Origin of the sequence: Roseateles sp. 22389, from assembly GCF_052044995.1 — a bacterium.
Lineage (GTDB): Bacteria > Pseudomonadota > Gammaproteobacteria > Burkholderiales > Burkholderiaceae_C > Roseateles.
The window spans coordinates 115,121-171,211 of sequence record NZ_JBQEOF010000012.1 but is presented as its reverse complement, the minus strand read 5'-3'; the positions used below and the strand labels follow the sequence as shown (position 1 = coordinate 171,211).

Sequence of the window (56,091 nt, the reverse complement as noted above, 5' to 3'; positions counted from 1 at the left end):
ACATGCTCAAGCGCGGTCCCGGCTTCGTGATGTACGCGATCATGGACGCGGTGGTGGACCGCTACTTCCCCGTCATCGAGGCGCTGGAGGCGGAGCTCGACGCGATCGAGGCGCAGATCTTCGAGCCCGGCGTCACCCGCGAGAACATCCGCCGCGTGTATGAGCTCAAGCAGCGCATCACCACCGTCAAGCATGCGGTGTCGCCGCTGCTGGACGCGGTGGGCAAGCTGGTGCGCGGCCGGGTGCCGCCGATCTGCGAGGACACGCGCGAGTACTTCCGCGATGTCTACGACCACCTCGAGCGCATGCAGTCCGCGCTGGACTCCCTGCGCGATACCGCGACGACGGCGATCCAGGTCCATCTGTCGATGGCCACGATCGAGGAGTCCGAGGTCACCAAGCGCCTCGCGGCCTGGGCCGGCATCTTCGCCGCGGCGACCGCCTTCGCCGGCATCTGGGGCATGAACTTCGAGGTCATGCCGGAGCTCAAGTGGCGCTGGGGTTATCCGGCGGCGCTCGGCGTCATCGCCGCGACCTGTGGCGTGCTCTTCTGGCGATTCCGCAAGGCGGGGTGGCTGTAAGAGGGAGCCCGCTCACCCTCACCCCTGACCCTCTCCCGCAAGCGGGAGAGGGAGTTCATGCCAAGCGCGGTTCGGATGCTCTCTCTCTCGCTCGCTCGCTGGAGAGGAGTTCATGCCAAGCGCGGTTCGGATGCCCTCTCTCTCGCTCGCTGGAGAGGGAAGGGCTGAAGGCCGGCACCCGACGAAGTGCGGCCACTTGCTTGACTCCCTCTCCCGCTTGCGGGAGAGGGCAGGGGTGAGGGCCAGCGGTCAGACGAGCGCCGCGATCGCTTGTCCCATCTCGGTCGTGCTGGCCTCGCCGCCGAGATCGCGCGTACGCGGCCCCGACGCCAGCGTCTGCTCGATCGACGCGAGGATCGCGTCATGCGCCTGCTGCTCGCCGAGGAACTGCAGCATCAGCGCCCCCGACCAGATCATCGCCACCGGATTGGCGATGTTCCTGCCGTAGATGTCCGGCGCCGAGCCATGCACCGGCTCGAACAGCGAGGGGAAGTTCCGCTCCGGATTCAGGTTGGCCGACGGCGCCAGGCCGATCGTGCCGGTGGTCGCGGGCCCGAGGTCCGACAGGATGTCGCCGAACAGGTTGGACGCCACCACCACGTCGAAGCGCCCCGGCTGCAGCACGAAACGGGCCGACAGGATGTCGATGTGCTGCTTGTCCACCGTCACCGACGGATAACCCGCGCCGACCGCGTCCGCGCGCCCATCCCACCACGGCATCGAGATCGCGATCCCATTGCTCTTGGTCGCCACCGTCAGGTGCTTGCGCGCACGCGCCTGCGCCAGCTCGAACGCGTACTTCAGCACCCGGTCCGCGCCGAAGCGCGAATAGACCGACTCCTGGATCACGATCTCGCGGTCGGTGCCGGCGTACATCACGCCGCCGAGGTTGGTGTACTCGCCCTCCGTGTTCTCGCGCACGACCAGGTAATCGATCTCGCCCGGCTTGCGGTTGGCCAGCGGGCAGGGCACGCCCTCGAAGAGCCGCACCGGCCGCAGGTTGATGTACTGGTCGAACTCGCGGCGGAACTTCAGCAGCGAGCCCCACAGCGACACATGGTCCGGCACGGTCGCCGGCCAGCCCACCGCGCCGAAGAAGATCGCATCCTGGCCTTGCAGCTGCGCCTTCCAGTCGTCCGGCATCATCTGCCCGGTCTGCTGGTAGTAGTCGCAGCTGGCCCACTCGATGGGGGTGAACTCGAAGCGGATGCCGAAGCGCCGGGCGGCCGCTTCCAGCACGCGCAGGCCCTCGGGCATCACTTCCTTGCCGATGCCGTCGCCGGGAATGACGGCGATCCTGTACGTCTTGCTCATGGTCGTGCTTTCGGTCTTGAAATCAACGGAGGTCGGAAGAGCGGACCGGGTGCGCCGGGCCGCCGCGAGGGGCGACCGATCAGCGCGGGCGATCCGCCGTCGTGATCAGTACGGCGAGCCGGTCGGCGCCGGTTGCGGCGGCGAGAGCTCGAAGTCTGCCGCAAGGCGCCGCGTGGCCTGTGCGAGCAGCGTGACGTCGATGCCCACCGCGACGAAGCTCGCGCCCAGCGACAGGTAGTGCCGCGCGAGCGCCGCGTCAGCGGTCAGCGTGCCGGCCGCCTTGCCGCTGGCGACGATGGTGCGCACCGCCGCGTCGATGGCCGCCTGCACCTCCGGATGCGTCGGGTTGCCGCGATGACCCATGGACGCCGCCAGGTCCGCCGGCCCGATGAACACGCCGTCGACGCCGTCCACCGCACAGATCGACGCGAGGTGGCGCAGCGCGGTGACCGTCTCGGCCTGCACCAGCACGCAGGTCTCGCCGTCGGCCTCGTCGAGGTAGTGCCGACGCAGGCCCCAGCGCGACGCGCGCGCCACCGCCGCGCCGACGCCGCGCACGCCGTGCGGCGGATAACGCGTCGCGGCCACCACCGCGGCCGCCTGCTCGGCGGTGTCGATCATCGGCACCAGCAGCGTCTGCACGCCGATGTCCAGCAGCTTCTTGATGCCGTCCTTGTCCGCATTGACCGCGCGCACCACCGGATGCGACGGATACGGCGCCACCGCCTGCAGCTGCTGCAGCGTGCTGGTCAGCTCATTGGGCGCGTGCTCGCCGTCGATCAGCAGCCACTGGAAGCCGGCCGTCGCGCAGACCTCGGCGCTGTAGGCCTGCGCCATCGACAGCCACAGGCCGATCTGCGGCCGGCGCGCGGCCAGGGCCTGCTTGAAGGTATTGGCGAAATGCATGGCGCTCATGACAGGCCTCCCTGGCAAACGTACTTGATGTGCAGGTAGTCGTCGAGCCCGTGCGTGGAGCCCTCGCGCCCATAGCCGGATTCCTTGACGCCACCGAAGGGCGCCGCCTCGGCGGCGATCGCGCCTTCGTTCAGACCGACGATGCCGCTCTCCAGCGCGTCGGCGACGCGCCAGGCGCGCGCGATGTCGCGCGTGTAGAAGTAGGCGGCCAGGCCGAAGGGCGTGTCGTTGGCGGCGGCGATGACCTCGTCCTCGCGCTCGAATCGGAACACCGGCACCACCGGCCCGAAGGTCTCCTCCTGCCACAGCAGCATGTCGGTCGTCGCGCCGGTGAGCACGGTGGGCGCGAAGTAGTTCGGGCCGGCGGCGACCTCATCGCGCAGGCGGCGGCCGCCGGCGACCGCGGTCGCGCCGCGCGCCAGCGCGTCCCGCACGTGGCGCTCGATCTTCTCGACCGCGCGGGCGTTGATCATCGGACCGATCTGCGAGTCGGCGCGGCTGGCCGGGCCCACGCGGAGCGCGCTCACCCGCGCCGCGAGCCGCTCGACGAATCGATCATGAATGCCCGTCTGCGCGAACACGCGGTTGGGGCACACGCAGGTCTGGCCGCCATTGCGGAACTTGGCCGCCATCAGGCCCTCGACGGCCGCGTCGACATCGGCATCGTCGAACACGATGAAGGGCGCATTGCCGCCGAGTTCCAGCGAGAGCTTCTTCAGCGTGGCGGCCGATTCGCGCGCCAGGTGCTTGCCCACCGGCGTCGAGCCGGTGAAGGTGATCTTGCGCACGCGATCGTCGGCGAGCCAGACGTCCACGACCTCCGGCGTGCGCTCGCGCGACGCGCAGACGATGTTGAGCACGCCCGGCGGCAGGCCGGCCTCGACGGCCAGCTCGACCAGCGCCAGCGAGGTCAGCGGCGTGTCCTCGGCCGGCTTGGCCACGACGGTGCAGCCGGCGGCCAGCGCCGGCGCGATCTTGCGGGCGATCATCGCGGCCGGGAAATTCCACGGCGTGATCGCGGCGACGACGCCGACCGGCTCGCGCAGCGCCAGCATCCGGCGGCCCGCCACCGGCGCGGGAATGACCTCGCCGTTGGCGCGCGTGGCCTCCTCGGCGAACCACTCGACGTAGCTCGCCGCGTAGGCGATCTCGGCGCGACCTTCGGCCAGCGGCTTGCCTTGCTCCTGCGAGATCAGCGCGCCCAGGCGCTCCTGGTCGCGCAGGAGGAGGTCGTTCCAGCGCTTGAGCAAGGCGGCGCGCTGCTTGGCCGGCATCGCGCGCCAGCCGGCGAAGGCCGCGTGCGCGGCATCGACCGCGGCGCGCGCGTCCTCGGCGCGGCTGTCGGGCACCTCGGCGATGCGGCCGTCGTCGGCGGGATCGACGACCGGGAAACGGTCGCCGGCGGCCGCGTCGCACCAGCGACCGGCAATGTGGTTCTGCGTCTGCATGAAGGGACCTGGAGGGGGAGCGAAGTCAGGACGCGGCCGGCGCCGCGGGGTGGGCGGCGGTCGCGATGGCGCGTGAAGCGGGCGGGCCGGCCATCAACTGACGATGCCCAGGTGCCAGGGCACGAACTCGTGGTCGCCCAGGCCCAGCAGCTCGCTCTTGGTCGGCTCGCCGGACGCGGCGCGCAGGATGTGCTCGAAGATCTGCCGGCCCATCTCCTCGATGCTCAGCGTGCCGTCGATGACCTGGCCGCAGTTGATGTCCATGTCCTCCTCGAGGCGCGTGAACATCGGGGTGTTGCTGGCCAGCTTGATCGTCGGCGCCGGCTTGGAGCCGAACATCGAGCCGCGGCCGGTGGTGAAGCAGATCAGGTTGGCGCCGCTGGCGATCTGGCCGGTGACCGCGACGGGGTCATAGCCCGGCGAGTCCATGAACACGAAGCCGTGCTCGTCGATCGGCTCCGCGTATTCGTAGACCTGCCGCAGCGGCGTGGTGCCGCCCTTCATCGCGGAGCCCAGCGACTTCTCGAAGATGTTGGCCAGCCCGCCGGCCTGGTTGCCGGGGCCGACGACGCCGTTGAACTGCCCGTTGTGGCCGCGGGTGTAGTCCTCCCACCAGGCCAGCCGGTCCAGCAGCTTCTGGCCGACCTCGGGGCTGACCGCGCGGCGGGTGAGCATGTATTCGACGCCGTGGATCTCCGGTGTCTCCGACAGGATCGCGGTGCCGCCGTGGCGCACCAGCAGGTCCATGGCCGCGCCCAGCGCCGGATTCGCGCCGATGCCGGAGAAGCCGTCCGAGCCGCCGCATTCCAGCCCGATCTTCAGATGCGCGGCGCTGACCGGCTGGCGCTCAACACTATTGGCGATCGGCAGCATCGCCTCGACGGCGCGGATGCCGGCCTCGATCGTGGCGCGCGTGCCGCCGGTCTCCTGCATCACCAGCGTGCGCAGCGTCTCGCCGGCCACCAGGTGCTGCGACTCCATCAGGCCGGCGACCTGGTTGCGCTCGCAGCCCAGGCCGACGATCAGCGCGCCGCCGAGGTTGGGGTGGCGCACGTAGCCGGCGATCGTGCGACGCAGCAGGTCGAAGTGGGGGCTGGGCGAGGACATGCCGCAGCCGGTGGTCTGCGCGAAGGCGACGACGCCGTCGACGTTGGGATAGTCCTTCAGCCGCTCGGGCGTGAAGTGCTCGGCGATGCGGTTGATCGCCGTTGACGAGCAGTTGACCGACGCGAGGATCCCAATGAAGTTGCGCGTCGCGACGCGGCCGTCGGCCCGCACGATGCCCAGGAAGGTCGCGCGTTCCGCCTCGGGCAGGTAGTCGACCGGTTTCACGTCCGCGCCGAAGGCGGGATCGCGGTGGAACTCGACCAGCGCGATGTTGTGGGCGTGGACGTAGTCGCCGGCCTCGATGTCGCGCGCGGCCACGCCGATCACCGCGTTGTACTTGCGGATCGGCTCGCCCGCGGCGATGCGGCGCGCGGCGATCTTGTGGCCGGCCGGCACCTGCGCTTTCAGGCGCAGGCCGAATTCCGGCAGCACCTGGCCCAGCGCCAGCGCCTGGCGGGCGATCAGCACGTTGTCGTCGGCATGCAGGCGCAGCAGCGGCGAGGCCATCGCGAGCGCGGCCGCACCGGAGGCGGGGGCGATAAAGGCGTCGCTCACGCTCAGCCCTTGGCCAGCAGCTCGCGCAGCTTCAGCCGCTCGATCAACTGCGTGTCCTTGCGGTAGGTGGCCTGGATGTACTTCTCGTAGTCGGGTTGGTCCAGGTACATCACCGGCGCATCGATGCGATCGCAGACGGCGATGAACTCGGGGTCCGCGGTCGCCTTGCGGAAGGCGTCGCGCAGCCGGGCGACGATCGCCGGGTCCATGCCCTTGGGCGCGCCGATGCCGTTGGGCGCGTCGACCACCAGGTCGTAGCCGGATTCCTTCAGCGTCGGCACGGCCGGGAAGTCCCTGGTGCGGGTCTCGCCCCAGGTGACGAGCAGGCGCAGCTTGCCGGACTTGACGTGCGGCGCCCACGAGCTGGAGTCCGCCACCGCGTCCACCTGGCCGCCGAGCAGGTCCTGCAGCGCCGGCGCGCCGCCCTTGTAGGGGATGTGGTTGAGCTGGATGCCGGCGAGCAGGTTGAACTCCTCCATGCCGACATGGGTGGCGCCGCCGATGCCGGCGCTGCCGTAGCTGATCAGGCCGGGCTTGGCCTTCGCGGCGGCGACGAACTCGGCCAGCGTCTTCCACGGCGAGTCGGCCCGCACCGCCAGGCCGAAGGTCTGGCCGTTGACGCGGGCGAGGTAGGTCAGGTCCTTGAGCGGATCCAGCTGCACCGTGCGCAGCTGCGCGAAGCGGGTCACCGAGATCGGCACCTGGCCGATCGTGTAGCCATCGGGCTTGGCCGTCGACAGCACCTTGGTGCCGAGCATGCCGGACGCGCCGGCGCGGTTCTCGATGATGACGGTCTGTCCCAGCACCTTGGCCGCGGCCTGGCACAGCGCGCGCATCGTCACGTCGGCGGTGCCGCCCGCAGGCCAGGGGCAGATGAAGGTGATGGCGCGTTCGGAGGGATAGGCGGCGGCGCGCGCGACGCGCGGCAGCGACAGGGCGCTGGCGCCCAGGCCGGCGGCGCCGGCGAGCAGGACGCGGCGGCGGTCCATGCGGAAGGTCATCGTTGTCTCCTGGCTCGGGATCGAGGTCTGGCTCGGGATCGAAGGCGGGCCTGTCGCGTCGTGTCGCGTGGGCTCTTTGCGTTGCATTGTGGGCATCCGGTCCATGCGGCTCAATTGAAGAACTGGACAGGCTTCATGCCGGAAACGGCATGAAGCCTAAGATGCACGCCCATGAGCCAGATCGACCGCGTCCTGCGTTCCAACCTGAAGCTGCGCCACCTGCAGATGCTGGTCGCGCTCGACCAGTTCCGTCACCTGGGCCGCGCGGCGGAGTTCCTGTCGCAGACGCAGCCGGCGGTGTCGAAGTCGCTGGCGGAGGTCGAGCGCATGTTCGGCCTGGCGCTGTTCACCCGCTCCACGCGCGGCACCGAGCCGACGCCGTTCGGCGAAGCGGTGGTGCGCTTCGCGCGTTCGGTGCTGTCGGACTACGCCCGCACCCGCGACGAGATCGCCGCCGTGGCCAGCGGCGCGGCGGGACGCGTCAGCGTCGGCGCGATGGTGGTGGCGATGCCGGGCCTGGTGGCCGGCGCGGTGGAGCGGCTCAAGCGCCACTCGTCGTTGACGACGGTGCACCTGGAGGAGGGCGACCTGACGCGGCTGCTGCCGCGCCTGCGGGTGGGCGAGCTGGATGTGATCGTCGCGCGGCTGGAGCCCGGCTACGCGGCGCCGGACCTGGCGACCGAGCCGCTGATGGAGGAGGCGATGCGCATCGTCGTGCGGCCCGACCACCCGCTGGTCGGCGGCCGCAAGCGGCGCGAGCCGCCCTGGGCCGAGCTCGCGCGGATGCCGTGGGTGATGCCGCCGCCGTGGGCCTCGTCGCGGATCAAGCTGAACCAGCTGTTCTACGCGCAGCGGCTGGATCCGCCGAGCGACATCATCGAGAGCGCGTCCTTCCTGGTGACGCTGACCTTCCTGCGCCAGCGCGGCGCGGCCGCCTTCGTCGCCGACAACGTGGCGCGTTACCTGGCGCGCGAGGGCTTGGCGAAGGCGCTGCCCATCGACGTGCCGATCGAGCTGCCGCCGGTGGGCCTGCTGACGCTGCGCAACCGGCGCGCGACGCCGGCGGCCGAGCAGTTCATGGCCTGCTGCCGGGAGGTCGCGGCGGCTCAGCCGCCCAGGGCGGCGTCGCGGAAGCTGTCCAGGGCCAGCTCGTAGTTCATCTCGCCGAGCAGCGCGACCAGCCGGTCGCGGTCCGCGTTCCAGCTGTCGACGACATGGCGCCAGGCCGGCGCGAGCGAGCGCGGCTCGGCCTCGTCGTCCGGGATCTCCGCCTCGATCGAGGCCGGCGGCAGGTCCGAGGGCAGCATCAGCCGGGAGGCGACGATGGGCCGGTCGGCATCCTCGTCATAACGTGGGTCGCCGGCGTCGGCATCGATGCCGGGGTCGATGCGCCAGCGGCCGTCGGCTTGCGCGGCGATGCGCGGGCGCAGCCAGGGCTCGTGGGCACGCGGGTTCAGCAGGTGGCAGCTGCGATGGCGGGCGTCCACCACCAGCAGGCTCAGCACCGACCCGCGGCCGTTGGCCAGTTCCTCGACATAGTCCGGATGCTCCGGCGGGCCGTCGACGTCCAGCACGAAGTAGCGGTCGTCCAGCCATTCCCCGGAGCCCGCGATCGAGCAGCCGAAGGTCAGCTCCTGCGGGTAGGGCAGCAGGCGGCCGTCCAGCCACAGCGCGGCGCCGTAGGGCGCTTCGAAGACGGCGCCGTCCTGCGGGAACTCGGGCAGGCGACCGTCCTCCCACCAGACGACGGCGCGGTGCAATCGCCCCGGCGCGTCGGCGATGCGGAAGCCGGCGGTGCGCCATTCGGGCCAGGAGGTCCAGACGCGCGACGCGACGCGCTCGTCCAGACCCATCGCGCGCAGGTCGCGGCTGCTGGCGTGCTGCAACAGATGCTGTGCGAAGTGCCGCCACATCGCCGGACCGAGCGCGCGCGCGATGGGCTCGGCGTCGCGCAGCCAGTCCAGCAGCAGCGGCACGATCGGCGCCTGGCGCGACCAGAGCGCGTGCGCCGCCACCGACTGCGCCCAGCGTCGCTCCAGGGCCCGCAGGCCGCGGGTATCGGGGGCTGCGGCCGGCGGCGGCGCGGGGGGGGAGGGGGAATCGGCGGGCTCCCTGGAGCCGGCCGGAAGATCGGGGAGCCCCACCAGCGAGGGTGGGACGGGGGAGGGCGGCAGGTGGTACAGCGGCATCAGGTCAGGCGCACCGGGGTGGAGAAGCGGTGTCGCGAGCGCTGGTGGGCAGGTGGGATTCCTGGGGCAGGGCGCGCCCGTCGCCGTCGTGGGGGACGCCTGTCGGGCGACGCGGGGGCGGGTCTTGCCCAGGCGCCGCACCATCGGAAAAAGCTGCCGTCGGGGCGTCGGCCGTCCCGTTCAGTCGGAAGCGCTCAGCGCCGCCGACGCCACCACAGCCAGGTCCCGGTGACCCCCATGCCGAAAAGCACGAGCCCGAGCACGCCGGTGATCGCCCGGTGGGCCACGCCGAACAACTCGCCCGCGTGCAGCGGATAGATCCACGCGGTGGAGCGGCCCGCGAGATCGAGCTCATCCCAGCGCTGGCGCGCCAGCACATGGCCGTCGACCGGATGGGCCCAGGCCGAGGACAGCCCGTTGGGATGCGGGTCGCCGGGCAGCTTGAAGCGGATGCGCACCGGGCGCGTGTCCGTGCTGCCGAGCTGCACGAAGCCGACCCGGCCGTCCGGCCAGGCCGCCTGCGCCTCGGCCACGATGGCGTCGAGCGGGCGGCGCTCGCCGTGGTCCTTGCCGACCTGGGGCGGCTTGGGCGCCGCCTCGCCGACCAGCGCATTGAGCCAGCCGCCGATCGGCCGCCAGGCCATCCACGCGCCGCTGGCCACGGTCACCGCGAGCAGCAGGCCCAGCGCCGCGCCGCCGAAGCGGTGCAGGTCGAAGAGGCCGCGGGTGGTGCCCTTGTCGAGCTTGAGCCCGAAGGCGTGGCGCCACTGCGCCGCCGTCGTCGGCCACCACAGGACCAGCCCGGTGACCAGCAGCGCGAGGTAGGCCAGCGCGGTGAACGCGAGCACCGCCTTGCCGGTGTCCCCCAGCAGCAGCGCGCTGTGCAGCTCGAACACCAGGTTCGCGAGCCCCTCGGCCTCGCCGCGACGGCCGAGTTCGGCCACGGTGACCGGGTCCAGGTAGAGCGAGCCTTCCCAGGCCGGGCCGCGCACCATCACGCGCAGCGATTCGCCGGGCTCGCGCGGCGGCCGGATCGTCATCGTCGACTTCGGGCCGAATTCATCGGCAACGCGACGGCGCAGCGTTTCCAGCGGCGTGGTCGACGCCTGAGCGACGGGCCCGACGGGCGAGGCGCCGGACGCTGTCGCGGCGGCCACCGGCGCGCGGAAGAGCTCGGGATGCATCGCCTCGTCCAGCGGGCGCAGCACCGTCATCAGCGCGCCCAGCAGCGCCGCCGCGGTGAGCAGCAGGCCGAGCGTCAGCCCGGTCCAGCGGTGCAGCCAGATCCAGACGCGGCGGGCGGTCATCAGCGCCATGGCGTGCTCGCTCCCGGGCCGGCGGTCAGAAATCGACCTTGGCGGTGAGGCGCAGCGTGCGCGGCGCGCCGACGCCCAGCAGGCCGTTGCCGGCGGTGCTCCAGTAATTCCTGTTGGACGCGTTGTCGAGGTTGGCCTGCAGGTTGACCGCCTTGTCGAAGATCCGCGTCTGGTAGCGAGCGCCCAGCGACAGCGTCTGGTAACCGTCGACCCAGGCCTGGTTGCTGTTGTTCACCGCACGCTTGCCGACGTGATAGACCCCGGCGTTCAGCGCCAGGCCCGGCACCATCGGCAGCCGGTACTCGCCGAACACGCCCAGCGTGTTCTTCGGCGTGTTCTCCGGCGTCTTGCCCAGCTCCAGCGGGTTGCCAGTGCCGACCTTGGTGATCTCCGCGTCCAGCACCACGCCGGAGACCACCAGCGCGAAGTCGCGGCCGATCTCGCCGCTGGCGGAGAACTCCAGGCCGCGGTAGCGGGTCTCGCCGCCGACCTGGTAGACGCGGTTGATCGTCGTGGCCAGCGGGCGGTCCGTCTGGAACAGCGCCGTCTGCAGCAGCACCGCGCCCAGGCGGGCCTTCACGCCGAGTTCGTGCTGGCGGCTCACCGCCGGCGGCAGCACCTGGCCGAAGTTGTCGGTGTTCAGCGGCGCGGTACCGGTCTCCTCCAGGCCGCGCAGCGCGCTGGCGTAGACGCTCAGGTCCTTCAGCGGCTTCCACATCACCGAGACGTTGGGCGTCACCTTGTCGGCGCGGTAGGTCGGCACCGGCGACGAGGGACTGCTCGCCTCGCTGCGGTACACCGTCTTGCGCAGGCCGGCCAGCAGCTGCCACTGCTCGCCGAAGCTGATCCGGTCGAAGACGTAGAGGCCGCGGTCGTTGACCTCGGACGGGAAGCCAGTCTGCGTCAGCGTCGGGCTGACCGGCGCGATGTCGACCGGGTCGTACAGGTTCTGCGCCGCGCGCGCCGTGCCGTTGAACCAGCCGGCCGAGGCGCGCCGGTTGTGGGTGGCGCCGATCGTCAGTTCGTGGCCGATGCCGGCCGTGTCGAAGCGGCCGATCGCCTCGACGCGGTGGTTGGTGTTGGTGTACTCCTGGCCCTTGAGCACCGAGATGTTGGCGGTGCCGGCGCCGGTCTGCGTGTTGTAGTTGGTCAGCGTCGTGTAGTTGCGGTCGCGCTGGGTGTTGGCGCGGCCGGACTCGACGCTCAGCACCCAGTCGTCGCTGAGCGCGAAGTCGCCGCGCACCAGGACGTTGGTGGCCTCGGCGTCGTAGCGGGCCCATTCGGGCGCGATGTTGGTGGTGTTGTCCGGCACGCGCGGCAGCGTGATCACGCCGTTGACCGCGGCCGGCAGCGTGATCGCGCCCTGCTCGCTGACGTTCTTGCGGTAATGCTCGACGTCCACCTTCAGGTTGGCCCACGAGGTCGCACGCCAGTCGTAGGCGACGGACACCAGGTCGCGGTGGCCCTCGTAGCGGTCGATGCCGGTGGCTTCCTTGCTGGTGACGGCGTTCAGGCGCAGGCCCATGCTGTCGTCGGCGCCGAAGCGGCGGCCGATGTCGACGTGGGCCTTCATGCCGCCGTGGTCGTTGAAGGTGGTCGTCAGCGAGGTGACCGGCGTCGGGCCGGCCCGCTTGGTCACGAAGTTGACGATGCCCGAGGGCGGCACCATGCCGTAGTACATCGACGACGCGCCCTTCAGCACCTCCACCTGCTCCTTGTTCTCGAGCGGGATGTCGATCAGGTTGACGATGGGCAGGTTGCCGTTGAGGCGGTAGTTGCCGCGGTTCTCGACGACGATGCCGCGGATCGACAGGTTGTCGTAGGTCGAGCCGCTGACCTGCGAGCGGGTCACGCCGGCGGTGTTCTTCAGCGCGTCGTACAGGCCCTGCGCGGCTTGCGCGTCGAGCAGGTCGCGCGACATCACGCTGTTGGTCAGCGGCACGTCCAGCGGGTCCTGGTCGCGGAAGGCGCCGACCCGCACCGTCGTCGGCGCGAAGGTCTTCTTGCGCACGCCGTTGACGGTGACTTCGTCCAGCAGCTTGGCCGGCGCCGGGGCGGACGCTGTCGCGTCTGTCGCCGTGGATGGCGCGTCGGATGGCGCTGCGGATTGCGCGGCAGCCGCCAGCGGGGCCAGCAGCGCGAGGACGGAGAGGGAAATCAGGGACCGGCGCGGCGAGGCGCCGCGGGACGCGGTGGACGACATGGACGTGGACCGGGGGACCGGAGATCAGGGATTCGGGGGAGGTGGGCCGGGGAGGCCCGCGGCGCGGCGATGGGCCGTGCGTGCTCAGCTAACGCGATACGTTATCAAATGCGAATAGTTCGCAACATTCGGGTCCCCGGATTTCGTGCGCAGGACGCGCGCGGGCACCCCGATCGGGTGGAATCGCAACGAAACCGTGGCGGGAGCGCCACCGTTTGGAGGGTCTCCGGGCCGGTCGTCGCGCGTGGAGCGGGGAGCGAGGGGGTCGGGAAGACGTCCGAATCCTGCCAGACGGCGGCAGGGGTCCGGGCCTAGGATGCGCCGTTCTTCTTACCGAAGACCGCCCCATACACCCTTCACGAGGCCCTCAAGATGACCACCGCATCCCCCACCGCCGCCGACAAGTCCGCCGCCCTGTTCGCGTTGCATCAGCGCCCGGGTCCCTTCGTCATCGCCAACGCCTGGGACATCGCGTCGGCGCGGATGCTGGAGGCGGCGGGCTTTCCCGCGCTGGCGACCTCGAGTGCCGCGGCCGCCGAGGCCATCGGCCGGCGCGACGGCCAACTGACCCGCGACGAGACCCTGGCCCACATCCGCCAGCTGGCCGGCGCGACGCCGCTGCCGCTGAGCGCCGACCTGGGCAACGGCTTCGGCCACCGGCCCGAGGACTGCGCGCTGACGATCCGCCTGGCGGCGGAAGCGGGCGCGGTCGGCGGATCGATCGAGGATGCGTCGAGCGAGGGCGGCGCGCCCATCCTCGACTTCGACCTGGCCGTCGAGCGCGTCGCCGCCGCGGTCGAGGCCGCGCGGGCGTTGCCGGTCCCCTTCCTGGTCACGGCGCGCTCGGAGAATTTCCTGCACGGCGTGAACGACCTCGAGGACACGATCCGCCGCCTGCAGGCCTTCGAGCGCGCCGGCGCCGACGTGCTGTTCGCGCCGCTGCTGCCCGACCTGGACGCGGTGCGCCAGGTCTGCGCGTCGGTGTCCAGGCCGGTGAACTTCATGGCCGGCATCCCGGGACGCTCGTTCAGCGTGCGCGAACTGGGCGAGGCGGGCGTCAAGCGCGTGAGCCTGGCGATGTCGCTGTTCCGGCATGCGATGAAGGCGGCCCGCCTGGCCGCCGAGGAGATCCGCGACCGCGGCACCTTCGGATATCTCGATCCGCGCTGAAGGCGGCGCGCGGGGTGGAGGGAACGACACTTGCTCGCTTCGGCGCGCCCGTTCCCCCGTCACTGGAGTCCCCGATGAAGATGCTTCTCGCCGCCGCGCTCGCGGCGCTCTCCCTCGCCACGTCGGCGCAGGCCGCTCCCGCTTACGGCGCCAGGCTCGAGGGTTTCGAGTACCCGTACCCGCAGCAGCGCTTCAAGCTGAATTCGCAGCGCCAGGCGCTGGAGATGGTCTACATGGACGTCGCGCCGACGGCGCCGCCCAACGGCCGCACCGCGGTGCTGCTGCACGGCAAGAACTTCTGCGGCGCGACCTGGGCGGAGACGATCGCGGCGCTCGCCGGTGCGGGCTACCGCGTCGTGGTGCCGGACCAGGTCGGCTTCTGCGCCTCGACCAAGCCGGTCGGTTACCAGTTCAGCTTCAATCAGCTCGCCGCCAACACGCAGGCGCTGCTGCAGTCACTGGGCATCGCCAAGGCGACGGTGATCGGCCACTCGATGGGCGGCATGCTGGCGATGCGCTACGCGTTGCAGTACCCGGCGCAGGTCGAGCAGCTCGTCGCCGTCAACCCGCTGGGGCTGGAGGACTGGCAGGCGGCGGGCGTGCCGTACGCGACCATCGACCAGTTGAACGCGCAGGAACTGAAGACGACGGCCGAGAGCATCAAGGCCTATCAGCTGCGTTTCTATTACAACGGCCAATGGAAGCCGGCCTACGACCGCTGGGTCGAGATGGCCGCCGGCCTGTATGCCGGTCCGGGACGTGAGCTCGTCGCCTGGAACCAGGCCCAGACCTCCGAGATGATCTTCACCCAGCCAGTGGTGCATGAGTTGCCCCATCTGCAGGTGCGGACGCTGCTGATGATCGGCGGCAAGGACCGCACCGCGCCTGGCGCCAACCGCGCGCCCAAGGCGATCGCCGAGCAGCTGGGCGACTACGCGACGCTCGGCCGCACGACCGCGAAGATGATCCCCGGCGCCGCGCTGGTCGAGTTCCCGGCGCTGGGCCACTCGCCGCAGGTCGAGTCGCCGAAGGAATTCCACGAGGCCCTGCTGAAGGGACTCGCGGCCCGATGACGACCCGGAAGTGGATCGAGGCCACGCCGACATCCCGGCGCCCGCGCCTGCTCAGCTGACCGGCAGGTTGCTGGGCGCCGTCTTCAGCGCCGGGGCGTGGGCCTTCTTGCGGTAGAGCTGCGCCGGCCGGTGGCTGCCGCCGCTGGTGAAGGCGCCGGGGATTTCCTCGATGACATCGAGTTCCTCGATGCGGCGGCGGAATCCGCGCTTGTCGAGCACCGCGCCGAGCACCTGCTCGTAGGTGCGCTGCAATTCGCCGAGCGTGAACTGCGCCGGCATCAGGTGCACCGGCAGCGAGGAGTACAGCGTCTTCGACCGCAAGCGATCGACGGCGGTGCGCAGGATCTGCGCATGGTCGAAGGGCAGCGAGCGCAGGCCGTCGACCGGCGCCCAGCGGAAGCGCCCGCCCGACGGCTCGCCCACCGGCGCCGGCACGACCGCGTAGTAGCTCACCGACAGCGACCACCCGCGCGCATCGCGATGCATGCCGGAGAAGGTCCTGAGCTGCTCCAGGTAGGGCGACACCACCCCCGCCTTGTCCCGCAGGATGCGCGCCGCGGCCTCGTCGGCGTCCTGGTCCTGGTCGGTGTGCACCCAGCCGCCGGGCAGCGTCCAGGCGCCGAGCGCCGGCGTCTTGTCGCGTCGTGCCAGGCCGGCATGCAGCGCGCCGTCGAGCAGGGTCAGCAGCACGATGTCGACGGTGACGATGGGGCGTTCGAAGTCCACGGCGCCAAGCTTAGTGCGAAAGGGCACGAATTATGGGCGGTCACATCCTCAGACGTCAAACCGTTTCCTGGAACACAGGAAATATGCGGATACAAATCGTGGCTTCTGATCCGGGTGTTGCGATGTTGACTTAGTGCAAACAAGCACGAAGAGGGGTATGCTGTCGCCACGACATCACGAAGACCGAAACGGAGTGCCCATGGACCGCCAAGCCCAACTGCTCATCGTCGATCCGCAGAACGACTTCTGCGACATCCCCGGCGCCGCGCTGCCGGTGACTGGCGCGGACGCGGACATGAAGCGCCTGGCCGCGCTGGTGGACCAGGCCGGCGATGCGATCGGCGACGTCGTCGTGACGCTGGACTCGCACCCGGTCTACGCGATCGAGCGCCCGGCCTTCTGGCAACAGCCGGGCGCGGAGGGCGTGCCGCAGCCGGTCGCGCCATTCACGCAGATCCGCGCGGCCGACGTGCGCGAGGGCCGTCACGCCCCACGTGACCCGGCGCTGCGGGACGCGGTGCTGCGCTACCTCGACGCGCTCGAAGCCAGCCCGAGGAAGTACGTGCTGATGGTGTGGCCGACCCACTGCGTCGTCGGCACCTGGGGCCACAACCTGCATGGCGCGCTGGCCGACGCCCTGGGCCGCTGGGAATCGGCGCGCCTGCGCACGGTGGAGAAGGTGCTGAAGGGCCTGAATCCGATGACCGAGCAATACAGCGCCGTGCGCGCCGAGGTGCCGGTCGACGACGACCCGCGCACGCAGACGAATCAGGCGCTGGTCGACCGCATCGTCGACTTCCCCGGCCTGAGCTTCATCGCCGGCGAGGCCAGCAGCCATTGCGTCGCTGCGACGGCGGAAGACCTCTTCGCGGCGATGACGCCCGAGCGGCTCGCGCGGGTCGTGCTGATCGAGGATGCGATGAGCGCGGTGGGCGGCTTCGAGGCCGGCGCCTCGGCCTTCGTCGAGCGCGCCCGCGCGCTGGGCGTGCGGACGATGACGGCGGCGCAGGCGCTCGGCCTGCTGTCGGCCTGAGCGGGGTGGCTTCATGAACGACACGCCTGTCATCCGCTCCCTGCTGGAGACCGACCTCTACAAGTTCACGATGTGGCAGACGCTGCTGCATGCCTTCCCGGCCAACGATGCCGAGTACCGCTTCGTCTGCCGCAACACGCCCGCCTTCCCGCTGAGCGAGCTCTGCGAGGCGGTCAACCGCGAACTCGACCACCTCTGCACGCTCGGCTTCAGTGACGAGGAACTCGCCTACCTGGGCGGGCTGCGCTTCATGAAGGCCGACTTCATCGACTTCCTGCGCATCTTCCGTTTCCAGCGGCGCTTCATCGAGGCGCGGCCGGGCGAGGGCGCCGAGGCCGGGCAGCTGGTCATCGTCGCCAAGGGGCCGCAGGTCCACGTGATGGGCTTCGAGATCTTCGTGCTGGCGATCGTCAACGAGCTCTACTTCCGCCGCCTGTGCGCGGGCCGCGAGCGCGAGGTGCTGGCCGAGGGCCGCGCGCGGCTCGCGACGAAGGCGGCCCGCCTGCGCGACTACGCTGCGGCCGTGCCCGCGACGCTGGGCGCCGAAGCCCATCCCTTCGAGTGCTTCGACTTCGGCTTGCGCCGCCGCTTCTCCGGCGCCTGGCACGACGAGGTCGTCGCCACGCTCAAGCGCGAGGCCCCGCAGGTCTTCAAGGGCTGCTCCAACGTGGCGCTGGCGCGGCGTCACGGGCTGGTGCCGATCGGCACGATGGCCCACGAGTACCTGCAGACCTGGCAGGCGGTGGGCGTGCAGCTGCGGCTGTCGCAGCGGGCGGCGCTGGAGGGATGGGTGCAGGAGTTCCGCGGCGACCTCGGCATCGCGCTGACCGACGTGATCGGCATGGACGCCTTCCTGGCCGACTTCGACCTCTACTTCGCCAAGCTCTTCGATGGCCTGCGGCATGACTCGGGCGATCCGGTCGAATGGGGCGAGAAGGCGCTCGCGCATTACGCGGCGCTGCGCATCGATGCACGGACCAAGCGACTGGTGTTCAGCGACGGGCTCGACACCGACGAGGCCTTCCGCTTGCATGCGCACTTCGCCCGGCGCGTGCCGGTCGGATTCGGCATCGGCACGCACCTCACCAACGACCTCGGGCCCAAGCCGCTGAACATCGTCATGAAGCTGGTGCGCTGCAACGGCCAGCCGGTGGCCAAGCTGTCCGATGCGCCCGGCAAGACGTTGTGCGACGACCAGACCTTCCTCAACTACCTGCGGCAGGTCTTTCGAGTGAGGGCCAGCTGAGGAGCGAAGTCATGCTCAAGATCACCATCGCGCAAATCAACCCCACCATCGGCGACCTCGAAGGCAACCTGGCGCTGCACCTGGACGCGGCGCGGCGCGCCCGGCACGACGGCGCGGACCTGGTCGTCTTCCCGGAGCTGTCGCTGACCGGCTACTACCCGGCCGACCTGCTCGACGATGAAGACTTCCGCGAGCGCCTCGACCGCGCGATGGCGGCGCTGCTGGCGGCCACGCGCGAGGTGAGCTCGCTGCACTGGGTCGTCGGCGCGCCGACCCGCAACCCGGGCGCCGGCAAGGCCTTCCGCAATTCGCTGCTGGTGATCCGCGATGGCGAGCTGCTGCTGGACTATCACAAGCAGCTGCTGCCCACCTACAACGTCTTCGACGAACGGCGGCACTTCGAGCCCGGGCCGGACGTCGCCCGCGTGCTGCGCATCGGCGGCGCGCAGGTGGGCTTCATGATCTGCGAGGACGGCTGGAACGACGACGGCAAGGACTACACCGTCAATCCGTTCCAGCGCCTGGCGGATTCGGCGCCCGACCTGATCGTGTCGATCAACGCCAGCCCCAGCCATGTCGGCAAGCGCGAGCTGCGCCACGAGGTCTTCCGCGCTGCCTGCTGGCGGCATCGGCTGCCGCTGGTCTTCGTCAACCAGATCGGCGGGCACGACCAGCTGGTCTACGACGGCGCGTCCTTCGCGATCGAGCCCGAGCCGGGCGTCGTCTTCGAGGCCCGGCGCTTCGAGGAGCAGGTCGTCACCCTGGGCTTCGAGGTCGACCGCGGCCACTTCGCGTCGCTCGACGGCGGCGCGCTGCCGCCGGCGTCCCCCGGGCTGGACACGATGGCCTTCTATCGCCGGCAGATCGTGCTGGGACTGCGGGACTACGCGCGGCGCTGCGGCTTCGAGCGCGTCGTCGTCGGCGCGTCCGGCGGCATCGACTCGGCGCTGACGCTGGCGCTGGCCGTCGAGGCGCTGGGCGCGGACCGGGTCATGGCCATCACCATGCCGTCGCGTTTCTCGTCGAGCGGCAGCGTCGACGACTCGAAGGCGCTGTGCGATCGGCTCGGCATCGCGCTCGAGGTCTGCCCGATCGAAGACATCGTCGGCCAGGTCGGCGAGACCCTGGCCGCCAGCACGCTGGCACTGCGGCCATCCGGCCTGGCGCTCGAGAACCTGCAGGCGCGTGTGCGCGGCACGCTCCTGATGACCGTGTCCAACGCGCGCGGCCACCTGCTGCTGACCACCGGCAACAAGAGCGAGATCGCCGTCGGCTACTGCACGCTCTACGGCGACACCAACGGCGGCCTCGGCCTGATCGGCGATCTCTACAAGACCGAGGTCTTCGCGCTGAGCCGCCACCTCAACGAGGTGGCCGGCCGCGAGCTCATCCCCCCCGCCATCCTGGACAAGCCGCCGAGCGCCGAGCTGGCGCCCGACCAGTGCGACACCGACAGCCTGCCGCCCTACGAGCTGCTGGACGAGGTGCTGAAGCTGCTGATCGAGGGCGAGCGACTGGCCGCCGACGAACGCGCCACGGCGGAGGCGGCCATCGCCGCGCTGCGCGGAAGCGACGAAGGTCAGGCGCTGCTCGCGCGGATCAAGGGCATGATCGCGCGCAACGAGTACAAGCGCCGCCAGGCGCCGCCGATCGTGCGGCTGCGCGCCCGGGCCTTCGGCAGCGGCCGGCAGTTGCCGATCGCGGCGCGGCACTATTGAACCGAAGCGCCGATGACCGCATCGGCGCGCATCGAACGCGAGGAAGGACAAGGCATGACCCGCAAGACCGTCGCCGTGGTGGTGGGCCGTTGGCAGCTGGTGCATCAGGGGCAGGAGGCGCTGTTCCAGGCGGCCTTCGGGCTGGCGGATGAGGTGATCGCGGTGCTGGGCTCCTCGTACAGGGCGCGTGATCCGCGCAATCCCTTCGTGCACGAGGAGCGTCGCCAGATGCTGCTGGCCAACCTGAGCGAGGCGCAGCGGCAACGGCTGCACGTGCTGCCGGTGCGCGACTACTTCGACGACCGGCGCTGGAACGCCGCCGTGACCCTGGGCGTGCGGGCACTGGCGGGCGAGGAGGCCGACATCGTGCTGGTGGGTCATCGCAAGGACCACACCAGCTACTACCTGAACAACTTCCCGCGCTGGCGGCAGCAGTTGGTGGACCGTCTGGCCGACGTCGACGCCACGGCGATGCGGCAGGTGTTCTTCGAGGCCGAGGATCCGGACGCGGCGCTGACCGTCATGACGCCTTACGTCAGCGCGCCGGTGCGCGCGTGGCTGCAGGCCTGGAGCCGCCTGCCCGAATACGCGCGGCGCAAGGCCGAGCATGCGGCGGTGGCGAGCTATCGGAAGAAGTACACCGCGGTCGCGTACATGACCGGCGACGCGGTGGTGACCGTCGGCGACCATGTGCTGCTGGTGCGGCGCAAGGGCCCCTTCGGCGAGGATCTCTGGGCCGTGCCCGGCGGCCACCTCGACCGCGGCGAGAAGCTGGTGGCCTGCGCGATCCGCGAGCTGATCGAGGAGACGCGCTTTCCCCTGCTGCCGGCCTCCATCCTCGCGGCGCTGCACGGGGTCGCCACCTTCGAGGACCCGCTGCGCAGCGCGCGCGGCCGGCTCATCACGATGGCCCACCACTTCAAGTTCCCGGCCATGGGCACGCTGCCGGAGGTCGTCGGCTGCGACGACGTGAAGGAGGCGCGCTGGTTCCATCGCGATGAGTTGGCGGCGATGGAGTCGCGCCTGTTCGAGGACCACTTCGTGATCCTCGATCACTTCCTCGGACTGATCGAGGACTGATCGGGGCCGATCGGGGGTTATCGGGGGCGCCGGTCAGAACGGCAGGCCGATGTAGTTCTCGGCCAGCACGCGGCGGGCCGCCTCCGACCCGAGGAGGTAGTCCAGCTCCGCCTCCTGCAGCTTGGCCTGGAAGGCCGGTTCCTGGTCGAAGTTGTGCATCAGGCTGGTCAGCCACCAGGAGAAGCGCTCGGCTTTCCACACGCGGGCCAGGCAGCGGGCGGAGTAGTGGTCCAGCCCGGCATCGCTGCGCTCGCGGTAATGCTCGATCAGGGCCTGCGACAGGTAGCGGACGTCGGAGGCCGCGAGGTTCAGTCCCTTCGCGCCGGTCGGCGGCACGATGTGGGCCGCGTCGCCGGCCAGGAACAGGCGGCCGAAGCGCATCGGCTCGGCGACGAAGCTGCGCAGCGGCGCGATGCTCTTCTCCAGCGACGGACCGGTGACCAGCGCCGCCGCCGCCTCGGGATCCAGCCGCCGGCGCAGCTCGTCCCAGAAGCGGGCGTCGGTCCAGTCCTCCACGCGCTCGCCCAGCGGTACCTGCAGGTAGTAGCGGCTGCGGGTCGGCGAGCGCATGCTGCACAGGCTGAAGCCGCGCGCATGACGGCTGTAGATCAGCTCGTCGGCCACCGGCGGCGTGTCGCTGAGCAGGCCCAGCCAGCCGAAGGGATAGACCTTCTCGTAGAGGCGGATCGCGTCCGCCGGGACGCTCGCGCGGCACACGCCGTGGAAGCCGTCGCAACCGGCGATGAAATCGGCATGGATCTCGACCGCTTCGCCGCGCACCGTGCATCGCGCGCGGGGCTTCGCGGTGTCGAAGCCGTCGATGCGGACCTCGGCCGCCTCGTACAGCGTGGGCAGCCCGGCGGCGTCGCGCGCGGCCATGAGGTCGCGGGTGACCTCGGTCTGGCCATAGACCAGCACCCCACGCCCGCCGGTGAGCTGGCGCAGGTCGATGCGATGCCGCACGCCGCCGACCGCCAGCTCGAAGCCGTCGTGGACCAGCCCCTCGGCATGCATGCGGGCGCCGACGCCGGCGTCGTCCATCAGGTCGGCGGTGCCTTGCTCCAGCACGCCGGCCCGGATGCGCGAGAGCACGTGGTCGGCGGTCTGGCGCTCGACGATCAGCGTGTCGATGCCGGCGCGGTGCAGCAACTGGCCCAGCAGCAGGCCCGAGGGTCCGGCGCCGACGATCAGCACCTGGGTTCGCAATGTCTTCATGGCAATCCGGCCTTCTGGCGAGGCGCGTGGCGTTGTCTCCGATGGGCGCAGCCTACGGCGCGGACGATCCGCGGTGAATGGACGGCGCCGACGCGCGCTTGCACAATCCGAACCTATGCCCGAATCGCGCCCAAAGTCCTCTTCCCGATCACGCGCCGGCGCGACGCCGGTGTATTCCCTCTACGGCGAGGAAGGACAAGCGCCGGCCCTGGACGGGCTGCACCTCGAATCGATCGCCGAGCGCAGCCGCTTGCACAATTGGGAAATCCAGCCGCATCGGCACGGCGCGCTGGTGCAGCTGCTGCTGATCGAGCGCGGCCGGGTCGTGGTCCGCATGGACGAGGACGAGCGCGAACTGCGTGCGCCCGCGCTGGTGTGGGTGCCGGCGCTGGCGGTGCACGGCTTCCGCTTCGCGCCGGAGACGGAAGGGCTGGTCGTGACGCTGGACCAGGGCCGGCTGCGGGACTTGCTCGATCACCTGCCGGACCTGCTGGAGAGCCTTTCCGAGCCGCGGCTGGTGCCGCTGGAACGCGGCGCGACGGTGACGCGCGCGCTGTTCGCGGTCGGCCATGGGCTGAGGGAAGACTACGCCGGCGCGGCGGCCTGGCGCGGTCCGGCGCTGGACCACGCAGTAGCGCTGCTGGCGACGCAGGCGGCGCGTTTCGGCGCCGCGGAGCCGGCGACCCATGCGGCCGGCGAGGGCCGCGCCTTGCAGCACCTGGCCCGCTATCGCGAGCAGGTCGAGCGCCACTACCGGCGCCAGCCGCCGGTGGCCGAGCTGGCGGCGCCGTTGGGCATCACGCCGACGCAGCTGAACCGCCTGTGCCGCCGCCATCTGCACTGCTCGGCGCTCGCCGTCCTGCACCAGCGCGTGCTGCTGGAGGCCAAGCGCGAGCTGGGCTACACCAACCTGATGGTCCGCCAGATCGCCGACGGCCTGGGCTTCGCCGACCCGGCCTACTTCACGCGCTTCTTCCTGAAGCACACCGGGCGCGCGCCGACCGAATGGCGCGAGCACGGCGGCGGACGCTGACGGCCGCGGCCGCTGATGACGGACGCGTGCCGTCGCGGTGGATCACAGGCCCAGGTCGCTCAGGCCGGGATGGTCGTCGGGGCGGCGGCCCTGCGGCCAGAAGAACTTGCGGTCCGCGGCCTGGATCGGCTGATCGTTGATGCTGGCGTGGCGGTGGGTCATCAGCCCCTGCGCGTCGAATTCCCAGTTCTCGTTGCCGTGGCTGCGGAACCAGTTGCCAGCGTCGTCACGCCATTCGTAGGCGAATCGGACGGCGATGCGGTGGCCCTCGAAGGCCCACAGTTCCTTGATCAGGCGGTAGTCCAGTTCACGCGTCCACTTGCGCTCCAGGAAGGCCTGCGCCTGCGCGCGACCGCGCGGGAACTCCGCGCGATTGCGCCACTGCGTGTCCGGGCTGTAAGCCAGCACGATGCGCGCCGGGTCGCGGCTGTTCCAGGCGTCCTCGGCCAGGCGGATCTTCTGGATCGCGGTGTTGCGGGTGAACGGGGGCAGGGGCGGGCGGGAGTCCATGTCGTTGGCCTTTCATTGGGAAACATCGGGTAGACAGGTCTGTCTACGTCGGCATTCTGTCGAAGGTAGACAGGTCTGTCTACAATGGCCGCATGAACGACATCGACGGCAGCGTGGACATCGGCGAGCTGCCCGCCCGCGACCGCATCCTGCGCACCGCGCACGACCTGTTCTATGGCGAGGGCATCCGGGCGACCGGCATTGACCGCGTGATCGCCGCGTCCGGCGTCACCAAGGTCACCTTCTATCGGCACTTCCCCAGCAAGAACGATCTGATCGTGGCCTACCTCGACATGCGGCACGCGCGCTGGATGGCGTGGTTCAGCGAGGCGCTCGCCCGCCATGGCGACCGGCATCCAGGCGCGCTCGCGCTGGTGCCGACGATGGGTGAATGGTTCCGTGGCGAGGCCCTGGGCGACTACCGCGGCTGCGCGTTCCTCAACGGGGTGGGCGAGATGGGACCCGCGTTGCCCGAGGTGGTCGAGATCACGCGGCGCCACAAGCAGGACATGACGGACGCGATCGCCGGGCGCTTGCCCGCTTCGCGGCAACGCCGGAAGCTGGCGGCCGCGCTTGCCCTGGCCGTCGATGGCGCGATCGTGCAGGCCCAGTTCGCGGACGACCCCGCGCCGGCGCTGAAGGGCCTGCAGCTGATCGTCGAGTCGCTGACTGGCGATACCGCCTGACGAGCGGGGAGACGCGCGTCCGACGCCCCGTCGTGGGGGCTGCCTCATTCCGCAGCACTGCAATCATTTCCTTGCCGTGACAAGCACTTGCGACATCCGTGCGCGAGCAGCCAACAGAGTTGTCCACAGCGACCGTGGACAGACTGAGCCGCCGGTGCACAACCGGTGGGCACTGTGAGCAACTCCAGGACGGGAACGTGGCTTGCTCAAGGTTCCCGGCCCGGCCGTCAAGACCTGACGCTCGTCAATCGCCCCGTTCGCCGGCCTGCCTGTTTTTAAGGCGAAGCAAGGATTTCCCTGGCATGACAACAGCTTGCGTCGCTCCTGCAGGGGCAGCCAACAGGCTTGTCCACAGCACGCGGGGATAGCCGCGAAGCCGTCGCAGGTCGCTTCGTATGGCCCATTCGGATCACTGCCTCATTTGGCAGCAGTGCAATGAATTCCGTGATGAATCAACGGCTTGCACCATCCCTGCCCGTTGAGCCAACAGACTTGTCCACAGAAGTCGTGGACAGTGCCGTCGGCGGCGAGGCGGGGAGACTCAGCCTGGCCTCCAGGCCCCCGCCCGGGCGGTTGTGGAGGGAGAGTTGTCCCCCCATCGCGGTGGCGAGCTGCTGGGCGATCGCCAACCCCAGCCCGGTGCCGCCGGTCTCGCGATTGCGGGAGGTTTCCAGCCGGTGGAAGGGTTTGAAGACCGCGCCCAGCTGGTCTTCCGGGATGCCGGGCCCCCGGTCCAGCACGGCGATCGTCAAGCGCGGGGCCGGGTCTTGCCCGTCGTCGCGCCGGACCTGGATCTCCGCCGCGCCGCCGAAGGCCAGGGCGTTGTCGATCAGGTTGACCAGGATGCGCTTGAGCGCCTGCGGCGGCGCCACGATGGGCGCGCCCGCCGCGCCGTCGAGCGTCACGGATTCGCCGGCGTCTTCGTAGTCACCGACGATGCTCGCCAGCAATGCGTCGGTGTCCAGGCGCGCGGTCGGCTCGGAAGTCCCGTGCAGCGTCCGCGCGTAGGTCACGCCTTCACGGACCAGCGCGTGCATCGCGTCGAGGTCCTGCCGGAACTTGTCGCGCAGCGCCTCGTCGGCCATCAGGTCCGCGCGCAGTCGCATCCGCGTGATCGGCGTCTGCAGGTCGTGCGAGATCGCCGCCAGGATCTCCACCCGCTCGGCGGTGTAGCCGGCGATGCGCTGCTGCATCGCGTTGAAGGCGCGCGCGGCATGGGCCACCTCGGCCGGGCCGTCCTCGGCGATCAGGCGCGGCGTGAGGTCCGGGCCGAGATCGTCGGCCGCCGTCGCCAGCGCGTTCAGCGGTCGTGTCACCAGCCGCACCGCCATCCAGGTGCAGAAGGTCAACACCACCAACTGCGCCACCAGCACCCAGGTGACCCACTCGGGGATGGGCATGTCGACGCGGCGCGCGTGCACGGTGACGGCGGTGCCGTCGCCCAGGCGGACCAGCAGTTGATAGCGCCGCGCGCCGACCTGCGCCACGCGCTCGATGCGGAAGGGCCGCAGCGCCTGCGTCAACGCGTCGACGAACGCACCGCTGAATTCGGTGTGATCGACCGGTCCCGCCTGCGCATCGATCTCGTTGGCGAGCGCGAAGCGGAAGTTGGGCCGCTCCAGGCGGTTCAGCCAGGTGGCGCGCTCGGCGGGCGGCAGGCGGTCGAGGACGGCGACACCGGTGGCGATGTCGCGCTCGATGCCCGACATCATCAGCGAGCGCAGCGCCATCGAGCGCTCCTGCCGGATCGCGACGTAGGCCAGCGCCTGTGCGATCGCGATGCCCAGCACCATCATCCAGAACACGCGCGCGAAGAGCGTGCGGGGCCCGAAGCGGCGCGGTCGCGGCGGCGGGTTCGCGCTGGCGCCGCCCGGAGCGCGGAGGGCGCTCATGTCCGGTCGGCGGCCAGCGCGCGCTGCACGAAGTCCAGCCGGTCCTGGCCCCAGAACAGCACGCCATCGATGACGTAGCTGGGGGCACCGAACAGGCTGGCATCGATCGCGCGCTGCGTGTTGGCGTCGTAGCGCGCGCCGATGTCGTCGGCGGCGGAGCGGGCCAGGCGCTCGGCGGGCAGGGCTTGCTCGCCCAGGATGGCGGTCAGCGTGGCGGCGTCGGCGATGTCGCGTTGCTGCTCCCAGACCGCACGCAGCAACGCGCCGGTCAGGCGCAGCGCCGCCTCCGCGCCGTCGGCCTCGTCGACCGCGATGATCAGCCGCGCCGCCGTATGCGGCACGACGGGAAAGAAGGTCGGCTCCACATGCATCGGCATGCCCAGATGGCGCGAGAAGCGCCGCAGCTCCAGCAGACGATAGGCCTGGCGCTGGGCGGGGCGCTGCGACAGCGGCAGGCCGCCGGAGACCGAGAACAGCTTGAGCAGGTCGATCGGGATCGGGCGCACCGTGGCGCCCGCCTCGCGCGCGATGGCGACGAAGCGCTCGTGGCCGAGGTAGGTCCAGGGGCTGTGGGGAGCGAGGAAGTAGTCGATGACGCGGCTCACGGGGATCTCCGATGCGGTGACGCTGGGGATGAGGTCGAAGGGCGGCGGCGGCGCCGCAGGCAGGTTTATAGGCGCGCGGCTCCGGTTTGTGGCGGGCTTTGTATGGGCGTGTATCCGCGTCCCGCACCGGAGACACAACATTGCCCCGGCCGACGTCACATGGGCCGCGGGCCGCTACATTCCGGCTCATCCCGTCCCCAGCGTTCCGCCTTCCACGCCCATGCAGACGACCGCGCCCACCCAGGACCATGTCCTGATCGTCGACGACGACCGCGAGATCCGCGAGTTGCTCACCACCTACCTGACCCGCAACGGCCTGCGTGCCACCGCCGTGCCGACCGGCCGGCACATGCGCATCGCGATGGAGACCGGCGGCCCCTTCGACCTGGTGATCCTGGACCTGATGCTGCCGGGCGAGGACGGCCTGTCGCTGTGCCGCGACCTGCGCGCGGGCCGGCACAAGGCGACGCCGGTCATCATGCTGACCGCGCGCGGCGACGAGGCCGACCGCATCCTTGGCCTGGAGATGGGCGCGGACGATTACCTGGCCAAGCCCTTCGCGGCGCGCGAGCTGCTGGCGCGGATCAAGTCGGTGCTGCGGCGCGCGCGCATGCTGCCGCCCAACATGCGCTCGTCCGACGAGTCACCGCGGCTGGCCTTCGGCGACTGGGTGCTGGACACGATCGAGCGTCATCTGGTCGATGCCCAGGGCACGGTGGTGCCGCTCAGCGGCGCGGAGTACCGGCTGCTGCGCGTGTTCCTGGACCACCCGCAGCGTGTGCTGAGCCGCGACCAGCTGCTCGGCCTCACGCAGGGGCGCGAGGCCGAGCTCTTCGAGCGCTCGATCGACCTGCTCGTCAGCCGCATCCGCCAGCGGCTGCGCGACGATGCGCGCGAGCCCAAATACATCAAGACGGTCCGCAGCGAGGGATACGTGCTGTCGATGGCCGTCGAGGGGCGGGACTGAAAGAGGGCTTCAAGGGCCGGCGCCGGCCTTCCCAGGCGAGCGCCGGCGATGCTCGTCAGATCTTCATCGCCGCGGCCAGGCTGTCGCGCGCGGCCTTGTTCATGCGGATGTGGAAGGGCAGGAAGGTGAGGCGGTCGGTGACCGTCGCGCCATTCGGATTCGACACGTAGTAGCTGCCGCCCATCGCCGTGCCGTCCTTGATCAGCGCGCCGGTGTAGACGTTGCCGCCCAGTTCGAAGTAGATCCGGTACTGCACCGTCGTGCTCAGCGTGGCGGACAGCGGGCGCGGCTTGGTGGCGACCCAGACCGGCACGCCGCCCACGGTGCTGGTGGCGCCGTCGGCCAGGCGGTAGGTCGTGCCGTCGCTGTTGGACGCGATGCCGCTGGTCAGCACCGCGTTCAGCGTCGTGCCGGTGCGGCAGGGCGTGACGTTGGCGGTGGTGGTGGCCGTGGTGCAGTCGAAGACGTTGTAGCGGTCGTCCAGGTTCTTCTGCGTGAACTTCAGGTAGCTCGCGCCCGCGGCATAGCTGGTGGCCGCATCGAGCACCGACGGATTCGAGAAGAACGAATTCAGGAAGTGCGCGAGGTCGGCCGGCGTCGTGCCGACGGTGCCGGTCAGCGCGACCGTCTCGTAGTCGCTGCGCACGACGGAGTACGCCACCGTCACGTTATCGGCGGCGAGCGAGTCCACGCGCACGTCGTTGCCGACGTAGCTCACCTTGCTGGCCGCGCCGTTCTCCGGGACGACCAGGACCACGCCGTTCTTGAGCACGCGGGTCGGCGCCGGCGCGACCAGCGCCAGCGTGGTGGCGAGGTTCTGCGGCGCGCCTTGCGTGACGATCTGCGGGCCGTTCGTCAGTGGCGAGGTCGACATGACGCTGGCGTCCGAGTAGGCGTAGTGCGTGCCGCTGGTCTGGTTGCCGGCGTAGGCCAGGTTCCAATGCATCAGGTAGCTGCCGGAAGCCGGCGCGAGCATCAGGCTCTCGAAGGCCTGTTGATTGGCGCTCAGCACTGGCGTGTCCGCCGCCTGGGCACCCGCCTTCTCCGAAACTCCGCCGTCGCTGCCGCCGCCGCAGGCGGCAAGCAGGGCCGACAGGGCCGCCAACGCGACGACGTGTTTGTGGGTCTTCAAGACCATGGGACCTCCCCGTTGAAAAATTCTTGTGGGGAGGTCCATCAAAGCAGCCCGCCCGCTGTTGGGGCGCGAGTATAGGAGCGGGCTGTGACGCTCAGCCCGGCTGCTTCAGCAGCGCCTGGATCTGCGCTTCGGTCTGCTGGTAGGCGCCCTCGCCGAAGTGGGTATAGACGACCTTGCCCTGCTTGTCGACGAGATACAGCGCCGGCCAGTAGCGGTTGCTGTAGTTCTTCCACGTCTTGAAGTCGTTGTCCTGCGCCACCGGATGGGTGATGCCCAGCCGCGTGATGGCCTCCTTCAAGCCGGCCAGCGATTTCTCTTCCTCGTACTCGGGCGAGTGCACGCCGACGACGACCAGGCCCTGGTCCTTGTACTTCTCATGCCAGGCCTTCACGTAGGGCAGGGCGTTCAGGCAGTTGATGCAGGTGTAGGTCCAGAAGTCGACCAGCACCACCTTGCCGCGCAGCTCCTCCATCTTCAGCGGCGGGCTGTTGACCCAGCTGTTGATGCCGGCGAAGGCGGGCGCCGGCTTGCCGGTCATGCCGCCGCCGCCCAGCAGCGAAGCGGCCGCCGCGTCGGTGGACATCGTCGGCAGCGAGAGCGCCACGGCGGCCGCGGCGGCGGCACCGGCCAGCGCCAGCGGGAGCAGGGAACGTCGGGAGATCGATCGCATGGGGAATCCTTTCCAGGCCAGCAGCGGGAGGCTGCGATGGAGCGGATTCTTCGAGCGCGGGCCGATGGGCGATACGGCTTTCGTATGCCCGTGTATCCGGCCTGGGAAGGAAAGACGATCCGATGCGCGAGGACACATCGCGGCACCGGCGATGGCGGCGCATCGCCGCGCTCGAGCGATCAGCGCAGCAGGTGCAGTGCCACGTCCGTGAGCTCGCGCTTGAAGCGGCCCGGGTCGTCCGGCAGCGGGGAGACCGCGCGCAGCACATGCGCATACGCCACCGTCTTGCTGATGCCTTGCATCAGCACCGAGAACAGCAGCGCCGGATCGCAGCGGCGCAGCTCGCCGGCATCCATCGCGTCGCTGAACAGCGGCAGGCAGACGGCGTGGAAAGGCCGCACCATCACGTCGACCAGCACGTTGAGCCGCTCGCCTTCCTCGGTCGCCGCCGTCGAGAAGAAGATGCCGATGTCCGGGTGCTCGAAGACGCGGTCGATGAACGCCAGCAGGCAGTGCTCGACCCGCTGCCGCGGTCCCAGCGAGGCGTCGGCGCGCAGCGCCGCCGTCGTCTCCAGCATCGGCTCGAGGAGCTCCCTGATCTGCTCCACCACCGCGAGCCACAGCGCTTCCTTCGATCCGAAATGATGGGCGATCAGCGCCGGATCGACCTCGGCCTGGCGCGCGATCTCCCGGACGCTGGTGGCTTCATATCCCCGCAGCGCGAAGGTGCGCCGCGCGACGCGCAGCAGTTCATCGGCGCCGCTGGCGCAATCCGCGCTCGGCCGTCCGCGACGCCGCGGCGCCCCGACGGTCCTTGGGGTCTTGTTCATGCGCTGGCTGCCTTTGTTATATTCATCACCCGTTGAATTATTTCAGGCTTCGACGCCGATTGTCGGCGGACGTGAAAGGCGGTGCGGCATGCACAGCAATCTGGCAAACGATCCAACGCGCGACGGTTGGCTGCGCACGGTGTCTTGGCTCGGGAACGGCGGCGTGCCCGATACGCCTCAACCGTCGTCCTCCAAGTCCCGCTCGAACCGCAACCACGACAGCAACAGCCTCTCCCTGCGGCCTCCCCCCACCATCCACGTCCTCGACCGACCCACGCCACGCACCGCCGCCATCTCGTGGTCCGACGCAGGCGCCTGCCATTACGGCTATCAAATCTGGGACATGGTGCCGTCCAAACGCGATGGCATCTGCGTGCTCAGCGGCGCCAGCATTCGCGCGGGGGACCTCATCTACACACCGAGGGTCGATGAGCCGTCGCCCATCAACGCAGGGGAAATGATCGCGGCGGCGTTTGTGGACGCTTGATCGGGAAGCACAGCGCGAGGAACTCGGCGCTTGGCCGGGGCCGCCGGCGAAGCCGAAGCTCAGGGCGCCAACTCGCGACGCTCACCTTCGGCTCGCTCTGCTCAAACAGACGGCGCCCCAGTCAGATGACGAAGCTTCGGCTTCACCGGCGGCCCCGGCCAAGCACCCGACGGACTGCTGCGGTGGTCAGAGCAGGACGAAGAGGGACCAGACGACGATCGGGGCAATCACCGTCACGGCAGCACCGTAGAGCAGCAACATGCGGAAGAAACGGTCGCGGTCCATGCCCTTGGCATTGGCCAGCACCAGCGCACCATTCGTCGAGAAGGGGCTCACGTCCACGATCGTCGAGGACACCGCCATCGCAGCGATGAAACCAATCGCCATGCCGGCGTTGTCTCCCGTCAGGAACGGCACACCGAGCGGAATCAACGAGCCCAGCACCGCCGTCGAGGACGCGAAGGCCGACACCACCGCGCCCACGAAACACAGCAGCAGCGCAGCCATCAGCGGCGACGTCAGGTTCGCGACACTGTGACCGACGTAGTCGATCGTTCCCATCTTCTCCATCACGCCCACATACGTGCTTACGCCAACGATCAACATGATCTCCGGCCACGACACCTGGCCCAGCGCACTCTTCTGCAGCCGCGGCTGCATCAGGCTCAGCACCAGGCCAATCGTGATCGACACGAAACCGATGTCCAGCTTGTAGCCCAGCGTCAGCACCGCCAGCAGCACCAGACCCAGCGCCGTGATGACCTGATGCACGCTCGTGGCCTGGAAGGTCTGCGTCTGCACCTGGCCCAGCATCGACGAACGACTCGCCGCGACACGCCGCCCTTCACCATACGACTCGGCCTCCGCACCGCCGAAGACCTGCGGCCCACCCTGCGGGCGCGCCACCGGAGGAATCGGTGCCAGCTCGCCCTCCTCCTCGACTCGGCCCCGTCGCATCAGCTTCAAACCGCCCAGCGCGACGAACAGCCCCAGCGCGACCGCGAAGTTCACGCCGAAGCTGGCCAGCATGGTGGTGACCTCGCTGAGCGGCAGGCCCGCCTTCGCGACGATCTTGTTGGTGATGCCGCCGTAGATGCTCATCGGCGAGAAGCCACCCGCCTGCGCGCCGTGGATCACCATCAGGCCCATCATCAGCGGATGGATGCCGTGGCGGGCCGCGAAGCCCAGCGCGATGGGCGCGATGATCGCCACCGCCGCCGGGCTCACCGCGCCGACCGAGGTCAGCAGCGCCGCCACCAGGAACATGATCCACGGGATGGCGGCGATGCGGCCCCGCACCGCGCGCACGGCCAGTCGCACCAGCCAGTCGATCGTGCCGTTGTTCTGCGCGAGGGCGAAGAGGTAGGTGATGCCGGCGAGCGTCAGGAAGAGCTCGGCGGGGAAGCCGGCCATGATCGCCTTCGCGCTCATGCCGGCCACCAGCGTGCCCACCAGGAAGGCGCCGACGAAGGCGAGCACGCCCATGTTGATGGGCAGGGCGGTGGCCACCACGAACATGGCCCCGAGCGGAAGGATCGACATCCAGTGTGTGGTCATCGCTGTCTCCTGTTGCGGCGGTCCGGCATGTCGAGCACCGGCCGCTCCGTTCTTCATCGGTTTCTCATCGGGTCGCACGGTATCCAGCGCGCGAGCCCGCTTCAATCAAGCTCCCAAGCGGACCGTTACGCGCGCCGCAACGATCGAGGGTGAACCCGCGCGCCGCTCGCCGCTCACCGGCCACCGCGCACGGCTCGCATATCGCATTGCCGACCGTTGACCATCGACCGCTGGCCGCCGTTCGCTGCTCGCGTTCAGGTGTTGCAACGCTCGATCCACGCGATCACGCCGTCGACGGTGCGGAACTCGTCCGCCGACCGCGCGGGGATCGCGGGATGACGCCGCTGCCAGAGCCGAGCGAGCGCCTGGCCACCACCGATCTCCAGCACACACGACGGCGCGCGCGCCGCCAACTGGTCCATCACCACATCCCATCGCACCGTCGTGGCGATCTGCCGCGACAGCCCGTCGCGCGCCTGCTCGGCGGTCCAGCTGCGATTGCCGTCGCTGTCGAACACTGGCAGCGCGGGCGCGTCCATCGCCGCGCCTGCGAGCTCGACGGCGAAAGCCTCTGCGGCCGTCCGCATCAGCGGTGTGTGCGATGCCACCGTGACCGCCAGGCGCGTGCAGCGTGCGCCGCGTTCAGCCAGCGCGGCTTCGACCGCGTCGAGCGATCCGTCCGACGGAGGCACTGCCTCAGGCCCGTGTGCATGCGAGTCGCTCAGCGGCCCGCCGATCACCACCGAATCCTCGCCATTGCGAATGGCGACGGTCACCGCTGAGCCGTGCAGGAGTTCGTCCACCACGGCCGCGCCGAGGCCGGTCACGCCGCAAAGGCCGCCGCGCTCCGTGCTGCCCGCGGCATCCATGAGCGCGGCCCGACGCGTCGCCAGCGCGACCGCTCGCTCTGGACTGAACACGCCGGCCGCCGCACAGGCGGCAAGCTCGCCGACGCTGTAGCCGGCGAGGGCGTCGACCTCGATTGACGCGACGCGCAACGCCGCACGGAGTTGAGTCCAGGCCGACACCGCGGTCGCGGTGATCAGCACCTGCGCATGTCGGTTGGCGTGAGCCCATGCCTCGTCGGTGAGCGCGGCCCGCCAGTCCTCGACGCCAAGCCGTGCCGCCATCGCGGCGATCGCCGCGTCATGCCGCAACCACGGCAGCATCGCCGGATGTTGGTGGCCTTGCCCGCTGAAGACGATCGCGACGCTCACGAAGAGTGCCCGAGGTGTTCACCGACCGTCGGCCGCGTCGACCGCATCGACCGCATCGACCGCATCGACCGCATCGACCGCGCTGATCGCATCGAGCGCGCCGACCGCATTGACTGCGCTGACCGCGCCGCCCGTATCGATCGAGCCGCCGGCATCAACCGCATCAACCGCGCCGATGCGAACCATCCAACAGACGGCGGCCAGCATGTCGGCGGAGCCGCCGGGCGATAGCCGGCGCGCCTCGAAGTCCTGACCGATTGATTCCGCCCGAGCTTTGGCAAGGGGATGCGCGGCGCCGCCGTGGGCGAGGAATCCGCGCGCCGCCTGCTGCGCGAATCGCAGACCCTCCAGGCCGCCGCGATGCGCGAGGTTGCTGTCGTCGAGGGCAGCCATCAAATGGAAGAAGGTGTCGAGCTGTGCGCGCTCGTGCGACAGGCCGCGCGTGCGCGCCGACCGCATCGCGGGCACGCCCACGTCGAAGACAGCGGGAAATCCGAGCGCCGCTTCTTCCGACGCACTGCGAAGCCCGTACCGCCGCGCGGCTACGCCGCCGGGCAACATCGACGGGCGCTGCGCGCGCCGATGCAGCGCCGCGCTCCAACGCTCGTCGAGCATCGCCCGCAGCGCCGCCGGCGTCAGCGGTCGGCCGGCGGCGACGAGCGCGCCAGCACTCGCGCACAGCAGCCCCAGCAGGAAGATCGCGCCGCGATGGGTGTTGATGCCTCCGGTCGCCGCGAGCATGCGGGCCTCGGCCTCGATGCCGGCTCGCTCCAGGGCCTCGAAGTTTGCGCCGGCCATGCCCAGTCCGGCGATCCGGACGAAGTAGCCGCGCAGCGCGGCGATGCTGCGGAAGAAGGTTCTCGCGTCCATGTCGTCATGGCTGCCGTTGCTGGTCAGGGTGACCAGACCCGGCTTGGGCGACAGCGCCAGCTCGTCGTACAGCGCGGCTGCGGCGGCGCGGCCGAGGTCGCGGGCCACGGGCGCCAGGATCGCGTCGGCGTCGCGTGGGCGCTGGCCCAGCGGCCTCTGCTGCGCTGGCGCGCTCATGCCGCCACCTTCAAGTCGCGGACGATCTCGCCCAGATCGCTGGCCAGTCGACTGCCGCTGAGGGTCTTCACCAGGATCGAGCGGCTGCCGCCGGCGCGCCAGGTCAACCACTCGCGCCACGACACCGCGGTGTCGCCGTCGAAGATCAGCTCGCCATCAAGCCTCAGCCCGGGGATCTCGGTGCGCGCGAGCAACGCGGCGATCGTGTCGGCCTGGGCCGCATCCTGGACGCCCACCCAGAGGTCCACATCCGAATCCGCACGCACATGCGCCATGCCGGTCAAGGCCTGCCAGCCGTAGCTGCCGTAGACGCGCGACTGGACGCCGTCCGCGGCGGTGGACCGGCACAGTCGATCCCACGCGGGCCGCGCCGCGGCGGGCAGCAGTTTGGTCAGCGCGCGCGCGACGGGGAACTCGTCGAAGAACAGCACCTCGCTCCGCGTGAGCATCACGCCAAGCCGGCGGGATTCCCAGCGCAGCGGCGCGGACAGGCCCGTCGCGATGCCGCCAGCGGTCGAGTCGACGGCCGGGCCGGCGTCGCAGCGCTGCTGCGTGACCACCAGCGGCAGGCCACGCGCGGCCCACAGCGTCATGCATTCCCGCTCGACCGCGTCGCGAGCGCCCGCGCGCAGGCGCTCCCAGGCCGCGGGCGACGGATGCACGAGTTGATGTCGATGCAGGCGGGTCATGGCGCCTCCAGCACGCGGTCCATCACGGCCGCAGCGAGCCGGCGACCGCCGCGCTGTGCGCCATCGAGCGCACGGCGGTCCTCGGTCGGCGCATCGGCCAGTGCCTGGCGCAGCGCCGCCCGCAGGTCGCCGGTCCACACGCGCCGCACACCGCCCATCGCGACGTAGTTCTCGACGCCCGGCGCGAAGACCGGGTTGGTCCGGGACAGCTCGGTCAGCATCGCCTCCGGCAGCTTGGTCACCCGCGACATCGCCGGAATGCGCATCACGCGGATCTCCGCCTGCGGCAGCGCATCGCAGGCGTCGGCGATCAGGCCCGACGTGATGAAGCCGCCCGACAGCGCCTGGTCGTAGACCAGGCCCAGCACGCGATGCCCGCGCCGGCGCGCGAGGTCGATGCTCATGCCGAGGTGGGCCATCGCGCGGTTGATGCCCAGCAGCTCATCGCGCCGCCGCAACTGCTGTCCCTGGGTGTCGATCAACAGCAGGATCGGCCGGCCCGGATGGCGGGCCACGGTGTCCAGCACCACGCGCGCCTGCGCCAGCGCGAGTCGCACGCCGATCGGCGCATGCCCGGTCGTGCCGACAACGGTCATCGGTTCATCGTCGAGCGCGGCCTCGCCGTGCAGCAGTTCGCCGTCCAGCGTCAGCCCGCGGTCCGAGCCGAACAGCGCCTCGGCCAAGGTCTTCCAGTCCATGTTCGAACTCCTTTGCGGTTCAGCGGTTCAGCGGTTCAGCGGCACATCGGCTCAGCGGTTCTCGGAGATGGCCGCGCCGGTGCGCAGCGCAAGGACCTCGGCCACGTCGAGGTCCGGCACGCTCACGGCGTCTTCGACACCCAGCCGGCGCCACAGCGCCAGCGCGTCGTCGCCGGAAACCGGCGCATCGAGCAGCGCCAACCGCTGCGCCAGCAGCGCGTGTTCCGCCTCGAGCGCTTCGAGCGTCACGGCGCGGGCCGTGGGCAGCGCGTCCATGGCGTCGATCGCCGCGCGGCGGAAGGCGGCAACCTCGTCCTCGACCAGCGCGTCACAGTCGCCGCTCAACCAGCGATGCTTGCCGCCCGTGGTGCGCCAGACCAGCGCGCGATCGCGCGCGTCGAATTCCTCGACTCCATGGGACGCCTCGATGACCTCCGGCCCCGACATCGCGAGGCGGCCGAGGTCGCTCATGACGACGAAGTCGGTGCAGCGCGCCACGATCCCCATGCCACCGAAGCAGCCGTTGGCCGCGCCGATCAACGCGATCACCGGGATGCCGGCATCGCGCGCGTCGAGCACGGCGCGCATCACCTCGGAGACCGCGATCAAGCCCGCGTTGGCCTCGTGCAGTCGCACGCCGCCGGAATCGAGCAGCAGCAGCACCGCCGCGGGGCGCTCCCGCAGCGCGCGGCGCAGCAGGCCGACGAGCTTGGCGCCATGCACCTCGCCGACGCCGCCGCCCATGAAGGCGCCTTCCTGCGCGGCGACGAAGACGGTCCGTCCGTCGAGACGCGCGCGACCGATCGCCACGCCGTCGTCGAAGGCGGACGGCACGCCGAGCTGCGCCAGGTGCGGACTCATCACGCGCTCGGCGGGCGGCAGCCATTCGTGGAAGCTGCCGGGATCGAGCAGCTGCGCGAGCCGCTCGCGCGCGCTGCACTCGGCGTAGGAGCTCGCGGCCACGGCGCTTGTGGACACGGTACTTGTGGACGCGGCGCTCGCGGCCACGGCGTTTGCGCGGGCGATGGGCGTCGTCGCCGTCATGGCCGCAGCTCCCGCACCGCCTGATCCAGGCGCAGGCTGACGACGGCGGGTGTGGCGCCCATGTCGTTGATGGACACGCGCACGCCGGCCAGGTCGTGGCGATGGTGGAAGTCGTCGAGCACTGCCTGCCAGACCGGCGCGAAGCCGCGCGCGGAGGTCTGCACATGCACCGCGCAGTCGCCGCCGTCCCCGGGCTCGAGCATCACCTCGAGGTTGCCGGAGCCGACGACACCGACCAGCACCGGCGCGAAGGCCGGTACGGCGCGCGTGCCGGCGAAGCGGAAGTCCAGGGTCTCGAGACCCGGTGGGATGGCTGTCATGGGAGTCCTCGTCGTGGGGCGTGGCGTCGTGGCCGTCGGGGGCGTCTCGCGCGGTCCGGCGGTGTCACCAGTTGCGGAAGCGTTTTGGTGGTCGGTACAGACCGCCGGACGCCCGCACCAGGTCGCGCATGCCGCGCGCGGCCAGCAGGTTGCGCGTGGCGTCGCGCGGATCGATGCCCAGGTCCTCGGGGCGCCGGATGACGCCGCGCTCGCGCAGCTGCTCGACCGCGCGGCGGTCGCGGCCCAGGCCGACCGCGGTGTAGCCGGCGACGCCGCGGATCGCCTGTTCGCGCTCTTCGTCGCTCCGGCACAGCAGCAGGTTGGCGATGCCCTCCTCGGTGAGGACGTGGGTGACGTCGTCGCCGTAGATCATGATCGGCGGCAGGTCCATGCCGGCCTGGCGCTGCAGTTCCCAGGCGTCCAGGCGCTCGACGAAGGCGGGCTGCATGTGCTCGCGGAAGGTCTCGACCATCTGCACGACCAGCTTGCGCCCGCGCGGCGTCGCGGCCGCGCCGCTGCGATGGCTGCGGGCCTCCTCGCCGGCCTTCAGCCAGGCCGGGCTCGCATGCCGGCGCCCGCGCGCGTCGGCGCCCATGTTGGGCGCGCCGCCGAAGCCGGCGATGCGGCCCAGCGTCGCCGTCGAGCTGTTGCCCAGAAGGTCCATCTGCAGCGTCGAGCCGATGAACAGGTCGCAGGCGTAATGGCCCGCGGCCTGGCTGAACGCCCGGTTGCTGCGCAGGCTGCCGTCGGGCCCGGTGAAGAAGACGTCCGAGCGCGCGCGGATGTAGTCCTCCATGCCGAGCTCGGACCCGAAGGAATGGATGGACTCGACCCAGCCCGCCTCGATCGCCGGGATCAGCGCCGGGTGCGGGTTCAGCGCCCAGTGGCGGCAGATCCTGCCCTTCAGGCCGAGCGATTCGCCGTAGGTCGGCAGCAGCAGCTCGATCGCGGCCGTGTCGAAGCCGATGCCGTGGTTGAGCCGCTGCACGCCGTACTCGGCGTAGATGCCCTTGATGGCCATCATCGCCATCAGGACCTGGATCTCGCTGATCTGCGCGGGGTCGCGGGTGAACAGCGGCTCGATGAAGTTGGGGGTCGGCGCCTGCACCACGAAGTCGACCCAGTCCGCCGGCACGTCGACGCGGGGCAGGGGCGTGCCGTCGGGCACCCGTTCGTTGACCTGGGCGATGACCAGGCCCCCGGAGAACGCGGTGGCCTCGACGATCGCCGGCGTGTCTTCGGTGTTGGGGCCGGTGTAGAGGTTGCCCTGCGCGTCGGCGGCGTGCGCGGCGATCAGCGAGACCTTGGGCGTGAGGTCGACGAAGTAGCGCGAGAACAGTTCCAGGTAGGTGTGGATCGCGCCGATGCGCACGCGCCCGCCGGACAGCAGCTTGGCGAGCCGCGCGCCCTGCGGGCCGGAGAAACTGAAGTCCAGCTGGCTGGCGATGCCGCGCTCGAAGACGTCCAGGTGCTCGGGCAGGGCGAGCACCGACTGGACCATGTGCAGGTCGTGGATGCGGGCCGGGTCCAGCCGCACCAACGCCTTGGCCAGGAAGTCCGCCTGCTTCTGGTTGTTGCCTTCGAGGCAGACGCGGTCGCCGGGCTTGAGCACCGCGTGCAGCAGGTCGACGATCGCCTCGGTCTCGACCTGCTTGCCGGTCAGGCGCGTGCCGAGCGCCTCGCGAGCCGCGCCGATGCGCGCGGCGCGGTCGCGGGCCTTGGTGTCCAGGTTGATGCGGTCCATGGGCACGGACGGTACGGGCGCCGCCGTGCCCGATCAATCAACCGCCGCGCCTGACGATTACGCGCAGCGGAATGATCGAGGCCGTCCGGGACGGCTCAGTGCCCGCCCAGGCGCAGCGTGCGGCTGGCGGCGAGCAGGGCCAGCAGGTTGGGGTCGCGCTCGCGGGCGCGCAGGAAGCACAGCGCGATGGTCTGGCGCACCGCGTAGCGTTCCTGGAGCGGGATCAGCCGGACGCTGGGAGGCAGCACGGCGCGCACGCGCCCGGGCAGCAGCGTGCAGCCGATGCCGCCGCCGACCAGGTTCATCAACGAGAAGATGTCGTTGGTCTTCATCACGATCTGCGGCTCGAAGCCGGCGATGCGGAAGGCGTCGACGAAGCGGCTGTAGGTGACGAAGCCTTCCTGCAGGCTGACGAAGCGCTCCTCGGCGCAGTCCCGCAGGTCGATGGCGGCGAGCGCGGCGTAGGGCGACTGGGCCGGCGCGGCGAAGAAGACGTCGTCGTCGAAGAGGGCGTGGGTCTCGAGTTCCGGCGCGGACTCGGGCAGGCCCATGACGGCGGCGTCGAGCGTGCCGTCGCGCAGGCGCTGGGTGAGGTCGGAGTTGGAGCCCAGGATCAGCTCGGCCTGCACCTCGGGCTTGCGGGCCTTGAGCGCCATGATCATCGACGGCACGGTGCCGCTGGTCAGCGAGTACAGCGAGCCGATGCGGATGCGCTCGGCGCCGTAGCCGGCGATGGCGCGCGTGGCATTGATGCCTTCGTCCATGCGCTGCAGGATTTCGCGCCCGACGTCGGCCAGCGCATGGGCCGCGTCGGTGGGCTGCAGGTTGCGGCCCTCCAGCCGGAACAGCGCGCAGCGCGTGCCGGCCTCCAGCGAATGCAGCGCGCGGTGCACGCTGACCGCGCTCGTGCCCAGCCGCTCCGCGGCGCGCGCCAGGCTGCCGCTCTCCAGGAACGTGATCAGGATCTCGAGCTTGCGGAAGGTGATCTCTTCGCTGATGCGGGGGAGCATGGGGGACCGTCGGCTGGGGCGTGAGGGCCCATTGTGTCCCCGGCACGGTCAGATGCGGTTCTTGATGGCGAAGTGCGTGACGGCCTCATTGGTGAGCCGGGACAGCGGATCGATCACCGGCTCGTGCCCCTCGAGGTGCCAGCGTCGCACCTCGTAGGACGAGATCACGCTGGACACCTGCTGCCAGACCTCCTTGGGGATCGAGGCCAGGCCGCGCATGCAGTGGCCCAGGACGTCGGTCGGCTCGCCGGGCGGATCCTGCTTCCAGAGCACCGTGTAGTCGTAGCGGCCCGAGCGTGAATAGACACGGTCGACCGCGCCGCATTGGCGGGCCCATTCGAAGAAGGCGATCTCCCAGTCGCTGGGCTTGGGCTCGTCCGCCGCCTGCGAGCGTTCATGTCGCTCGCGGGCGTGGGCGAGGTCCGGCGGCGTCAACGCGACGGCGGGGCAGTCGCTGCCGCAGCAGTCGGTGGGCGGCAGGAAGGTGGACTGGATGTCCATGCCGCTGTAGAGCCCGGGAGCGAGAGAGAGCCGCCGCATCGCCTTCCACAGCGGCTTCTGGCTGTCGTACCAGGTGATGAGGATGACGTCTTCCCAGGCGCTGGAGGAGAGCAGCGAGTAACCCAGCAGCCGCTCGCCCACGGGGGGCGGTTCGTTGGCGAGGTCGCCTTCCAGCCGGTCGACGAGCTCCGTCCACTGCCACCGGTATCGGAACCGGATCAGCGAGAGCCGGCCCCAATGCGACGCGCCATGGGCTTCGATGGCGGCCTTCAGCTCCGTGCCGGCCAATTGCAGCACCATACGCGGCTTCACAAGCCGCCGGATCAGGCGCGGTTCGGCGTCCCCCGCCAGCGATGCCACGTCGCCGTGCGCGTGGAAGTCGCGCTCCACCGGCGTGGTGCCCTTCGCGTAAGCGAGGAACTGATAGTCGCCCAGCAACCTGGCGTAGGCCGTGCCGATCGAGGGCCGACTGCGCAGGAACGGCGGCCCCGCGCCGGTGGCCACTTCGGCATGGCGATCCCGCGACCATTTCCACTGCCCCTCCAACGCGTTCAGGCTGGCGAGGTACGGCGAGCCACCGGCAGTCGTCGATTGCCGGGCGATCTCGTCCGGGCGGATGATCCCCAGCGCGAGGGTGCCCACCGGTGCCTCGCCGCGGGCCTGGCCGGCCCGAGGCGCCGGGGCGGCGCCGGTCCCTGACGACGGCGGCTCGTCCAGCGACACGAAGTAGTCCAGTAGCCGATCCATCTCCCGGCCGACGCGGTCCTCCACCAGACGCAGTGCCGCCTTGGTCCAGCCCGAATCCTGCCGTCGCGTGTTGGTGATCTGGCGGCGGCGCAGCTGCCCCACGATGTCCCCGCACCTCGCGCTGTCGCGGACGGCCTCCGCGGAGAGCGTGTGGAAGGGCGGCAGGAACGCCACGCCGGACTTGGCGGCCGGGCCGCCCGCGGCTTGCTGGCGGTGCTCGGCCTGCACCCGCTCCACCTCGTCGGCCAGCGCATCGAGCAGCGACGGCCGCAGCCGGCTGGCCTCGAGGGCGACCCGGAAGGCCACGCCGCCGTCATGCCGCATCCAGTTGGCGTAGCGCTGGCTCCAGTCCTCGATGCTCGAGGGCCGTATGAGCGGCGGCGCCGAGGACGACGGCTCCGTCGGCGCCAGCTCCTGCCAGGAGGTGATGGGTGGGCAGGCCTCGGAGGCCCGCATCGCCGCGGTGATGTCGCGGGCCACATGCCATCGGATGTCTGCTGGCAGGTGCTCGAGGCGGTGGTGCTCGTCCAGCCGGAATTCCGAATGGCCGCGGAACTGCGGCATGTAGCGCTGCCGGTAGGCGCGCACCAGCGATTCCAGGCACCGGCGCTCCTGCGCGGTGGCGAGCTCGTAGGTGGTGCAGACCGGGGAGTTGCCGAAGAGGGCGCCGAAGTGCTGGAGCAGGTAGCGCCCCGTGGTGTTCCGGACCCAGTCGTTGAGTTTGGCGCGGTACTCCCACAGCACTTCATGGCGGGCCGAGGTGCCTTCGCGCGCATGGGCCCGGGCACCGCTCCGGGCATAGCCGGCGAGCAGGTCGCGGATCGCGGAGATCCAGCGACGGTCGCATTCCGGGGTGCGGCAGTCGCCGCGGTGAGCCAGCAGGTCGCAGGCGATCTGCAGGCGCGCCTCCCAGAAGTAGGAGACCTCTTCCTGGGGCCGCGGCTCGGGGTACTTGCGTTTGGCGGGACGGCCGAGGCCGCCCAGTTCGTGGACAGTGTCCGTGTCGAGGTCGAAGTGGTCGAAGCTCTCCTCGCCCGACAGGCCGAAGAGTTGCAGCGCCAGCGCTACCAGGTAGCCGCGCCCCCCCAGCGCCAGCGCCAGCGCGTCGGCCCAGACCTCCTCGGTGAAGTGGTCCCAGAAGTTTTCGTAGTGCGCCTGTGCCGTCCCGTCTGGGAACTTGATCATGCGCAGCGACTGCATCGCGGCCGCGCGCGCGGAGAAGAAGGTCTCCACGTCGGCCGGGTGGTGCCCGTCTCCCTGCGCGCCGGCGAATGCGCGGTTGGAGAAGGCGATGTGGGCGCACTCGTGGTACAGCAGCGGCAGCAGGATCGGCTGCTCCATGTAGAAGTAGGCGCTGCGCACCGTCGCGAAGCGGTGGCCCGCGGCGCGCTTGTGCGGGTAGTTCCTGGCGGGATCGCCCCGATCGGTTTTGACCTCGACCTTGAAGAGCTGCGCCATGCTGGTGGGCTGATGGGTCCACGTGTGGGTGAGCGACAGGTCCTCGGTCAGCTTGGCGCTGGCGTCCGCATCGGCGGGGTCCCGGCCGGCGGCGATGGAGACGAGCTTGTGGGCCTCCCAGTTCACGTGACGGCTGTACTCCGACAGGAACTCGCCATACATCGCCGAATTCCAGCGCCGCAGCAGGATGGGCGTCGGCAGCTTGCCCGGCTGGTTCTCCAGCATCTGGATCACCTTCTCGTGGGCATGTTCCAGCTGCGTCGTGTAGTGCCGGAACACCTCGGTCAGGAAGTAGCCGCGGGTCTGGATGTACCAGAAGACGCGGTCCGAGGGCCGTCGCTGCGGCGCGTCGTCCGCCGCGTCGGGGGCATGCTCGCCGCGCAGGAGCGCGTCCACCGCGAGCCGGTAGGTCTCTTCGTGGGTGAGCTGGTTCTTGTCGAGCGCGATGATGAGTCCGCCCAGCAGCGTCCACAGGCTCAGGAACGCGCGGTCGCGGACGCAGACGCGGTAGTACTCCCGGCTGCGCTTGGGCTGGCAGCACACGACGCGGGAGAAGCCGCGCACCGCGTCGTCGGCGGCGCACTCGTGGATGATCCGGTCCAGTAGCGCCGGGTCGGTGGTCAGGCCGATGACGGTGTCCTGCAGGTGGGCGCATTCCTCGATCAGGGTGTTGAAGCGCGAGTTCGCGTCCGAGAACAGGACCCAGAGCAACTGGAGCATCGCGTCGTTGACGGCGGCGGGCTTGGCGGTCATTTGATGAGCTGCAGCAGGGTGAGGTAGATGATCAGCATCACGCCGAGCGCGATCTCGAGCACCTTGTCTCCGGGCAGGCCCATCCGATGGATGGGGGCTTCCATCTGCCGCAGGTCGACCAGTTCCCAGCGGCCGCTGGCCTGATCGCGCTCCGAGTAGCGGAACACCGGGCAGCCCATGAAGGGCGCGGTGGCGGTACGACGTTCCCATTCGGTCAGATGGTCCGAGAGCCCGCGGTTCAGCAGCAGGAAGGCCGCCGCCCAGCAGACGCCCAGTCCCGCCATCAGCACCGGAAACTGGAAGGTCTGGTCGCCGGGCGTCACGCCGAGCGCCACCAGCAGCGCCGCCGCGCCGAGCAGCATGAGGTAGCCGATGAACAGCCATTCGTGCTGCTTGTAGGTGAAGGCCATGGCGCGGGTGTTGGACGAGGCGTTCTCCTCGACCATCAGGCCGATGCTGAGCCTCACCAGACTCCAGTAGCCGGACATGGCCGCCGCCAGGCCGGTCGGCGCGAACGGCCCGATGTGGGCATGCGTGACGTTGATCGAACTCTGCGAGAGGCGCGCACGGCGCGGCCCGTCGGCGAAATGCCCGAAGAAGCGGTCGCGGGTGGATTCGCTGAGGAAGCGGATCGCGTAGACCTGCTTGTCGCGCGATCGCGCAAGAAAGTACTCCATCGTCGGGAAGGGCTCGTGCGGACGCAGCGCGACGACATAGATGTCGGTCAGGTTGGGGCGCGCCAGGCGGGCCATCATGGCGGCGATCGCCACTGCCAGCGGCGTCCAGATCATCAGCAGATGCTGGAGGACCGCAGCAGCCCCGTGGCTCGCCGACGGTGCCGCGGCCGTCGGCGTCGCCATCACTGTCGCCGTCACTGTGGCCATCGATGTCACTGTCGCTGTCGCGGTCGCCATCGCGGTTGGCGCCTGCGCTGTCGCGCCCGATGCCGCGTCCGCCTGCGTGCTCCACGATGCCGCGGCTAAGTGAGGGCTCAGGGCCAGGTAATGCGCGCCGCCGACGATGGCGAGGATCAGCAGAAGGAGGGCCGCGATCCTGAACTGGTTCGGACGCCCCGTCTTCAGATGAATGCGCAGCCAGGTCGCCACCAGCGCCGGCAGCCCGGCGAAGCGCACCTCCATGCGCAGCACCTGGTCCGGCGTGCATGGCGCCGGCACGGGTGCGATGGAGTAGTTCTCCAAGCCGTGTTCGATGGAGAAGCGGACCTGCAGCATCGATCGGGCACGCCGCCCGTCAGCCTAGATGGCCCAGCCGCTTGCGCCGCGCCATGCTGACCGACTGGGTCTCGGTGGCGTAGTGCCGGGTGGGTTGCTCGAGCGGAAAGGGCGGATGGTCCTCGATCGACTCGAGGCGCTTCTGGTGACGGTCCAGCTTCCAGGTGAGGTCCTCGAGCCGTCCGGTCAGCTGCCTGACCAGCTCCGAGAGCCGGGACACTTCCTGGTCGAGCTGCCGTACCGTGCGCGCGGTCGGCGGCGGTCGGGCCGGCCCGTCCGAGGACAGATCCTGGGCGGCGCTTCCGGTCGTCGGCTCGGCCATGGCGGTCCTTCGTTTTGGAAAAGGGCCTCATGCTCGGTGCGCCGCCGGCCCCGCGTCATCATCAGGATTGATCAGGCGCCCCCCATCCCGGCGCCCGGGAAAACGCGGATCAGGCGCTGCCGCGGCAGGCCTCGGTGGCGTCCTTCAGTCGATCGAGCCACGAGGGAGACCGGGGGCCGGGACCGCTCGCCTCGGCCAATGCGACCAGCGCCGCCAGGAGCCGTGGATCGGCCAGCGCCTCCGCGGCATCCAGTTCATAGACATGGCAATCGGGCGTGAGCCGCTCGATTAGCCGGTCGACGATCCCGTCGTCCCGCCGCCGGGCCAGGCCGACCAGCGCTTCCCCGCGCACGTCGAGGTCGGCGTCGTCGAGGTTGCGCCGCAACGCCGCGCGGATCTCCGGCGAGTCCTCCATCCGCAGCGAGCCGAGCGCGAAGGTGGCCCAGTCGCGCACCTCGTCCGACGGGTCCGCGCTCAGGCGGATGAGCCCCGCGATCGTCTCGGGTTCCTCGTAGGACCCCAGCGCCACCGCGACCTGCCAGCGCATCCTGGCGTCGGGATGCGAGGCCAGTCGCAGCAGCGCCTGGACGCTCTCGCCATGCGGCCGCAACCCCAGCCCGCCCACCGCTGCGCGGACCACGTCGTGATGCGGATCGGCCAGGCCGCGCAGCAGCAGGCGCTGCGTCTCCTCCTCGGCGTACAGGGCGGGCCCAGCCGGTGTGCGGCGACTGAGCTGCGCGGCGATCGAGACGCCCACGGCCCGTCGCCGGACGTTCGGTCTCGCGCACAGCGCGACGACCCGCGCCAGCAGCGCGGGCGATCCGCGTCGCTGCAGGGCTTCGATCGCGCGCCAGCCCTCGTCGGCGTGCCAGTGCCGCAGCGCATGGCGCAGCAGGCGATCGACACCGAGGGACTTCCAACGGGGGCGGGCGGTGCGCTTCATCGGGGCGGCTCGCAGTCGCGGAGCCCCGACTCTACCGAGCCCGGCGCCGCGGGCCTGCCGCCCATCCGGGTGGCAAGGACCGCCGGCCTTCTGACGAGGCCGGCGGCCGCTCACCGCGTCGCGGTCTCCTCTTCGCCGGTCGGCAGGCGCAGGGCGCCGGTGTTGTAGTCGTACTCGAACACCTCGCCATGCCGCGCCCAGCTGACCGCCGTCTGCAGCACGGCGCCGGCTTCGGCATCGTCCAGGTGCTCGCTCAGCAGCCGCAGCACCGGCTTTTCGGGCATCTCGCCGCTGGGCTCCTGCTCCAGGCTGTGGCGGATGTGCGCGATGAGCGGCACGTGGGTGACCAGCTGCTGACCGAAGAGATCGCGCCGCAGGCCATGCGAGCCCTCGACGTAGCGCCGGCCCAGCGAGGTGAGCTGCAGGTCGCCGCTGTCGAGCTGCGCCAGCCCCAGCAGCGCCAGCGCGTGCGCCACCGGCAGCAGCTCCGCGTCGGGCAGGCCGGCTTCCTCGCAGAGCTGCGGCAGGTCCGCGCGGCCGTCGAAGGGCGGATCGGCCAGCAGCTCCAGCAGGCCGTCCATGCGCGCCACGTCGGCGGCGGGCAGGCGCTCGGCCAGCGGGGCCGGGGCGGCCGTCGCATCCACCGTGCCGGCCGCGCGCGTCGGGCGCGCCGCGCCGGCGGTCATCAGCGCGTAGACCTCGTCGATCAGCGCGCGCACGTCGGCGCTCTCGGGATCGCGCGGTCGCGGCAGCTGCACCGACAGCTGGCAGCGGATGCGCCCGGGATCGCTCGCGAAGATCAGCACGCGGTCGGCCATCATCACGGCCTCCTCGATGTTGTGGGACACCACCAGCATCGCCTGCGTCGGCATGTGCCCGCCATCCCACAGCTCCAGGATGTCCTCCCGCAGCCGCTCGCCGGTCAGCACGTCCAGCGCCGAGAAGGCCTCGTCCATCAGCAGCACGTCCGGTTCCGTCACCAGCGCGCGCGCGATGCCGACGCGCTGCCGCATGCCGCCCGACAGCTCGCGCGGCAGGGCGCCCTCGAAGCCGGACAGGCCGATCAGCGCGATTGCCTCCTCGGCCTTGACCGCGCGTTCGGCCTTGGCCACGCCGCGCGCCTCCAGGCCCAGCTCGACGTTCTGCTGCACCGTCAGCCAGGGGAACAGCGCGAAGGACTGGAACACCATGCTGATGCCGCGCGCCGGGCCCGACAGCGGCTGTCCGCGATAACGGACCTGGCCGGCATCGGCCGGCACCAGCCCGGCCATGATGCGCAGCAGCGTGCTCTTGCCCGAGCCCGATTGCCCCAGCAGCGCGACGATCTCGCCCTCGCGCAGGTGGAAGTCCACATCCGCGAGCACCGGCCGCGGATGCCCGTCGGCCGAGCGGAAGCGCTTGCCGACGCCATGGAGTTCGATGATGGATGCGGTCATGCGGTGCTCCTCACAGATGCATGCGGTCCTCGGCCAGCCGGTACAGGCGGCGCCAGACGAAGTGGTTCAGGCCCATCACGAAGACGCACATCACGCCGATGCCCAGCGCGATCCGCGGGAAGTCGCCCTTGGCCGTCATCTCCGCGATGTAGCTGCCCAGGCCATGCGCCTTGAGCGTGGTGTCGCCCCAGGACACGTACTCGGCCACGATGCTGGCGTTCCACGAGCCGCCGCTGGCGGTGATCGCCCCGGTGACGAAGCTGGGGAAGACCGCCGGCAGCAGGTAACGGCGCCATTTCAGCCAGCCGCTCAGGCCCAGGTTGCGTGCGGCGTGCCGCAACTCGGCCGGGATGTTGGACGCGCCGGCGATGACGTTGAACAGCAGGTACCACTGCGTGCCGAAGATCATCAGCGGCGAGAGCCACACGTCCGGATCGAGCTTCCAGCGCACGATCAGCACCACGACCACCGGGAACAGCAGGTTGGCGGGGAAGGCGGCCAGGAACTGCGCCAGCGCCTGCAGGCGACCGGACCAGCGCGGGTTCATCCCGATCCAGATGCCCACCGGCACCCACACCAGCGCCGCCAGCGCGATCAGCACCAGCACCCGCGCCAGCGTCACCAGGCCCAGGCCGAGCACATGGCCCGCCTCGGACCAGCCGACCTCGGCATGGACGAAGCGCACCAGCTGGTACAGCGCCACCATCACCGCGGCGGCCAGCACCGCGTCCCAGGCGCGCTGCCACGCGGCCACGGCGATGCGCGGGCGTGCGCGGATCGAGGTGCCGTCATGGTGCCGGCGGAACCAGACCAGGCTGCCCTCGAGCCGGTCCACCAACCACGCCGCGGCGCGGCGCGTGAACGCGGTGCGGCGCAGCCAGTTCAGCATCCAGGAGTTGGGCGCGTTGTCGGTGCCGCTGTCCTCGAAGCGGAACTTGTCGGCCCAGGCGACCAGCGGCCGGAACACCAGCTGGTCGTAGAGCACGATGCCCACGAGCATTGCCACGATCGCCCAGCCGATCGCGCCGAGGTCGCGCGCCTCGATCGCCATGGCGATGTAGGAGCCGACGCCGGGCAGCTTGATGCTCTGGTCGGACACCGAGATGGCCTCCGACGCGACGACGAAGAACCAGCCGCCCGACATCGACATCATCATGTTCCAGAGCAGCCCGGGCATCGCGTAGGGCAGCTCCAGGCGCCAGAAGCGTTGCCAGCCGGAGAGCTGGAACACCCGCGCCGCTTCGTCGAGCTCCGAAGGCACGGTGCGCAGCGACTGGTAGAGGCTGAAGGCCATGTTCCAGGCCTGCGAGGTGAAGATCGCGAAGATCGCCGCGCACTCGACGCCCAGCAGGTTGCCGGGGAACAGCGCGATGAAGCCGGTCACCGTGATCGACAGGAACCCCAGGATGGGGATGGACTGCAGGATGTCGAGCATCGGCACCAGCACCTTCTCGGCGGCGCGCACCTTGGCCGCGAGCACCGCGAAGACCGCGCTGAAGAGCAGCGCCAGCACCATCGCCGCCAGCATGCGCAGGTTGGTGCGCAGCAGGTAGTAGGGCAGGTGGGACGGGTCCAGCGACAAGGGCAGCGGATCGCCCAGCGCGAAGGGACGCGTCATCTGCGCCGCGCCGTAGGCCAGCAGCACGAGCAGGCCCAGCACCAGCGGCAGCAGCGCCCAGTCCCAGCGATTGGTGCCCGCCTCGACCACGGGGCGGGGGAAGAATTGGCGGCGGTCCATGCGCGCTCTCTTCTCTACATGGATTCCAGGGAACAGACGACCCCCTGGGGCCCCCCGCGCGAAGGTCCGCAGGATGCCTGCGGCGGCCTTCAGAAACCTGTCTGCTGTCTGTCCGCTGTCTGGCCGCGCGCGGCCCGCGCGCTACCCGCGCGCCACCCGCGCCTCAGCGGCGCAGGCCTTGCGCCACCTCGAAGAAGGAGCCCAGCAGCAGACTGTCGCGGCGCTCCTTCAGGCAGTACAGGTGCGTCTCGGTGAAGGCCGGGTCGCCCTCGATGCGCACCGGGCGGAAGCGCGCGTCGGGGATGAATTCCGCCTCGGACACGACGCCGATGCCGATGCCCCGCGCGGCCGCCTCGCGCAGCGCCTCGCGGCTGCCGATCTCCATCGCGACGCGCGGCGTGATGCCCGCCTGGCGCAGCGCCGACTCGAGCGCGCGGCGCGTGCTCGATCCGGCTTCGCGCTGCAGCAGCGGCTGCTCGGCCAGCTCCCGCAGCGACACATGCTCCCGCGCGGCGAAGGGGTGGTCGAGATGGACGAAGAGGATGATCGCGTGCCGCGCGTAGGCCATGGTCTCGAAGCCCGGCGCGTCGTGGAAGCGCGCCAGCACGCCGACGTCGATCACATAGTTCTCCAGGTCGCCGAAGACCTGCGCCGAATTGCCCAGCCGGATCGAGACGTCCACCTTGGGATAGCGCTGGCGGTAGGCATCGACCATCTCGATGACGTGGAAGGGGCCCACCGCGCCGAGCTTGAGCTGCCCGCGGGTGAGCTCCCCGCAGTCATGCAGCAGGTTGTAGGCCTCGACCTCCAGCGCGGCAAGCTGCCGGGCGATCGGCAGCAACTGGTGGCCGACGCTGGTCAGCTCGATGCGATGGCCGCGGCGGTGGAAGAGCTCCACCTTGTGCTGCTGCTCCAGGCCCTGCACCTGCGTCGTCAGGGTCGGCTGCGAGAGCCCGAGCGCCCGCGCCGCCGCGCTGAAGCTGCCATGGCGGGCGACGGCGAGGAAGGCGCGGAGCTTGGCGGCGGACATGTATAGACGCTCTCGATGATTTCTTGCGGTTGGCCATATTGATTCGATCGAGTGACGGTCACGTGACGTTCCTACGCTGCGCGGGCAGTTCCCCCTCAACCCGACCTGGAGTGCCCATGACCCGGACCCGTTTCCCGCGCCCACCGGCGCATCGCCTGCCCGCGCGCTTCGCCGCGCTGTCCACCGCGCTGTCCACCGCCCTGTTCACCGCGTCGATCGCGGCGCTGCTCGCCATGGCCCCGCCGCCCGCGCAGGCGCAATCGGCCCCGAGCCCGCTGGCCTCGTTCACGCGCACGCTCGATGCCGCGATCTCCGGCTACAACCGCGAGCACCTGAACGGCGTCTCGCCCGAGGCCTGCGCCGCAGCCTGCCTGGCCGATGCGCGCAAGTCGTGGTGCGTGAGCTTCGACTACTACAAGGCCTCGCAGCAGTGCGACCTCAGCGACAAGCGCGCGGCCGACGTGGGCGGGCTCAAGACCGACTACGCCGGCAACCCGTATGACCATTACGCGCTGATCCCCGGCCCCGGCGTGCCCAACCCGATCGTGGGCCCCTACGGCCGGCGCCATGTGCTGGTGATCGGCATCGACGGCCTGCGTGGCGACGCGCTGTTCTGCGCCGGTTGCGCGACCACGCCGGCGCTGAGCCAGCTCGCCGCGGTGGGCGCCTTCCACGGCAACGTGCTGGCCGGCGGTTCGCAGTCCACCTACAGCGGCCCGGGTTGGGGCACGCTGTTCACCGGCTACTGGGCGGACCAGCATGGCGTCACCGGCAACGACGCCAGCCTGCCGCTGCGCAAGCCGCATGTCTTCGACCGCATCAAGCAGGCCTATCCGACCGCCACGATCGCGGTGGTCGGCGACTGGGCCAACATCACCGGCAACCTCAAGCCCGTGGGGGCGGACTTCGTCGTGGCCAACGCGGCGAAGAACTCGCAGCAGGCGACCGATGCGGTCAAGGGCTGGTTGTCGTGGACGAACCCGCCGACCGCGATCTTCTATTACCTGCACAACGTCGATATCCACGCCGCCAGCTACGACCCCTACAACGCGTACTACCAGTCCAAGATCGCCGGCGAGGACGCGCAGATCCAGCAGGTGCTGGACGCCCTCGCGGCGCGGCCGACCTATGCGCAGGAGGAGTGGCTGATCGTCGTCGTCTCCGACCACGGCGGCACCGGCAGCGGCCATGGCGGCCAGAGCGCTGGCGAGCGCGATGCGGCGCTGGTGATGACCAACCGCTACCGCAATCCCACCAAGCCGGCCTACTGCCAGGGCGACCTGACCGGCACGCCGCTGCCCCAGACCGGCGCGCTGACGCCTCACGTGCTGGACTTCCTCGGCCTGGTCAACGATACGGCCGGGAGCAAGCACCCCGCTTGCGGCAGCCACTGAAGGCGCCGGCTGAAGGCAAGCTGATGGAGGGCCGGAGGCGGCGCGGCCCCTCCGGTCCTTCAACGCTCCGGCCCTGCGGTGCCGTCCGGAGAGACCGAGCGGACGATCCATAGATTGCATGAATGCTTCGGTCGAGAAATCAACATGGGATCGATGGATCTGCTGTCATGTTGGATTCATAGAGTGCCGGCATCCGCTCACCACTCCTGGATGCCGCCATGTCCCATCCCCGCTTCTCCGCCGCGCGCCGCACCGCGCTGGGTGCCGCCCTGGTCCTGACCGTCTGCGCGGGACTGCCGCAGCACGCATCGGCCCAGCAGCGGGCGCTGACCATCGGCCTGATCCCCGCCGAGGACTCCCAGGCCATGATCGAGTCCAGCCGGCAGGTGCTGGACGCGCTGCAGCAGCAGCTGGGCATGCCGGTGAAGCCCTTCGTGGCCACCGACTACAACGGCGTCATCGAGGCGCTGCGCGCGAAGAAGCTGGACGTGGCCTACCTCGGCCCCTTCTCCTACGTGCTGGCGAGCTCGGTGGCCGAGGTCGAGGCCTTCTCCGTCGCGGTGACGAAGAAGACCGGCCAGAGCGCCTACCGGAGCGTCATCCTCGCCCGCAAGGACAGCGGCCTGCGTAGCGTCGCCGAGCTCAAGGGCCGCAACTTCGCCTTCGTGGATCCGAGTTCCGCCTCCGGCCACCTGTTCCCCAAGGCAGGGCTGCAGCAGACGGGCCTGGACCCGGACGCCTACTTCGGCCGCGTCGTGTTCTCGGGCTCGCACGACGCCAGCATCCTGGCGGTGGCCAACAGGAAGGTCGACGCGGCCGCCGTCGCGGACCGCATCTTCAACAGCGCCGTCGCGAAGGGGACGGTCAAGCAGGACGACTTCGTCGTGCTGTGGTCCTCCAGGCCGATTCCCGAATCGCCGATGGTCTGGCGCAAGGACCTCGACCCGGCGCTCAAGGAGAAGCTCGCCAAGGCGCTGGCCAACCTCAAGGACGTGAAGTGGGGCGACCAGGGCGTGCTCAACGGCTTCCAGCCGACCAGCGACGCCGCCTACGACGTGGTCCGCGACACCGCCAAGGTGCTCAAGCTCGACCTGCGGGGCATGAAGTGATCGCGCTGCGTGGCGTCACCAAGCGCTTCGGCGACAACGCCGTGCTGCGCGGCGTCGACCTGGACGTGCGGCCCGGCGAGTTCCTGGTCGTGCTCGGCCCGTCCGGCGCCGGCAAGTCCACCTTGCTGCGCTGCATGAACCGCCTGGTCCAGGCCGACGGCGGGACGATGACGATCGCCGGCCTGGACGCGCGCGGCGCCGAACGCGCCACGGAGCTGCGCGAGCTGCGTCGGCGCGTGGCGATGGTGTTCCAGCACCACCAGGTCGTGCCGCGGCTCAGCGTGCTGAAGAACGTGCTCAGCGGGCGGCTCGGCGCGATGGCCGTCTGGCGCTCGGTGCTGCAGCTGTTCCGCGCGTCCGACATCGCGCTGGCCATGGCCTGCCTGGACCGCGTCGGCCTCGCCCACAAGGCGGCGTCGCGCACCGACGCGCTGTCGGGCGGGCAGATGCAGCGCGTGGGCATCGCCCGCGCGCTGGCGCAGCAGCCGCAGGTGATCCTGGCCGACGAGCCGGTCGCGAGCCTGGACCCGCACACCGCGCGCCAGGCGCTCGGTTACCTGAAGCAGGCCTGCCGCGAGCTCGGCATCACCGTGGTCTGCAACCTGCACCAGGTCGACTACGCGCGCGAATTCGGCGATCGCATCGTCGGGCTCTCGCAGGGACGCGTGCTTTTCGACCGGCTGCCGCGGGAGCTCTCCGAGGCGGAACTTGACGCGCTCTACGCGGGCAGCGCGCAGGCCGGCCTGCAACTGATCGCGCCGGTGAATGCGCCAGCAAATGAGCCAGCGAATGAGCCAGCGAATGACCCGGAGCGCATTGCCTCGATGGCAGCGTCGGCGCCGCCGGCCGCCACCGCCCCGACCTGGAGGACCGCATGACGACGATGACCGCTGTCGACCGCGCCGCCCGCGATCGCACCCGCTGGCTGGTGGCTTTGCCCACGACGCCGGGCGGCTGGACGAAGCTGCTGGCGCTGATGGTCGCGGGCCTGTGGGCGCTGCAGTGGAGCGCCCGGGGCGCGCAGCTGAGCCCGGCCGAGCTGGCGAGCGGCCTGCCGCAGATCGCCGATTTCCTCGGCCGCACCTGGCCGCCGGACTGGCGCATCTTGGAGCGGCTGTGGGCGCCGGCGCTGGAGACGGTCCAGATCGCCGTGTGGGGCACGCTGCTGGGCGTGATCGGCGCGATCCCGGTGTCCTTCCTCGCGGCGCGCAACCTGCACGGACCCCGCTGGCTGTATCACCTGACGCGCCAGGGCCTGAACGTGACGCGCAGCATCAATGAACTGATCCTGGCGCTGGTGTTCGTGTCGGCCGTGGGGCTGGGACCGTTCCCCGGCGTGCTGGCGTTGGCGGTGCATGGCGCGGGCATGCTGGGCAAGTTCTTCGCCGAGGCTATCGAGGAGATCGACGACGGTCCGCTCGAGGCGCTGCGCGCCACCGGCGCCCGGCCGCTGCAGGTGATCGCCTTCGGCGTGCTGCCGCAGGTGATCACCGCCTGGATCGCGGTGGTGCTGTATCGCTTCGAGGTCAACCTGCGCTCGGCGACGGTGCTGGGCATGGTGGGCGCGGGCGGGCTGGGCTTCGAGCTGGTGGGCAGCCTCAAGCTCTTCAAGTATCCCGAGACCGCGACCTGCATCCTCGTGATCACGGCGATGGTCGTCAGCGCCGACCTGGTGTCGAGCCGGCTGCGCCGCGCGATCCAGGATGCCGGCCGGCATTGAACCGGCATTGACCGTCATCGAGCGCGAGGACCCGCCCATGACCCCCTGGACCTTCCACAACCCCGTCGACGTGCGGGCCGGCAACGGCGCGCTGGCGCAACTGCCGCGCCTGGTCGGCGCGCGCGACGCGCTGCTGATCGCCTTCCCGGAGGCCGAGGCGCTCGGGCTCGTCGGCCGGATGCGCGAGCTGCTCGGCGACCGCCTCGTCGCGGTCGAGACCGACATCCGCCCCAATCCCGACCTGTGCTGGCTCGCGCCGCTGTACGAGCGACTCTGGCGCGAGCACCGCGGCGCGCGCTGCGTGGTCGCGCTGGGCGGCGGCAGCAGCATCGACTGCGCCAAGGCGATGCTGACGGCGACGCCGTCGGGCCGCTTCGATGAACTGCTCGATCACCTCGTCGATCCGAAGGCGGCGCCGCTGTCGGCCGATGCGCCGCATCGCGCGCTGATCGCGGTGCCGACCACCGCCGGCACCGGCAGCGAGGTCACGCCCTGGGCGACGCTGTGGGACGCCGCGCGCGGCCGCAAGCATTCGCTGCACCTGCCCTGGACCTGGCCGGAGGCGGCGATCGTCGATCCGTCGCTGATGGTGAGCCTGCCGCTGGGCGCCACCCTCGCGAGCGGACTGGACGCGCTGTCGCATGCGCTGGAGGCGCTGTGGAACGTGCATCGCAATCCGGTGTCCTCCAGCCTGGCCGCGAGCGCCGCGCGGGCGATCGTCGCGACGCTGCCGGCGCTGCTGCGCGAGCCGCGCCGGCTCGACCTGCGGGAGGCGCTGGCCGTCGCGGCGCTGCAGGCCGGCATGGCCTTCTCCAACACCAGGACCGCGCTGGCGCATTCGCTGTCCTACGACATCACCTTGACGCGCGGCACGGCGCACGGCATCGCCTGCTCGTTCAGCCTGCCGCGTGTGATGCGCCTGGCCTTCGGGCGCGACGCGGCGCTGGACGCGCGGCTGCTGTCGATCTTCGACGCGGCCGATGCGGACGGCGCGGTCGCCGCGCTGGAACGTTTCCTGGCCGCGCTTGGCGTGTCCACCGATCCCGCCGACTACGGCATCTCCCCCGGCGACTGGGACGCACGCGTCGCGCAAGCGCTGCGCGGCCCTCGCGGACGCAACTTCATCCAGGCCCTCGCATGAAAGACGTTTCGATTGCCACTCCTGTTCAGACGCACTCGACGAGCCACGCCGCGTCGAGCACCACGACCGCCGAGGTCCGGCGCCACCCGCGCCTGCAGGCGGTGATCTTCGACTGGGCCGGCACGCTGGTCGATCACGGCTCGCTGGCGCCGACGCAGATCTTCGTCGACGCGTTCGCGACCTTCGGGATCGCGCTGACGCTGGACGAGGCGCGCGGCCCGATGGGGCTGTCCAAGCGCGACCACATCCGCACGCTGCTGGAGGACGACGGCTTGCAGGCGCAATGGCGCGCGCGTTTCGGCCGCGCATCGAGCGACGCGGACATCGACGCGATCTATGAGCGCTTCATGCCGATGCAGATCGCGCATGTCGGTCGTTACTCGGCGCCGATCCCGGGCGCGGTGGAGGTGCTCGCCGCGCTGCGCGGCGCGGGGCTGAAGATCGGCTCGTGTTCGGGTTATCCGCGCCAGGTGATGGACGTGCTGCTGCCGCGGGCCAAGGCCGATGGCGTCTGGGCGGACCACGTCGTCGCC

The 56,091-nt window shown here is 70.5% G+C and carries 50 protein-coding genes (1 of these 50 running past the window's edge); 18 read left to right on the top strand and 32 right to left on the bottom strand.

Annotated elements, in window-relative coordinates; translation table 11 throughout:
- Positions 1-581 carry the 3' portion of a magnesium/cobalt transporter CorA gene (gene corA, locus ACTJKJ_RS17730; RefSeq protein ID WP_147240510.1) on the top strand. The gene continues 388 nt to the left of window position 1, outside the view, so only the last 581 of its 969 coding nucleotides appear in the window; its start codon lies off the left edge, out of view; it ends in the stop codon at positions 579-581.
- A gap of 249 nt (positions 582-830) precedes the next feature.
- Here corA and ACTJKJ_RS17725 read toward each other — a convergent pair whose 3' ends face one another.
- From ACTJKJ_RS17725 to ACTJKJ_RS17705, 5 genes are all read right to left on the bottom strand, one after another.
- Positions 831-1,895 (bottom strand): tartrate dehydrogenase, encoded by a 1,065-nt coding sequence (locus ACTJKJ_RS17725; RefSeq protein ID WP_297385301.1) that lies wholly within the window; start codon positions 1,893-1,895, stop codon positions 831-833.
- A gap of 105 nt (positions 1,896-2,000) precedes the next feature.
- Positions 2,001-2,801, bottom strand: coding sequence for a 4-hydroxy-2-oxoheptanedioate aldolase (gene hpaI, locus ACTJKJ_RS17720; RefSeq protein WP_297385429.1), 801 nt, complete (start codon positions 2,799-2,801; stop codon positions 2,001-2,003).
- Positions 2,802-2,806: 5 nt separating this feature from the next.
- On the bottom strand, positions 2,807-4,258 hold the full coding sequence (locus tag ACTJKJ_RS17715; RefSeq protein ID WP_297385299.1) for an NAD-dependent succinate-semialdehyde dehydrogenase: 1,452 nt from the start codon (positions 4,256-4,258) through the stop codon (positions 2,807-2,809).
- Between the two features lie 93 nt (positions 4,259-4,351).
- Positions 4,352-5,872 (bottom strand): UxaA family hydrolase, encoded by a 1,521-nt coding sequence (locus tag ACTJKJ_RS17710; RefSeq protein ID WP_440821257.1) that lies wholly within the window; start codon positions 5,870-5,872, stop codon positions 4,352-4,354.
- 50 nt (positions 5,873-5,922) lie between these two features.
- Entirely contained in the window at positions 5,923-6,921 is a 999-nt protein-coding gene (locus ACTJKJ_RS17705; RefSeq protein ID WP_440821243.1) for a tripartite tricarboxylate transporter substrate binding protein, read from the bottom strand.
- Positions 6,922-7,092: 171 nt separating this feature from the next.
- On the opposite strand from ACTJKJ_RS17705, the gene ACTJKJ_RS17700 reads away from it, so the two are divergent.
- The gene (locus ACTJKJ_RS17700; protein WP_440821242.1) at positions 7,093-8,076 is read left to right on the top strand and encodes a LysR substrate-binding domain-containing protein; all 984 of its coding nucleotides are present in this window, start codon (positions 7,093-7,095) and stop codon (positions 8,074-8,076) included.
- On the opposite strand, the gene ACTJKJ_RS17695 is transcribed toward ACTJKJ_RS17700, so the two are convergent.
- The 3 genes from ACTJKJ_RS17695 to ACTJKJ_RS17685 form a co-directional block, all read right to left on the bottom strand.
- Positions 8,028-9,110: a hypothetical protein gene (locus ACTJKJ_RS17695; RefSeq protein ID WP_440821241.1), complete on the bottom strand. Its 1,083-nt coding sequence runs from the start codon at positions 9,108-9,110 to the stop codon at positions 8,028-8,030. The genes ACTJKJ_RS17700 and ACTJKJ_RS17695 overlap by 49 nt on opposite strands.
- A gap of 194 nt (positions 9,111-9,304) precedes the next feature.
- The gene (locus tag ACTJKJ_RS17690; protein ID WP_440821240.1) at positions 9,305-10,426 is read right to left on the bottom strand and encodes a PepSY-associated TM helix domain-containing protein; all 1,122 of its coding nucleotides are present in this window, start codon (positions 10,424-10,426) and stop codon (positions 9,305-9,307) included.
- Between the two features lie 25 nt (positions 10,427-10,451).
- Positions 10,452-12,629 (bottom strand): TonB-dependent siderophore receptor, encoded by a 2,178-nt coding sequence (locus tag ACTJKJ_RS17685; protein WP_440821239.1) that lies wholly within the window; start codon positions 12,627-12,629, stop codon positions 10,452-10,454.
- Between the two features lie 372 nt (positions 12,630-13,001).
- On the opposite strand from ACTJKJ_RS17685, the gene ACTJKJ_RS17680 reads away from it, so the two are divergent.
- Entirely contained in the window at positions 13,002-13,799 is a 798-nt protein-coding gene (locus ACTJKJ_RS17680; protein ID WP_297385286.1) for an isocitrate lyase/PEP mutase family protein, read from the top strand.
- Positions 13,800-13,873: 74 nt separating this feature from the next.
- The gene (locus ACTJKJ_RS17675; RefSeq protein WP_297385284.1) at positions 13,874-14,872 is read left to right on the top strand and encodes an alpha/beta fold hydrolase; all 999 of its coding nucleotides are present in this window, start codon (positions 13,874-13,876) and stop codon (positions 14,870-14,872) included.
- 51 nt (positions 14,873-14,923) lie between these two features.
- On the opposite strand, the gene ACTJKJ_RS17670 is transcribed toward ACTJKJ_RS17675, so the two are convergent.
- Positions 14,924-15,598, bottom strand: a complete 675-nt coding sequence (locus ACTJKJ_RS17670) for an NUDIX hydrolase (protein WP_440821238.1) — start codon at positions 15,596-15,598, stop codon at positions 14,924-14,926.
- A 199-nt stretch (positions 15,599-15,797) separates the two neighbouring features.
- Between ACTJKJ_RS17670 and ACTJKJ_RS17665 the strand changes: the two genes are divergently transcribed.
- The 4 genes from ACTJKJ_RS17665 to ACTJKJ_RS17650 are packed head-to-tail and all read left to right on the top strand — an operon-like array spanning position 15,798 to position 20,675.
- On the top strand, positions 15,798-16,631 hold the full coding sequence (locus ACTJKJ_RS17665) for a cysteine hydrolase (RefSeq protein WP_440821237.1): 834 nt from the start codon (positions 15,798-15,800) through the stop codon (positions 16,629-16,631).
- 13 nt (positions 16,632-16,644) lie between these two features.
- Entirely contained in the window at positions 16,645-17,877 is a 1,233-nt protein-coding gene (gene pncB, locus ACTJKJ_RS17660) for a nicotinate phosphoribosyltransferase (protein ID WP_440821236.1), read from the top strand.
- Between the two features lie 11 nt (positions 17,878-17,888).
- Positions 17,889-19,595, top strand: coding sequence for an NAD+ synthase (locus ACTJKJ_RS17655; protein WP_440821235.1), 1,707 nt, complete (start codon positions 17,889-17,891; stop codon positions 19,593-19,595).
- A gap of 54 nt (positions 19,596-19,649) precedes the next feature.
- Positions 19,650-20,675, top strand: a complete 1,026-nt coding sequence (locus tag ACTJKJ_RS17650; RefSeq protein WP_297385274.1) for an NUDIX domain-containing protein — start codon at positions 19,650-19,652, stop codon at positions 20,673-20,675.
- A gap of 33 nt (positions 20,676-20,708) precedes the next feature.
- Here ACTJKJ_RS17650 and pobA read toward each other — a convergent pair whose 3' ends face one another.
- Positions 20,709-21,881 carry a 4-hydroxybenzoate 3-monooxygenase gene (gene pobA, locus ACTJKJ_RS17645; RefSeq protein WP_440821256.1) on the bottom strand — a complete coding sequence of 391 codons (1,173 nt, stop codon included), beginning with the start codon at positions 21,879-21,881 and terminating at the stop codon, positions 20,709-20,711.
- Positions 21,882-22,059: 178 nt separating this feature from the next.
- Between pobA and ACTJKJ_RS17640 the strand changes: the two genes are divergently transcribed.
- Positions 22,060-22,923 (top strand): helix-turn-helix domain-containing protein, encoded by an 864-nt coding sequence (locus ACTJKJ_RS17640; protein ID WP_440821234.1) that lies wholly within the window; start codon positions 22,060-22,062, stop codon positions 22,921-22,923.
- Positions 22,924-22,965: 42 nt separating this feature from the next.
- Here the strand turns inward: ACTJKJ_RS17640 and ACTJKJ_RS17635 are convergent, their stop codons facing one another.
- Positions 22,966-23,433 (bottom strand): nuclear transport factor 2 family protein, encoded by a 468-nt coding sequence (locus ACTJKJ_RS17635; protein WP_440821233.1) that lies wholly within the window; start codon positions 23,431-23,433, stop codon positions 22,966-22,968.
- Between the two features lie 92 nt (positions 23,434-23,525).
- On the opposite strand from ACTJKJ_RS17635, the gene ACTJKJ_RS17630 reads away from it, so the two are divergent.
- The gene (locus ACTJKJ_RS17630; protein ID WP_147241109.1) at positions 23,526-24,119 is read left to right on the top strand and encodes a TetR/AcrR family transcriptional regulator; all 594 of its coding nucleotides are present in this window, start codon (positions 23,526-23,528) and stop codon (positions 24,117-24,119) included.
- Positions 24,120-24,571: 452 nt separating this feature from the next.
- Here the strand turns inward: ACTJKJ_RS17630 and ACTJKJ_RS17625 are convergent, their stop codons facing one another.
- Positions 24,572-26,011, bottom strand: coding sequence for an ATP-binding protein (locus tag ACTJKJ_RS17625; RefSeq protein ID WP_440821232.1), 1,440 nt, complete (start codon positions 26,009-26,011; stop codon positions 24,572-24,574).
- Positions 26,008-26,616, bottom strand: a complete 609-nt coding sequence (locus ACTJKJ_RS17620) for a 2-hydroxychromene-2-carboxylate isomerase (RefSeq protein ID WP_440821231.1) — start codon at positions 26,614-26,616, stop codon at positions 26,008-26,010. The genes ACTJKJ_RS17625 and ACTJKJ_RS17620 overlap by 4 nt, the downstream gene beginning before the upstream one ends.
- Before the next feature lie 220 nt (positions 26,617-26,836).
- Between ACTJKJ_RS17620 and ACTJKJ_RS17615 the strand changes: the two genes are divergently transcribed.
- Positions 26,837-27,583 carry a response regulator gene (locus tag ACTJKJ_RS17615; protein WP_091721057.1) on the top strand — a complete coding sequence of 249 codons (747 nt, stop codon included), beginning with the start codon at positions 26,837-26,839 and terminating at the stop codon, positions 27,581-27,583.
- Between the two features lie 55 nt (positions 27,584-27,638).
- Here the strand turns inward: ACTJKJ_RS17615 and ACTJKJ_RS17610 are convergent, their stop codons facing one another.
- The 3 genes from ACTJKJ_RS17610 to ACTJKJ_RS17600 form a co-directional block, all read right to left on the bottom strand.
- Positions 27,639-28,721, bottom strand: a complete 1,083-nt coding sequence (locus ACTJKJ_RS17610; protein ID WP_297385260.1) for a hypothetical protein — start codon at positions 28,719-28,721, stop codon at positions 27,639-27,641.
- 91 nt (positions 28,722-28,812) lie between these two features.
- The gene (locus tag ACTJKJ_RS17605; protein ID WP_440821230.1) at positions 28,813-29,391 is read right to left on the bottom strand and encodes a thioredoxin family protein; all 579 of its coding nucleotides are present in this window, start codon (positions 29,389-29,391) and stop codon (positions 28,813-28,815) included.
- A gap of 179 nt (positions 29,392-29,570) precedes the next feature.
- A complete protein-coding gene (locus ACTJKJ_RS17600) occupies positions 29,571-30,221 on the bottom strand; it encodes a TetR/AcrR family transcriptional regulator (protein WP_297385258.1) in 651 nt (216 codons plus the stop codon).
- 88 nt (positions 30,222-30,309) lie between these two features.
- On the opposite strand from ACTJKJ_RS17600, the gene ACTJKJ_RS17595 reads away from it, so the two are divergent.
- On the top strand, positions 30,310-30,708 hold the full coding sequence (locus tag ACTJKJ_RS17595) for a DUF3331 domain-containing protein (protein WP_297385256.1): 399 nt from the start codon (positions 30,310-30,312) through the stop codon (positions 30,706-30,708).
- Positions 30,709-30,894: 186 nt separating this feature from the next.
- On the opposite strand, the gene ACTJKJ_RS17590 is transcribed toward ACTJKJ_RS17595, so the two are convergent.
- The 16 genes from ACTJKJ_RS17590 to ACTJKJ_RS17515 form a co-directional block, all read right to left on the bottom strand.
- Entirely contained in the window at positions 30,895-32,265 is a 1,371-nt protein-coding gene (locus ACTJKJ_RS17590) for an SLC13 family permease (protein ID WP_297385253.1), read from the bottom strand.
- Between the two features lie 254 nt (positions 32,266-32,519).
- Entirely contained in the window at positions 32,520-33,482 is a 963-nt protein-coding gene (locus ACTJKJ_RS17585; protein WP_440821229.1) for an ACP S-malonyltransferase, read from the bottom strand.
- An 18-nt stretch (positions 33,483-33,500) separates the two neighbouring features.
- On the bottom strand, positions 33,501-34,529 hold the full coding sequence (gene mdcB / locus ACTJKJ_RS17580) for a triphosphoribosyl-dephospho-CoA synthase MdcB (protein ID WP_440821228.1): 1,029 nt from the start codon (positions 34,527-34,529) through the stop codon (positions 33,501-33,503).
- A complete protein-coding gene (gene mdcG, locus ACTJKJ_RS17575) occupies positions 34,526-35,218 on the bottom strand; it encodes a malonate decarboxylase holo-[acyl-carrier-protein] synthase (protein WP_440821227.1) in 693 nt (230 codons plus the stop codon). The genes mdcB and mdcG overlap by 4 nt, the downstream gene beginning before the upstream one ends.
- A complete protein-coding gene (locus tag ACTJKJ_RS17570) occupies positions 35,215-35,916 on the bottom strand; it encodes a biotin-independent malonate decarboxylase subunit gamma (protein ID WP_297385246.1) in 702 nt (233 codons plus the stop codon). Before ACTJKJ_RS17570 ends, mdcG begins: the two co-directional genes overlap by 4 nt.
- 51 nt (positions 35,917-35,967) lie before the next feature.
- Positions 35,968-36,894, bottom strand: coding sequence for a biotin-independent malonate decarboxylase subunit beta (locus ACTJKJ_RS17565; RefSeq protein WP_297385244.1), 927 nt, complete (start codon positions 36,892-36,894; stop codon positions 35,968-35,970).
- Positions 36,895-36,956: 62 nt separating this feature from the next.
- Positions 36,957-37,280: a malonate decarboxylase acyl carrier protein gene (mdcC, locus tag ACTJKJ_RS17560; protein ID WP_183485014.1), complete on the bottom strand. Its 324-nt coding sequence runs from the start codon at positions 37,278-37,280 to the stop codon at positions 36,957-36,959.
- A gap of 64 nt (positions 37,281-37,344) precedes the next feature.
- Positions 37,345-39,024: a malonate decarboxylase subunit alpha gene (gene mdcA, locus ACTJKJ_RS17555; protein ID WP_440821226.1), complete on the bottom strand. Its 1,680-nt coding sequence runs from the start codon at positions 39,022-39,024 to the stop codon at positions 37,345-37,347.
- A gap of 95 nt (positions 39,025-39,119) precedes the next feature.
- Entirely contained in the window at positions 39,120-40,034 is a 915-nt protein-coding gene (locus ACTJKJ_RS17550; protein ID WP_297385238.1) for a LysR substrate-binding domain-containing protein, read from the bottom strand.
- A 48-nt stretch (positions 40,035-40,082) separates the two neighbouring features.
- On the bottom strand, positions 40,083-43,493 hold the full coding sequence (locus tag ACTJKJ_RS17545) for a hypothetical protein (protein ID WP_440821225.1): 3,411 nt from the start codon (positions 43,491-43,493) through the stop codon (positions 40,083-40,085).
- On the bottom strand, positions 43,490-44,725 hold the full coding sequence (locus ACTJKJ_RS17540) for a hypothetical protein (RefSeq protein ID WP_297385233.1): 1,236 nt from the start codon (positions 44,723-44,725) through the stop codon (positions 43,490-43,492). Before ACTJKJ_RS17540 ends, ACTJKJ_RS17545 begins: the two co-directional genes overlap by 4 nt.
- Positions 44,726-44,744: 19 nt before the next feature.
- Complete coding sequence (locus ACTJKJ_RS17535; RefSeq protein ID WP_297385231.1) at positions 44,745-45,047, bottom strand: hypothetical protein; 303 nt, start codon at positions 45,045-45,047, stop codon at positions 44,745-44,747.
- Positions 45,048-45,156: 109 nt separating this feature from the next.
- Positions 45,157-45,990, bottom strand: a complete 834-nt coding sequence (locus tag ACTJKJ_RS17530) for a HEAT repeat domain-containing protein (RefSeq protein WP_440821224.1) — start codon at positions 45,988-45,990, stop codon at positions 45,157-45,159.
- Between the two features lie 110 nt (positions 45,991-46,100).
- A complete protein-coding gene (locus ACTJKJ_RS17525; RefSeq protein ID WP_297389003.1) occupies positions 46,101-47,426 on the bottom strand; it encodes an ABC transporter ATP-binding protein in 1,326 nt (441 codons plus the stop codon).
- A gap of 10 nt (positions 47,427-47,436) precedes the next feature.
- The gene (locus ACTJKJ_RS17520; RefSeq protein WP_297389000.1) at positions 47,437-49,164 is read right to left on the bottom strand and encodes an ABC transporter permease; all 1,728 of its coding nucleotides are present in this window, start codon (positions 49,162-49,164) and stop codon (positions 47,437-47,439) included.
- A gap of 163 nt (positions 49,165-49,327) precedes the next feature.
- Complete coding sequence (locus ACTJKJ_RS17515; RefSeq protein WP_183489454.1) at positions 49,328-50,194, bottom strand: LysR substrate-binding domain-containing protein; 867 nt, start codon at positions 50,192-50,194, stop codon at positions 49,328-49,330.
- A gap of 116 nt (positions 50,195-50,310) precedes the next feature.
- Here ACTJKJ_RS17515 and ACTJKJ_RS17510 point away from each other — a divergent pair, with 116 nt between their 5' ends.
- The 6 genes from ACTJKJ_RS17510 to ACTJKJ_RS17485 all read left to right on the top strand — a co-directional run.
- A complete protein-coding gene (locus ACTJKJ_RS17510; protein WP_440821223.1) occupies positions 50,311-51,588 on the top strand; it encodes an alkaline phosphatase family protein in 1,278 nt (425 codons plus the stop codon).
- A gap of 218 nt (positions 51,589-51,806) precedes the next feature.
- Complete coding sequence (gene phnD, locus ACTJKJ_RS17505; RefSeq protein WP_440821222.1) at positions 51,807-52,697, top strand: phosphonate ABC transporter substrate-binding protein; 891 nt, start codon at positions 51,807-51,809, stop codon at positions 52,695-52,697.
- Positions 52,694-53,575: a phosphonate ABC transporter ATP-binding protein gene (gene phnC / locus ACTJKJ_RS17500; RefSeq protein ID WP_440821221.1), complete on the top strand. Its 882-nt coding sequence runs from the start codon at positions 52,694-52,696 to the stop codon at positions 53,573-53,575. The genes phnD and phnC overlap by 4 nt, the downstream gene beginning before the upstream one ends.
- The gene (gene phnE / locus ACTJKJ_RS17495; protein WP_440821220.1) at positions 53,572-54,417 is read left to right on the top strand and encodes a phosphonate ABC transporter, permease protein PhnE; all 846 of its coding nucleotides are present in this window, start codon (positions 53,572-53,574) and stop codon (positions 54,415-54,417) included. Before phnC ends, phnE begins: the two co-directional genes overlap by 4 nt.
- A 37-nt stretch (positions 54,418-54,454) precedes the next feature.
- Positions 54,455-55,558, top strand: a complete 1,104-nt coding sequence (gene psrA, locus ACTJKJ_RS17490) for an iron-containing alcohol dehydrogenase PsrA (protein ID WP_440821219.1) — start codon at positions 54,455-54,457, stop codon at positions 55,556-55,558.
- Positions 55,555-56,091: HAD family hydrolase (locus ACTJKJ_RS17485; protein ID WP_440821218.1), on the top strand; the 537-nt coding region annotated here is incomplete at its 3' end. The genes psrA and ACTJKJ_RS17485, both read left to right, overlap by 4 nt.

Excerpts from the sequence above, each read along its gene's own strand:
- ACTJKJ_RS17725 (WP_297385301.1), bottom strand. The coding sequence starts at position 1,895 with ATGAGCAAGACGTACAGGATCGCCGTCATTCCCGGCGACGGCATCGGC.
- hpaI (WP_297385429.1), bottom strand. The coding sequence starts at position 2,801 with ATGCATTTCGCCAATACCTTCAAGCAGGCCCTGGCCGCGCGCCGGCCG.
- ACTJKJ_RS17715 (WP_297385299.1), bottom strand. The coding sequence starts at position 4,258 with ATGCAGACGCAGAACCACATTGCCGGTCGCTGGTGCGACGCGGCCGCC.
- ACTJKJ_RS17710 (WP_440821257.1), bottom strand. The coding sequence starts at position 5,872 with ATGGCCTCGCCGCTGCTGCGCCTGCATGCCGACGACAACGTGCTGATC.
- ACTJKJ_RS17705 (WP_440821243.1), bottom strand. The coding sequence starts at position 6,921 with ATGACCTTCCGCATGGACCGCCGCCGCGTCCTGCTCGCCGGCGCCGCC.
- ACTJKJ_RS17700 (WP_440821242.1), top strand. The coding sequence starts at position 7,093 with ATGAGCCAGATCGACCGCGTCCTGCGTTCCAACCTGAAGCTGCGCCAC.
- ACTJKJ_RS17695 (WP_440821241.1), bottom strand. The coding sequence starts at position 9,110 with ATGCCGCTGTACCACCTGCCGCCCTCCCCCGTCCCACCCTCGCTGGTG.
- ACTJKJ_RS17690 (WP_440821240.1), bottom strand. The coding sequence starts at position 10,426 with ATGGCGCTGATGACCGCCCGCCGCGTCTGGATCTGGCTGCACCGCTGG.
- ACTJKJ_RS17685 (WP_440821239.1), bottom strand. The coding sequence starts at position 12,629 with ATGTCGTCCACCGCGTCCCGCGGCGCCTCGCCGCGCCGGTCCCTGATT.
- ACTJKJ_RS17680 (WP_297385286.1), top strand. The coding sequence starts at position 13,002 with ATGACCACCGCATCCCCCACCGCCGCCGACAAGTCCGCCGCCCTGTTC.
- ACTJKJ_RS17675 (WP_297385284.1), top strand. The coding sequence starts at position 13,874 with ATGAAGATGCTTCTCGCCGCCGCGCTCGCGGCGCTCTCCCTCGCCACG.
- ACTJKJ_RS17665 (WP_440821237.1), top strand. The coding sequence starts at position 15,798 with ATGGACCGCCAAGCCCAACTGCTCATCGTCGATCCGCAGAACGACTTC.
- pncB (WP_440821236.1), top strand. The coding sequence starts at position 16,645 with ATGAACGACACGCCTGTCATCCGCTCCCTGCTGGAGACCGACCTCTAC.
- ACTJKJ_RS17655 (WP_440821235.1), top strand. The coding sequence starts at position 17,889 with ATGCTCAAGATCACCATCGCGCAAATCAACCCCACCATCGGCGACCTC.
- ACTJKJ_RS17650 (WP_297385274.1), top strand. The coding sequence starts at position 19,650 with ATGACCCGCAAGACCGTCGCCGTGGTGGTGGGCCGTTGGCAGCTGGTG.
- ACTJKJ_RS17635 (WP_440821233.1), bottom strand. The coding sequence starts at position 23,433 with ATGGACTCCCGCCCGCCCCTGCCCCCGTTCACCCGCAACACCGCGATC.
- ACTJKJ_RS17630 (WP_147241109.1), top strand. The coding sequence starts at position 23,526 with ATGAACGACATCGACGGCAGCGTGGACATCGGCGAGCTGCCCGCCCGC.
- ACTJKJ_RS17625 (WP_440821232.1), bottom strand. The coding sequence starts at position 26,011 with ATGAGCGCCCTCCGCGCTCCGGGCGGCGCCAGCGCGAACCCGCCGCCG.
- ACTJKJ_RS17615 (WP_091721057.1), top strand. The coding sequence starts at position 26,837 with ATGCAGACGACCGCGCCCACCCAGGACCATGTCCTGATCGTCGACGAC.
- ACTJKJ_RS17610 (WP_297385260.1), bottom strand. The coding sequence starts at position 28,721 with ATGGTCTTGAAGACCCACAAACACGTCGTCGCGTTGGCGGCCCTGTCG.
- ACTJKJ_RS17605 (WP_440821230.1), bottom strand. The coding sequence starts at position 29,391 with ATGCGATCGATCTCCCGACGTTCCCTGCTCCCGCTGGCGCTGGCCGGT.
- ACTJKJ_RS17600 (WP_297385258.1), bottom strand. The coding sequence starts at position 30,221 with ATGAACAAGACCCCAAGGACCGTCGGGGCGCCGCGGCGTCGCGGACGG.
- ACTJKJ_RS17595 (WP_297385256.1), top strand. The coding sequence starts at position 30,310 with ATGCACAGCAATCTGGCAAACGATCCAACGCGCGACGGTTGGCTGCGC.
- ACTJKJ_RS17590 (WP_297385253.1), bottom strand. The coding sequence starts at position 32,265 with ATGACCACACACTGGATGTCGATCCTTCCGCTCGGGGCCATGTTCGTG.
- mdcB (WP_440821228.1), bottom strand. The coding sequence starts at position 34,529 with ATGAGCGCGCCAGCGCAGCAGAGGCCGCTGGGCCAGCGCCCACGCGAC.
- mdcG (WP_440821227.1), bottom strand. The coding sequence starts at position 35,218 with ATGACCCGCCTGCATCGACATCAACTCGTGCATCCGTCGCCCGCGGCC.
- ACTJKJ_RS17570 (WP_297385246.1), bottom strand. The coding sequence starts at position 35,916 with ATGGACTGGAAGACCTTGGCCGAGGCGCTGTTCGGCTCGGACCGCGGG.
- mdcC (WP_183485014.1), bottom strand. The coding sequence starts at position 37,280 with ATGACAGCCATCCCACCGGGTCTCGAGACCCTGGACTTCCGCTTCGCC.
- mdcA (WP_440821226.1), bottom strand. The coding sequence starts at position 39,024 with ATGGACCGCATCAACCTGGACACCAAGGCCCGCGACCGCGCCGCGCGC.
- ACTJKJ_RS17550 (WP_297385238.1), bottom strand. The coding sequence starts at position 40,034 with ATGCTCCCCCGCATCAGCGAAGAGATCACCTTCCGCAAGCTCGAGATC.
- ACTJKJ_RS17545 (WP_440821225.1), bottom strand. The coding sequence starts at position 43,493 with ATGACCGCCAAGCCCGCCGCCGTCAACGACGCGATGCTCCAGTTGCTC.
- ACTJKJ_RS17540 (WP_297385233.1), bottom strand. The coding sequence starts at position 44,725 with ATGCTGCAGGTCCGCTTCTCCATCGAACACGGCTTGGAGAACTACTCC.
- ACTJKJ_RS17535 (WP_297385231.1), bottom strand. The coding sequence starts at position 45,047 with ATGGCCGAGCCGACGACCGGAAGCGCCGCCCAGGATCTGTCCTCGGAC.
- ACTJKJ_RS17530 (WP_440821224.1), bottom strand. The coding sequence starts at position 45,990 with ATGAAGCGCACCGCCCGCCCCCGTTGGAAGTCCCTCGGTGTCGATCGC.
- ACTJKJ_RS17525 (WP_297389003.1), bottom strand. The coding sequence starts at position 47,426 with ATGACCGCATCCATCATCGAACTCCATGGCGTCGGCAAGCGCTTCCGC.
- ACTJKJ_RS17520 (WP_297389000.1), bottom strand. The coding sequence starts at position 49,164 with ATGGACCGCCGCCAATTCTTCCCCCGCCCCGTGGTCGAGGCGGGCACC.
- ACTJKJ_RS17515 (WP_183489454.1), bottom strand. The coding sequence starts at position 50,194 with ATGTCCGCCGCCAAGCTCCGCGCCTTCCTCGCCGTCGCCCGCCATGGC.
- ACTJKJ_RS17510 (WP_440821223.1), top strand. The coding sequence starts at position 50,311 with ATGACCCGGACCCGTTTCCCGCGCCCACCGGCGCATCGCCTGCCCGCG.
- phnD (WP_440821222.1), top strand. The coding sequence starts at position 51,807 with ATGTCCCATCCCCGCTTCTCCGCCGCGCGCCGCACCGCGCTGGGTGCC.
- phnE (WP_440821220.1), top strand. The coding sequence starts at position 53,572 with ATGACGACGATGACCGCTGTCGACCGCGCCGCCCGCGATCGCACCCGC.
- psrA (WP_440821219.1), top strand. The coding sequence starts at position 54,455 with ATGACCCCCTGGACCTTCCACAACCCCGTCGACGTGCGGGCCGGCAAC.